Source organism: Janthinobacterium sp. BJB301 (assembly GCF_002735685.1).
Lineage (GTDB): Bacteria > Pseudomonadota > Gammaproteobacteria > Burkholderiales > Burkholderiaceae_D > Janthinobacterium > Janthinobacterium lividum.
In genome coordinates this window covers 1-56,207 of the sequence record NZ_PDZJ01000001.1, presented here as the reverse complement: position 1 = coordinate 56,207, position 56,207 = coordinate 1, and the positions used below count along the sequence as shown (strand labels likewise).

Sequence of the window (56,207 nt, the reverse complement as noted above, 5' to 3'; positions counted from 1 at the left end):
TTCGCCAGCCGCATACGCGATGGCCTGGTCCGTCAGGGACAGCGCGTCGCGCATGGAACCGTGGGCGCCCTGGGCCAGCAGGCGCAAGGCTGGCTGTTCGAAGGCGATGCCCTCCTGCCCCAGGATATTGTCCAGGTGGCTGATGATGTGGCCGGGCGGCATCTGCTTGAGGTTGAACTGCAGGCAGCGCGACAGCACGGTCACGGGAATCTTTTGCGGGTCCGTCGTGGCCAGGATGAACTTGACGTGCTCGGGCGGCTCTTCCAGCGTTTTCAGCATGGAATTGAAAGCGTGGTTCGTCAGCATGTGCACCTCATCGATCATATAGACCTTGAAGCGCGCATTGCTTGGCGCATACACGGCTTGCTCGAGCAGCTGCGCCATTTCATCGACGCCACGGTTCGATGCCGCATCCATCTCTATATAGTCGACAAAGCGTCCCGCATCGATCGCCGTGCACGCTTCGCACACGCCGCAAGGCTGGGCCGTGATGCCGCCCGTGCCATCGGGGCCGATGCAATTGAGCGACTTGGCCAGGATGCGCGACAGGGTCGTCTTGCCGACGCCGCGCGTGCCCGTGAACAGGTAGGCGTGATGCAATCGGCCGCTGTGCAAGGCATGCGTGAGCGCGCGCACGACGTGCTCCTGGCCGACGAGCGTCTCGAAATTCTTGGGGCGGTATTTACGGGCGAGGACTTGATAGGACATGCTGAGATTTTACCATGCGATTTTGCGGGTGATCCTGCGCGGCGGGCGCAAGCCTCATGGCCGGGCCATTCAAAATGGCAAACGCGGCAAAGCAGCAATTGTATAACATGGCCAGCTGGAAATATGGAAAACACGGCAAGCCCGGCAATGCTGCGGGCCGGCAAGAAAATATGGCCGTAAAAGCAAAAAAGCTGCCTATGGCAGCTTGATTGTTGATCCTGATAAAACATTCCCGAAGGAGGCGAGCCTGATCTGCGGCACTCATGGTTAATAGCCGTGGCTGCTTCGTTCCCGACCTGACCAGGTTAGCCATGCCACGATGCGCAGGGGCCCGCCAGGGACAATTATAACCGACCTGCGCAAGATTGGGAAATTGCCGTACTGCACGCGATCATTGTATGCGTAGGCCGGCTTAGGCCGCAGGCCGTAAGCCGACACTGCTGACTACGCAGGCCCTGAACATGCAAGCGCCGCAACGTCGGGTTACGCGCAAGCGCTAACCCGACCTACTTAGCGCCTACAAACCCAGCTCTTGCCAGATGCCATCCACCCTCGCCTTCACTTCCGGCGTCATGGCGATCACCGTGCCCCACTCGCGCGTCGTTTCGCCCGGCCATTTATTCGTCGCGTCGATCCCCATCTTGCTGCCCAGGCCGCTGACTGGCGAAGCGAAGTCCAGGTAATCGATGGGCGTGTTGTCGACCAGCGTCGTGTCGCGGATGGGGTCGACCCGCGTCGTGATGGCCCAGATGACTTCTTTCCAGTCGCGGATATTCACGTCTTCATCGACCACCACGATGAACTTGGTATACATGAACTGGCGCAGGAAGCTCCACACGCCGAACATCACGCGCTTGGCGTGGCCCGCGTACTGTTTCTTGATCTGCACCACGGCCATGCGGTAGCTGCAGCCTTCGGGCGGCAGATAGAAGTCCGTGATTTCGCTGAACTGCTTTTGCAGCAGCGGCACGAACACTTCATTCAGGGCCAGGCCCAGCACGGCCGGCTCGTCCGGCGGTTTGCCTGTATACGTGGAGTGGTAGATCGGGTCGCGGCGCATGGTGATGCGGTCGATGGTAAACACGGGGAAACTGTCCTGCTCATTATAGTAGCCCGTGTGATCGCCATACGGCCCTTCCAGCGCGTGCTCGTAGCCGCTCGGATGGTTTTCATCCGGGTAGATATGGCCTTCGAGCACGATTTCGGCGGAAGCGGGCACGCGCAGCTCGCTGCCGATGGCCTTCACCAGCTCCGTGCGGCTGCCGCGCAGCAAGCCGGCGAACTGGTATTCGGACAGGCTGTCCGGCACCGGCGTGACGGCCCCTAATATAGTAGCGGGATCGGCGCCCAGCGCGACGGCGATCGGATACGGCTTGCCCTTGCTCTGGATCGCGTGCTCGCGGAAGTCCAGCGCCCCGCCCCGGTGCGCCAGCCAGCGCATGATGACCTTATTACGCCCCAGCACTTGCTGGCGGTAGATGCCCAGGTTTTGCCGCTTCTTGTTCGGGCCCTTGGTGATCACCAGGCCCCAGGTAATCAAAGGGGCGACGTCGCCGGGCCAGCAATGCTGGATCGGCAGGCGCGCCAGGTCGACGTCGTTGCCTTCCCAGACGATTTCCTGGCACTTCGCGCCGCGCAACTCCTTCGGCGACATGTCCCACACGGATTTCACCAAGGAACCGAGGCCCAGCAGATCCTTGAAATCCTTCGGCGGCTCCGGTTCCTTCAGCCGCGCCAGCACATGGCCGATCTTGCGCAACTCGCTCACATCTTCCGCGCCCATGCCCAGCGCCACGCGGCGCGTGGTGCCGAACAGATTGCCCAGCACCGGCATGTCGTATCCCGTCGGATTGTTGAACAGCAAGGCCGGTCCGCCCGCGCGCAAGGTGCGGTCGCAGACTTCCGTCATCTCCAAAATCGGTGAAATGGGGGTCGAAATGGGCTTAAGTTCACCCATTTGTTGCAGTTGAGAAATAAAATCTCGCAAATCTGAATATTTCATGTGTTTTTAATTTTTTTTGACGTCGGACGCCGTTGCTGAAGGATCTATGCCAAGTAATTGATTTTATTGGCTTTTGGCACAATGCAAGTCAAAAAATAAGACATAAAAGTAATAAAGAAACGATTCGTTAGTATTGACTTGATATAAAACGGCTTCTACAATTCGCCCAACTTGAAAGAGCACGCCGGCCCAGAGCTTGATTTTAGCGTTTCTCTTTCATTCACGGAGTCGGGGCTCCACATGACATTTTAAGGAGTGTTTTCAAAAGGCGTCTGCCTTACCCCCGGTAAAAGTTGTATTGCGACTGATCCAATACCAAAAACGGGACCGATCAGCTCAAGCAAGCAATGACGGCGTTTCTCGCACGCATCCATACGCGGCGGAAACGATGATATTTCTGATGCACGGCATTGGCAGTACCCACAACACCGCGAGACCGCGGAGGGACTGTCTGTTGACGCGACATTTCGGGGAACTCTATGACTCATCGTAGCACTGAAGCAGCTTTGCCTGCTTCAACCGTGGCTGGCCAGCCAGCGTTGGCGCGTTTGCGCGCCCGCGCACAAGCCATTTCGGCACGTGGCGTATTGACCACGGCACAACACACACTGACAGTCTTCGGCATTTCCGCCCTCGCACTGATCGCCCTGCTGATGTTCCGCCCTGACCTGGGCAAGCAACTGACGCACAGCCTGTTCCCGCTGCCGATGGCAGAGGCGCAAGCCGTTGAAGCACCGGCCCTGTCGGCACTGATGGAAGCGCCTGCTTCCGTGCAAACGGCCGCCAGCGACGCACCGCTGAGCAAGGAAGAAAAAGCCTTGCTGGGCACGCAAAAGCAGCAGCAATGGGTCACCAACTGGCTTTCCAAGCGCTACCGCGTAGCCAACGATGCGACCAATATGCTCGTCTCGACGGCCTACCTGACAGCCCGTGAAATCAAGCTGGACCCGCTGCTGATCCTGGCCGTGATGGCCATCGAATCGGGCTTGAACCCGTTCGCGGAAAGCCCCGTCGGCGCGCAAGGCTTGATGCAGGTCATGTCGAAAGTGCACCATGAGCGCTTCCAGGAAATGGGCGGCGTGCAGGCAGCCCTGAATCCCGTCGCCAACATCCGCGTCGGCTCCCTGATCCTGAAAGACTACGTCACGCGTGGCGGTTCCGTCGAAGCGGGCCTCAAAACCTACGTCGGCGCCGCCAACTTCGCCACCGACTCGGGCTATGGCTCGCGCGTGCTGGCTGAATACCGCCGCCTGAAACAAGTGTCGGCCGGCCAGCGCGTGCCGACCACGACGCCGGTGATGGCATCGAACACGCCAGCGCCAGCCAAGGCCCCGGCAGCGGAAAGCGGCATCACCATCAAAGTATTGCCCCATAACGAGATCGCCGGCCTGTGACCCTTTAAAAGCCCTCACAGGGGCATCCAAAAAGCGGCACCCAGTAAAAAAGCCACCGCACGCAAGTGCCGGTGGCTTTTTTATTGCCCTGCAGCATCAGCCGCAGGAACTGCTGTATATATTACTTGCGCTTGTTGGCGCCCACTTCTTCCTCGCGGAATTTCACTGCCAGCTTGTCCAGCACGCCGTTCACATACTTGTGGCCATCGATACCGCCAAACGACTTGGCCAGCTCGACCGCTTCGTTGATGACGACGCGGTACGGGATTTCCATGTTGTTCTTCAGCTCGAATGCACCGATCAGCAGGATGCCGTGTTCGATGGGCGACAGTTCCGCGATATTGCGGTCGATCAAGGGTGCCATGCTTTCGCGCAGCGCCAGCGAATCCTTGATGGCGCCGTACAGCAGCACCGTGAAATGATCGCCATCGGCCTTGTCGAAACCATGCGCGGCGCGAATATTGTTCACGACGGTGGTCGCGTCTTCATTGTTCAGCAGCCACTGGTACAAGCCCTGCAGCGCAAACTCGCGCGCGCGGTGACGCGGCGTGCGGTTTTTGCTGGGATTGGCGAGCAAATTTTTCTCAGTCATGATTGTTACCTGTTCTTAAATACGTGTTCACTACAAATTCCGGCGAGACACTGCGGCGCGCTTTTAGGTAGCGCAGCCGCAATTCAAGCGTGCGTGAGAAGGATGTCAGGGCAAGGCGCGGGGCCGAAGGCAGTACGATAGTACGGCGAGGCCTTGCAACGCAGCCATGGCATTCTTATCACACGCGCTTAGTCTTCGTCGGTGTCTTGCAACTCTTCTAGCGCTTGCGCCAGATTGGCCATTTCCACTGCCACGCGTGCCGCTTCTGCTCCCTTGACCAGCATGCGCACTTCCGCCTGCTCGTCGTTTTCGGTCGTCAACACTGCGTTGGCGATGGGAATGCCGTAATCGAGACCGACGCGCGTGATGCCCGCGCCCGATTCGTTCGATACCAGCTCGAAGTGGTAGGTTTCACCGCGAATCACGGCACCCAGTGCGATCAGGGCATCGAATTGCTCGGTTTCCGCCATTTTTTGCAGAATCAGTGGGATTTCCAGGGCGCCCGGCACGGTCACGTGCAGGATATCTTCATCGGCCACGCCCAGCTTGCTCAACTCTTCCAGGCATGCCGACAGCAAGCCACCACCGACGATTTCATTGAATCGTGCCTGGACGATACCGACGCGCAAACCTTCGCCGGCAAAATTGGTTTCGTATGTTCCTACGCTCATCATATGCCTCTTTAATCTGGTGGTTCAGGGCGACATGCACATGCCGCCATCATTTAATCTACATCGACGCCTGACAAAATCGTAGCGAGCGGCAGCGAGTTGTGGTCGAGAAGCGCAACTGTACGAAGGTACAGTGAGCATCACAGGCCGCAAATCGCGACGCGCAGTAAATTTAGTTAGGCGTCCTGGCCTGGATGGCACTGAAAACCCGTCACTTCCAGGTCGAACCCGGCCATCGACGGCATCTTGCGGGGGCTGGCCAGCAATTGCATCTTGCTCACGCCCAGGTCGCGCAGGATTTGCGCGCCGATGCCGTAACTGCGCAAGTCCATGCTGGCGGCGCGGCCTTTCGGCTTGGCTTGCGGCGTATCGAGCGCGGCGAACTGGGCAAACAGCTCGCCCGACGTCTCGCCGCAGTTCAGCAAGACCATCACGCCCCGCTCGGCCTGCTTGATGGCGGCCATCGAGGCAGCCACCGTCCACGAGTGGGTGGTCGCTTCGCTTTCCAGCACGTCCAGCAGGGAAACGGGCTGGTGCACGCGCACCAGGGCTTCCAGACCGGGCGCCAAATCGCCATGCACGAGGGCCAGGTGGGCCGACGCGCTGGGCTTGTCGCGGAAGGCGATCAGGCGGAATTCGCCGTGCGCCGTGTGCAAGGTGCGCTCGGCAACGCGCTCGACCAGCGATTCCGTCTGGCTGCGGTAATGGATCAGGTCGGCAATCGTGCCGATTTTCAAGCCATGCTGCTCAGCAAAGACCAGCAAGTCCGGCAGGCGTGCCATGGTGCCGTCGTCCTTCATGATTTCGCAAATCACGGAGGCGGGCGTCAAGCCGGCCATGGCCGTCAGGTCGCAACCGGCTTCCGTATGGCCTGCGCGCATCAGCACGCCGCCTTTTTGCGCTTTCAGCGGGAAGATATGGCCAGGCTGGACGATATCGCTGGGCTGCGTGCCCTTGGCTACGGCCACCTGGATGGTCTTGGCGCGGTCGGCGGCGGAAATGCCCGTCGTCACGCCTTCGGCCGCTTCGATGGACACGGTGAAATTGGTGCCGTAGGCGGTGCCGTTGCGCGACGTCATCATCGACAAGTTCAGCTCGTCGCAACGCTCTTCCGTCAGGGTCAGGCAGACCAGGCCACGCGCATGCGTGATCATGAAATTGATGGCTTCAGGCGTCACGAAATCGGCGGCAAGCACCAGATCGCCTTCATTTTCCCGGTCTTCTTCATCGACCAGTATCACCATGCGGCCGGCGCGCAATTCAGCGACGATCTCTTCGGTGCTGGATATAGACATTGTTCATCCTCGTATGACGCCCGGCAAAACCTGCTGCGCGTCGGTATAGGCGGCTTGCGATGCTCACCGTACCTTCGTACGGTTGCGCTTCTCAGCCACCTCTTCCTTCCGCTCGCGACGGTTTTGCCTGGCGTTGTTAGTGAAACTAAAAACTGAAACCGAACTGAAACATCGAGTGCGAATATTCCTCAGATTTCCGGGAATTTTCTTATAACCTGCTATTTTAAAGGATTTAGCGCTTGCAGACCTGAAATAAGACAGCTTTGCGGCACGGACGCCACCGCCTGCCCTGCAAAGCGCTCATTCCCTGATCCAGCGCATACGGCGACGGCAAGGCGCGCGCCGCCGGCCTTGCAAAGAGCATAAGATCAGCCAGTCACCGCCACGGCGCTGACGCCCCACTCGCAGCGACACCCCACACAGGAGCGGCACTATGAAAACCAATGGATCGGCCATCTGGTCAGGCGGCATCAAGGATGGCAAGGGCGCCATCAGCACGCGCAGCGGCGCCTTGCAGGAATATCCCTACGGCTTTGCCAGCCGCTTCGAAGGCAAGCCCGGCACGAATCCCGAGGAATTGATCGGCGCCGCGCACGCGGGCTGCTTCACCATGGCCCTGTCGCTGATCCTTGGCGAAGCGGGCCTGACGGCGGAAAAGATGGAGACGACGGCCGAAGTCACCCTCGACAAGGTCGACGACGGTTTTGCCATCACGGCCGTCCATTTGATCCTGAAGGCAAAGATCCCCGGCGCCAGCCAGGCTCAATTCGAGGAATTGACGGGCAAGGCCAAGGCCGGCTGCCCCGTGTCGAAGCTGCTTAAAGCCAACATTACCCTGGACGCTACCCTGCAGCCCTAGATTTTCGTCACGGGCTTGACGGGTTCCACGGGGGCCACCGGCGCCACCAGCGGCAGGCGCGAGTCGCTGGCCGGCAATGGCCGGTTCATCAAACCGGGATTCAGGGCTGCATTGTTCAGGTTATAGGCGGCGATGGCCGCCGCCACGGACGGGTCTTGCGATGAAGGCGGCGGCACGGCCTGGCCCGCGTTTTGCGCAGCCAGCTCTTGCGCCTGCGCATTTTGCTGGGCCAGCCGGGCTTGCGCCGTCGCCAGGCCGGCATCGGCCTGCCCCTGCGCCGCGCGCGCCAGCGACTGCGCCCGGTCGGATGCCGCCTGGGCCGCCATCTGCGCGTCGCTGGCGGCCAGCTGCGCCCGCGCCGCATCGTCCGCCGCTGCTTGCGCCTGCTGCTGCAATCCCTGCTGCTGCACTTGCCCCTGACGCAGCTCGTCCACCCGCGCCGCTTCCTGCTGCTGCGCCTGCTGATCGGTATTGATGCGTTCGCTGTCCAGGCGTTCGGCGTCCAGGCGCTGGGCATCGACGCGCTGGTTGTCGGTGCGCTGCGTCTGCAGCAATTGCGCCGCATCGGCCGCTGATTGCGCCTGCGGCTGGGGCCGCAGTTCCTGCAAGTCCAGGTTCAGCTCCTCCGCTTCCAGTTGCTGCTGCAGTTCCAGTTGTCGCTGCGCAATGGCGGCCGTCTGCGACGGCGCTTCGTCGATGGCCTGCATCTGCTCGGCCTGCGGAGCGCTGGACGGCAGTGCTTCGCCCGTCAAATCCGCTTCGACCACGGCAGCCAGCGGGGCGCCCTGCTGCTGGGCCAGCACGGCGCCCACCTGCGCCAGCACGTCCGTTCCCTGTTGCAAGGCATCCAGGGTGGCATTGCTGTCGGCCGCATACGCGGCCTGCAAAATGACCGCATCGACATCTTCATTGCGCAAGTCGATGCCGATGCGGGCCAGCTGCGCTTGCGTGAGCAAGCTGCCGTCCTGCGCCAGCGCGGCGGCCGCATCCGTCGTGCCGTCGCCCGACAGCAAATCGTAGCGCTGCGCCAGGCTGCCCGGCGCATCGCCGGCCGTCGCCAGCTGGCTGGCATCGATGCCGCTCGTTTGCAGCTGGGCGAACGATTCCGTCAACTGCCGAGCCAGCGCCAGCAAGTCGTCATTGACATTCACTGGAGTAGTTGCCGCCCTGGCCTCTTCCGTGGCGCCCTGCAAAGCCAGCAGTTGCCGGCGCGACAAGGCCACGCCGGACAGGAACTGGCCCAGCGGGGAGATGTCGACCTGGGTCGATGACAGGATGGCAAGAGCAGCCGCCGCGCTGGAAGGCGGCACGGGCAGTACAGGCGGCAGCGGCGCCGTTGCGCCCACGCGGGACGTGGCCGGGATGGTGTTGGGCACGGTTGCGCGCGAAATCGGGTCCATGGCTAGCCTCCACTGCGGAAAGCTTCATAGTATGCGCGTCTGAAAGAAAAGCAACACACGCTTGGCAGGGCAGCGAGTGTGTTGCTTCAAGCTGTAGTGTTAAGCGGCAGCCTTGTCCAGCGACAGCATGCGTTCGACGTAGCGGGCGATCAGGTCGATTTCCAGGTTGACCTTGCCATCGACCGTCAAGTGTTTCAGGGTCGTCATGGCGATCGTGTGCGGGATCAGGTTGATCGAGAAGCGGCAGCCGTTGACGGCGCCCGCGCCCAGGTCTTCCACGCGGTTGACGGTCAGGGACACGCCATTGACGACGACGGAACCCTTGAAGGCCAGGTATTTCGCCAGCTCGTGCGGCGCCTCGATCACCAGTTCCCACGATTCGCCCACGGCTTCGAACTTGCGCACGATGCCCAGGCCGTCGACGTGGCCGGAGACCAGATGGCCACCCAGGCGCTCGGCCAGGGTCAGGGCTTTTTCCAGGTTCACTTCCGTGGTGGTATCGAGGCCCACGGTGCAATTGAGGCTTTCGCGCGAGACATCGACGGCAAAACCCGTGTCCGACTTTTCCACCACCGTCATGCAGGCGCCATTGATGGCGATCGAATCGCCCAGGGCCACGTCAGCCAGCGGCAAGCCGCCCGCGTGGATGTTCAGGCGCACGCCTGCATCGAGGCCGCCGTCGAGCGGTTGCACGGTTTCAATCTTGCCGATGGCGGCAACAATTCCTGTAAACATGAACTAACCCTATAAAAGTATGAAAGTATTAATTGCGCTGGGCGAATCTTGCAAGGATACGCAAATCTTCGCCCACTTGCTGAACCTGGTGAAATTGCAAAGTGTGCTGCTGCTTGATATCCGTCAATGGGGGCAAGGCAAACATGCCTTGCGCATCGCCCAGCAAGGTCGGCGCCAGGTAGACCAGCAGCTCGTCGACGCAGCCTTCGCGGATCAGCGAGCCGTTCAGTTTGGAACCGGCCTCAACGTGGACTTCATTGCATTGCCGGCGTCCCAGTTCCAGCATCAGCGCGGCCAGGTCGACCTTGCCGGCCGCGTTCGGCAGCATGATGACTTCCGCGCCGAGCGCCTGCAACTGCGCTTCCTTTTCCGGGTTGGCCACGGCCGCAACGATCCACGTGCCGCCCCCTTGCAGGATGCGCGCGTCGGGGCTGATGTCGAGCCGGCTGTCGACGACGATGCGGCGCGGCTGGCGCGGCGTCTCGACGGCGCGCACGTTCAATTGCGGATCGTCCGCCTTGACGGTGCCGATGCCCGTCAGGATGGCGCAGGCGCGCGCGCGCCAGGCGTGGCCGTCGGCGCGCGCTTGCGGCCCGGTGATCCACTGGCTTTGCCCGTTGTGCAAGGCTGTCATGCCGTCCAGGCTGGCTGCCGTTTTCATGCGCACCCACGGCTTGCCGCGCTGCATGCGCGAAAAGAAGCCGATATTCAATTCATATGCCTCGTCGGCCAGCACGCCCGTGGTGACGGCGATGCCGGCCGCCTCCAGCTTGGCCAGTCCCTGCCCCGCCACTAGCGGGTTCGGGTCCGTCATGGCGGCCACGACGCGCCCCAGCCCCGCGCGCACGAGCGCATCGGAGCATGGCGGCGTGCGGCCGTGGTGGTTGCACGGTTCCAGGGTGACATAGGCGGTGGCGCCGCGCACATCGTTGCCGCGCGCCGCCGCATTGGCCAGCGCTTGTACTTCGGCATGATCCTGCCCGGCCGCCTGCGTCACGCCGGCGCCGATCACCTGGCCATCCCTGACGATCACGCAGCCGATGCGGGGATTGGGCGAGGTCGTGTACAAACCGCGCGCCGCCCATTCCAGCGCCAGGCGCATGCCATCGATATCGTTGAGTATTTCCACGGGCTTCTTTGCTAGTGAGTGATAGGTGAGTCGGGTTACGAACTGTCGGCCACGCCGCTGCAATTGGCCGGCTGCTGCTGCGGGTCGCACACGCGCACCCTGCCCAGCATATTGATTTTAATATGCCGTACCTGCTTTCCCAAAGCCAGGGACAAGGTACCCCAGCGCGCCGCCAGGCTATTGGTCGCGCTGCAACTGCGTCCTGCGCCATTGTAGGCGATATAAAACGGCGCCGTGGCCGACGAAAACGCGAACTGGGCCGTGATGCCCGCCGGCAGCGGCCCCTGGCGGAACAGCAATTCGTCATCGCCATCGAACGCCAGGTTGGCATTGCGGTCGATGAATATCAGCCAGCCCTTACGCCAGTCCACGCCACCGGCGCCGGCCGGCATCAGCAGCACGCGCTGTCCCCGCGCCATCGCCTCTGCCCGCGTCAATTCGATGGCCGAAAACAAGTCCGTGGCCGCCGCGCGCACCTGCTGACGTGCCAGCACCTGCTGCAGGCTGGGCATGGCAGCGGCCGCCAGCAACGCGGCAATCGCCAGCACGGCCAGCAATTCAGGCAGGGTATGCCCGACGGTGTCCCCGAAGGCGTGCCCAATCCGCGGTGAGCACTTGTGCATGGCCGTGGCCTAGGGCCAGCAGTGGCTGGACGGGCCGCTGCTGCCGCGCTGACCCGTGCTGCTCAAGGACAACACGCCGCAATCGGCATCCTGGAAATGCGCATCGACCTTGGACGTGCCCGGCATCGCGCGCAACAGCACGCATTGCCCGATCGCCAGGCCGGGACAAGCCAGCGCCTCGATTTCATACGCGCTGCCGGCCGCGCCCCCGTCGCCAGACCACCATGGAAACTGCTGCACTTGCGACGACGGCGACGCGGAGGAAAATGCCAGATAGCGGTTGTTTTGCGAATAATAGCGCTCCTGCTGCTGCATCAGCCGCAGCAGGGCCGCCTGTCCCTGCACCCGCTTGGCGCGCACGACATGGCCGTGATAGGCGGGCACGGCCAGCGCCAGCAACAGGCTCATGATCGCCAGCGCGGACAGCAGTTCGATCAGGCTGAAGCCCCGTGTGGCAGCAGGAGCACCACCGTTTGCAGCGGGACCGTTCTGGCTTGCTACCACGCCCATATGACCTCCCGTCTTTCCTGAAATCGCCGCCGATGCGATGCGCCAGCCTCACTGGGCCTATTTTTTCTTGGCCGCCTCGTGCAATTCGCGCCAGTTCGCCACTTCGCGCCAACTGAGGCGCCGGGCCGGCAGCGGTGCGCTGACGACCTTGAGTCCCGTTCCACTGGCTGCGCCAGGCAAGCCAGGCTGCAGCACCGCCAGTTCCTTGCGCCCCTCGGCCCGCCCCGTCGCCGTCGCGGCACCCACCGTGCTGTTCAATTCCAGCGCCAGCGGCGGCGCGCGCGCCAGGCCGTCGAACAAGCGCCCCGTCTGCGCACCCGCCTGCACGACACCGGCGCCATCGGCGGCAAAGCCGCTCAGCACATCAAGCACGTACAGGCGCGTGGCCGGCTTGGCGCAAGGATCGCGCCCGGGCAGGACGGTGTTGAACAGCAACTTGCCGGCGGCCAGTACGGGACTGTTGATGCTGCGTTCACCCGTTTGAGCGGTATTGAGGAAATCGAGGTACCAGCCGCGCATGGCGTCGCTGCCTGTATAGCGCAGCTCGGCGCCATCGACGCGCACGCCGCCCACCGCCTCACCCAGGCCGCGCTGTTCCAAATCAGCCCGGCTGCGCGTGGGAGACGACTCCCGCAAGTCGTCATGCACGGCATAAAACGATTGCGACAAAAAGGCGGAAGGTGAGGTATCGGCCGCTTCGACCAGTTTGCCCGTGCCGAACAGCAGCAGATAGCCGCCACCGGGCGCGTAGGCCACGTTCAGCTGCTGCGTCACGGGCTGGCGCCTGCCCTGCGCATCGCGCGCGACAAAGACGAGCTTGCGTCCTGCCCCCTCTTTCCACGGCGGCCCGCCAGCCATGTCGAGGCGCCAGATATTGCCCTGCAAATCGCCCGCATATAGATAAGCCAGCGCGCCGTCGCCGCCCGGCACCACGACGGGCGGACCCAGCGCGTGGGGCATGGCGTCAGCGCCCGCGTTCGCGCCCGCATCAGTGTCATGGCCGCCATCGCCACCACCACCGCTGGCCACCGGCACCTTGAGGCGGAAGTAATTACTTCCCAACACCCAAGGCGTGCCGGGCGCCTTGTCCAGCGCCAGCAGGAAAATGGCGGCGGCCGATGCGGGCGCCGTCGTGTCCTTGCCATCATCCACCTGGTTGTTGTAGCCGCTGGCGACGATGGCAAAATCGCGGTAGGCTGGCGCGCCCTCCTTGCCGCCCATGTTGATGCGGGCAAAGCTGGGCGGCGCGCGCACGTTGCCCATGAGCCTGTCGTCACGGTCCGTAAACTCCCACAGCGCTCCGTCTTGCGCGAAGCGGGCCGGATCCGTGATGTCGAGCGCAAACACGCCTTGCGCCCCGCCACCCATGCCCGATACCAGTACCGTCTTCCAATGCCCCAGCGCCAGCACTTCCGCCGTGGCCGCCGCACCATCGAGCAGCGGGCCGGGGCTGTAGTGAGTACTCGCAGCGGCTGGCGCAAGGTGCAGCAGCGCTTGCGGCAGATAGGCAAACAATTCGCTGCCCGTGCGCGCATCGTAGGCATGCAGCAAGCCATCGTTGGCGCCCAGGTACAGCATTTTGCGCCGCTGCAACAGCGCCTTGCGGTGCAAGCCATAGCCTGCCCCCGGCATGCCCAGCCCCGGTGCGCCCACGTACAGCAAATTGCCATGCGGCGCGGCTCCCAGGCTGCCTGTGCGGCGGCGCAGGAAGCCGCCCGGCTGGCCTACCTCATACGTGCGCTGGCCCAGCAGATACGCCAGGCGCGCTTCCCCTCGTCCATCGCCGCCGTCGAATGCGCCGCGCTGCTCCGTATCGAGCCGCTTCCAGGCCAGCGGCATCAGGGCGCCCTTGGCGTCGAGCGTGTAGACGGGACGCAAGGCCGCCGGCGTTCCATCTGGCGCGACCTGCTCCTGCCCGCCCGTGCGCCACCATGGCTTGCCGGGAAGCAGTGCGCCATCGCCCCCCACGGCAAATGCGGTGCGCGACAAGGTCATGCTGCCATCGGCCAGGCGTATCTGCGTCTGGAACCAGTAAGCCTCTTCCGTGCCGCTGGCCAGCGCCATCAGGGCCGGCCCGGCGAGCGTCGCCGGCAAGCTACCCTTGTCGGCGGCCGCAAAGGCTGCGCGCAGTCCCCCGATCAGGGCGGCCGGGTCGCTGCCGGGCAGGTAATGGGCGGGCCAGCGGCCATCCAGGCTCCACTCGCTCAGCGCGCTGCCAGTCGCGCTCTTGAAGGGGTTGGCATCGCCATTGGCATCGAGAAAGCCGCCATACTTGGCCGCCAATAACAAGGGCGTAGCGGCGGGAGTGGCGGCCGATTCGCCGGCCGGGTCGCCCTGGCGCAAGTCGCCCGCATAGTGCTCGACATTCGCCATGCCGTCGCTCTTGCCGCCGGGACGCAGGGCCTGCACATGCGACCAGTAGGCCAGTCCTGCCGCATGGTAGCTGGCGCCGCCCGCCCCCTCGGCCAGCAATTCCAGTGCCGCCAGTTCGGGCCGTGGCGCGGGATTGCCTTGCGCGCCACCGCTTTCCAGGCTGCCCACCGCATGCGTCCAGGCCATGACATCGAACGGGGGCGGCGCAAAACTGTCCGGCGCGCGGGCGCGGTCGCCGTTTGATGCGGGAGTCGCCGGGACGTTGCCGGGCACGTAGCGGTCACCCGCCATGCCCGCATCGCCGAGACTGACGACGATGTGACGCTGGCAACTGGCCGTTTGCGGGTCGCTCCATTGCGTCACGACCGGCAAGCCGTCGTCGATGGCAGGCGGTGCCGTAGCGGGTGGCACGATGGCGCTCGCTTGCCGCCCCTGCAGATAGCGCAGCGATTCGTACAGCAATTCAGCCAGCGGCGCCGCGCTGGCGTACGCGCCGGGATGCCCGGCGTTGCCACGGCCCAGGCCATTGATGTAAGCGGTCACCCCGCCGCCAGGGCTCGCGCCTTGGGCCGCAGCTTGAACCGCATACACGCCAGTGGCGGGGTGCCACTCGGCGCCGGTATTGTCTTGCGGCATAAAGTCGGGCGCCATCCAGCGCTGCTGTCCCACGTGGGCCAGCGGCGCGCGCAGCACGCCGCCATACACGGCGCCGGCGCTTGCAGGCAGGCCGTTCAAATGGCCAAACACGCCCACGCGCACCCTGCCGCCATGGCGCTGCACGGCGCCCACCGGCTTGTAGTTCTTGCCATACGCCAGGCACAAGTCGTCGCGCAGCGGCCCCTCATCAGCGTCGCACACGCGCACGCGCGCGAGGAACACGCCGTGCGTGGCGGCGGCCCCAGGCGCGTCGCAATTGCCGCCCGGAGGCAAACTGGCGTCGCCGAACAACAGGCGATTACGGCAAGAAACGATGGCCAGTTGCGCCAACGCAAATGGTGTCGCCGCCGCCACGCCAGTCTGCAAGACCTTGCGCGGGAAAAAAACGGGGTGGGCAAAAAAGTCGATGGGGCTGTCGGCATCGGGCAAATAGGCGCGCTGCAGCACCGTCTTGCGCAACTCGTCGATGACGCGGTCGCCGCCCGTCAGGGCATAGCGCACGATGTCGAGCATGCTGGCACTGGCCCAGTTGAGAAAGTTGCCGCTGAAACTATCGCCGCCGCAGCCGTGCAGCGCATCGGCCGGTTTCAGCACGGAGAAGTAAGCGGTCGCTACGCGCAAGTCCGGCAGCATGACGCCGTCCTTGCTGCGATATGGATAGCTGTAGCACATGCGGGCATGGAAATAACCTTGATACTCGCGCTGCGGCGCATAGTCGCTGCCATACGCGGCAGCGGCGGCAGCGTGCGTGAGGGACAGGTTGAGCAGCAGATTCGGCGGCACCCTGGCGCCGTGCAAGCCCGCGTCGGCCCGCGCCAATGTCACCGGGGGAGCGGCGGCAAGGACACTACGGCAAATCAGGCCAGCCACCAGCAGCCAGGCCCAGCCGGAGCAGCGCAGCGCGGACGAGAAAGCGGACGGCAAAGCCCTCATTGCCCCGCTCCAGCCGCCTGCTTGCGGTAGTAGCTTTGCAGCACGACTTGCGTGCTTTCCTGCGCACCAAAACCGATGGCCGTGATGCGGTACACATAGCTTTCCGTGGCCAGACCACTGGCCACTGCCGTGGCCTGCGCGCCGGGCGGATGAAACGGCAGCAATTCAATGAGGTAGCTGGGCCGGCGCGACGGCAGGAAACCCTGCCCCGTCTGCATGGCGGCACCCGTAAACTGGCCGTACGGCACGGTGCGGCTGCCCCCTGCGGCACCATCCAGGTCCGTGCTCAGCCAGAGTGCCGGCGCACCCGGGGCTGCCGGCAGGCACAGGCCCAGTGCTCCCCCTTCGCCGCAGCCGTCCGCAAACCCTGCCGCACTGCCAGGTGCGAAGAGGCTGCTGCGCCCCGGTGCGCCGGGCAAGCCTTCGATATCGTTTTGCGCATCCACCAATGCCTCCTCCGCCGCCTGAAACGCGATCTGCCTGTCGCGCTCGCCCCGTGCCGCCTTTTCGCCCTGCAAGGCCATCTGCGCCGCCGATATGCCCAGCAACAAGATAATCACCAGCAGGCACAGCACATACACGAGGGTGGCGCCGCCGCGGCGCCCACGAAGTGCACGACAAGGTACGCAACAGCGGACGCCCGCGCCAGCCATCGCGCCGCCCGCCTAGGCCGGCCCGTTGCGCAGCATGATGCTCGTCTGCGCCAGTTGCCGCAGCCGGGAGCGCGTTGCGGCGGGCAAGGACGCGCGCGCGATGCGCACGCCCGTGTCCCCGGCGCCGTGCGCCTCGGCATACGCCTTGCCGAACAGATCGAACTGCGCCGGCCCCAGTTCCGCCATCTTGTCCGCCTGGCCCGCCTCGCCATGCAATAGCAGCGCCACGCGCACGCTGGCCACGCGCTTCCAGTGCGTGCGCCGGTGAAAATCGCGCTGACGCGCGGCCGCGTCCGCGCCAACCAGCACCAGCGCCGCATCGTAGGCGTCGAGCGCGCTGGCGTTGACATAGCGGTTCGCCACGCCGTCGGCCGGCGTATCCGTGTCGAGGCCATACAGCACCTGGAAGCCGTCGACGCCGCGGATGATGGCGTCCGCGCCCCAGCCGTTCGCGCCACGGTATTTGCAGCGCAATTCCCCCTCGCCATCGGCACCCTGCGCTACATAGAAAATGCTCCAGCCCCGCTGCGCCTCCGTTTGCGCGGCGCCCACGCCAAAACCCGCGCAATTGAGCACGGAACCGTCGCCGCCCTCTTCCTTGCCAGCGCCGTAATAGCGCAAGGCCAGCACATCGCTGCCATGCAGGGCGCCGGGCAGCGCGCCGCTGATGCCTTCGCTGTTCTTGCCCAGGCTGCGCGCGTCGAGTCCGGCCACATTGGCGCTGTCGTCATCGGCATGGGCGACGGGCGCGGCGCTGCTATCCCAGTTCACGTACGCCGTCTGGCGCACGGCGCGGGCGATGGTATCGAGCGCATAGCGGCCGCTGTCATCCAGCCGCGCGCTGGAGGACTGGTCGCCATAGCTGCCGCTGGCCGCCAGCAACACGCTACTGGCCGCCAACATCAACAGCGCACCGAGCGACAGGGCCACCAGCAATTCCACCAGGCTCATGCCACGATGCCGGCGCCACGCGGCAGGCACGCGGTTCATGCCCCGCCTCCGCCCAGCTGGAATGCCAGCCTGGGCAGCGACTCGCCTGCCGCATTCTCCGCGGACGAGCCATCGGGCAGACGGGCGCGCCAGCCCAGCTTGATGACGATGGGCGCCCCCTTGCCGCCGCTGCAAGCCCAGTGCAAACCCTCGGCAGCGGCGTCCCACGCGGCGAGGTCCCGGCAAATGTGCAGACGCGCGCCGGGCAAGGCCGCATGCAGCCGTTGCTTCCATTCGGCGATATCGAATTGCGCCAGTTCAGCCGCACCGCAGGCGGCGGCACCGAAGCAGTCCGGCGCACCGCCGCCAGCGTCGGCGCCGTCCGCCGCCGCGTACGTCACGTTCAGGTAGGGATTGCCCGCATCGGGTCCATTCATGAGCACGCTGTTTGCGCGCATGCGCTCGGCTATGCCGGCGGCCAGTTGCACGCCCGCCGACAACAACGCCGACTCGTGGCGCGCGCGCAGGGCGTTCAGTTGCAGGATGCTGGCACCGAGCAGGCCCAGCGCCAACAGCAGCAGCGACACGAGCACCTCGACGAGGCTGCTGCCACCCGCAGGAAACATAGTGCGACCGCCATTGCGCATGCGCTACTCCCTTCCGCAGAAAGAGTCGCAAGAACAGGCGGCCCAGCTACAAGATAGGCGCGCGCAAAAAACCGGATCTGCGCTAGCGCAAACAGGAAGGCGATAAGGTGAGAAGAACAGCGTTGAATTGATCAGGCCGCTTGCCAGGCGAACGCTGGCATGGTGAAAACGGGGCGCATGAGCAGCCCCGTTGTCGGCGAAGTGAACGTCAGGGCTTGCGTGCCTGTCCCACTTCGGCAATCGCATCCTGGAACTCGGCCAGGTCTTCGAAGTTCTTGTAGACGGAGGCGAAGCGGATGTAGGCGATCTTGTCCAGGCGCTTCAATTCTTGCATGACGAGTTCGCCGATATAGCCGGAATCGACTTCGCGCAAGCCGCTGGTCAACAGTTTTTCCTGGATGGACGCGATGGCCGTATCCACGGAGGCGGCCGCGACGGGACGCTTGCGCAAGGCCAGCATCAAACTGCCGCGCAACTTATCCGCAGCGAACTCCGTCCGGCTGCCATTCTTTTTGACGACGGCCGGCATGATAAGTTCAATGCGCTCGTACGTGGTAAAACGCTTGTCGCATTTGCCGCAACGGCGGCGGCGCCGAATGGCATCCCCTTCCTCCGATACGCGCGTATCGAGAACCTGGGTGTCGCCGTGCTGGCAAAATGGACATTTCATGGGCTGGCTACAACTTTATAGTAATAATTACGGGAAATCGCCGCCCTTGTACAAAGGGCGCCCGAATCACTCCGGGCGCCCTTGGGCACGACTGGAATGTGTCATACAGAATCTTACTCCGTATGACACATTCTGGACAAATAATTATGCTCCGTATACCGGGTGCGCGTCGGCCAGCACTTTCACGGCCGCTTTCACGCGCTCGATGGTGGCGGCGTCATGCGGATTGTCCAGCACGTCGGCGATCAGGTTGCCCACTTCTTCCGCTTGCGCTTCCTTGAAACCGCGCGTCGTCATCGCCGGGCTGCCCAGGCGGATGCCCGAGGTGACGAATGGCTTTTGCGGGTCGTTCGGGATGCCGTTCTTGTTGCAGGTGATGTGCGCGGAACCGAGGATGGCTTCGGCTTCCTTGCCCGTCAGGTTCTTGGCGCGCAGGTCGACCAGCATGACGTGCGATTCGGTGCCGCCGGACACGATGCGCAGGCCGCGCTTGATCAGGGTTTTCGCCAGCACGTCGGCGTTCTTGATCACTTGCTTCTGGTATTCGACGAATTCAGGGCTCAGCGCTTCCTTGAAGGCGACGGCCTTGCCGGCGATCACGTGCATCAGCGGGCCGCCCTGGATGCCAGGGAAGATGGCCGAGTTGATGGCTTTTTCGTGTTCGGCCTTCATCAGGATGATGCCGCCGCGCGGGCCGCGCAGGGATTTATGCGTGGTCGAGGTGACGAAGTCGGCGAACGGCACCGGGTTCGGGTACAGGCCGGCGGCGATCAGGCCGGCATAGTGGGCCATGTCGACCATGAAATACGCGCCAACTTCCTTGGCGATCTTGCTGAAGCGTTCGAAGTCGATCTTTTTCGAGAACGCCGACGCGCCAGCGATGATCAGTTTCGGCTTGCGTTCGCGGGCCAGGCGCTCCATTGCCTCGTAGTCGATGTCTTCTTCCGCCGTCAAGCCGTAGGAGACGACGTCAAACCATTTGCCGGACATGTTCAGCGGCATGCCGTGGGTCAGGTGGCCGCCTTCGGCCAGCGACATACCCATGATCAGGTCGCCTGGTTTCAGCATGGCGAAGAACACGCCCTGGTTCGCCTGCGAGCCGGAATTCGGCTGCACGTTCGCGCATTCGGCGCCGAACAGCTGTTTCACGCGGTCGATAGCCAGTTGCTCGGCCACATCGACGTATTCGCAGCCACCGTAGTAGCGCTTGCCTGGGTAGCCTTCGGCATATTTATTCGTCAGCTGCGAGCCTTGCGCTTCCATTACGGCTGGCGACGTGTAGTTCTCCGACGCGATCAGTTCGATGTGGTCGTGCTGGCGCGTATTCTCTTTTTGGATGACGGCGAACAATTCAGGATCGACGTTGGCGAGGTTGTGATCTTTTGCAAACATGTAAAAACTCCAAGTATGAGGGTGCTTGTACTGGCAGGTTGGATCGAATGAGGGGAGCCGGCGTTAAGTGAATAACAACATTGGACAGGCAGCCTCTTCGTGCTTTTCCATAGTGGCTACCCAGGCGAACGGCTGATGAAAAATCTCACGTTTCCCGGTGGATGCCCACCTTTCGCCGGTTTGCCGATCGCCATTCATGGAGATCGCCCGACTTTTCGCCAGTCACGTGAGACGTAATGGAAGCCAAATTGTAAGTTAAGTGCCCAAATTGAGCAAGGAATGCAACCGTGCGGCTATAATCGCCGCGCGCCACCCCAGCCAGGGTGCGGCCACAAGCTGCCCCGGGGCATGACTGCGGCTTTTAAGCTGAACTTAAACCTGGCCATGGCATGTAAGCGTATGTTACGAAGCTTGCCATTGCACACGCCGGATTTACAATGCTGCGGTGCAACTTATATGCAGCTTTTGCATGGCTTTCCAGCAAGCGCCCACAGTCACAAGAAGAAAAATCGCGTAAAATGTTGCTCAATCTCACTACTGGCGCAATAAACATGCCTTCAGTCTTTACCTGGAACGTACGTGTCTACTATGAAGACACCGACGCCGGCGGCATCGTCTATTACGCAAATTACCTGAAATTCTTCGAACGCGCGCGTACCGAATGGCTGCGCGCCATCGACGTGGGCCAGCAGGCATTGCTGGAGCAGCACGATGCAATGTTCGTTGTCAAAAGCGTCAACGCCGACTATCATGCGCCAGCCAGGCTCGATGACACGGTAAGATTAACCTTAAGCATAGAAAAAATGGGGCGCGCCTCCATCGTTTTCCTGCAACAAGCCTGGTGCGGCGACCGCCTGCTCAATACGGCCCGCGTCAAGATCGGCTGCGTCGATTCGGCACTGCGCCCGCGCGCCGTGCCTGATGCAGTCGCGGCCCGCATGCGCGCCGCCTGAGCCCTACCCGCCACTCCCGGACAATTCACCCAACAGACTGCCAGCCAATGAACGTTACACAAGATCTTTCTTTCCTCGCGCTCATCTCCAATGCCCATTTGATCGTGCAACTGATCATGGCCCTGCTGCTGCTGATTTCCCTGACCAGCTGGACCTACATTTTCCGCAAGATGTTTGCCGTGCGCCAGGCGCGCAAGCAAACCATCGAATTCGAACGCAGCTTCTGGGCCGGCGGCAACCTGCATGCGCTGCACCAGAACGCCAGCGGCAACCGCGACCAGAGCGGCGCACTGGCCCGCATCTTCGATGCCGGCATGGGCGAATTCATCAAGGGCAAGGCTTCCTACGGTTCGCGCGAAGCGCTGGACGTGGGCGCCGTACTCGACGGCGCACGCCGCGCCATGCGTGCCGCGTTCCAGCGTGAAATGGACGTGCTCGAATCGCACCTGGCCTTCCTCGCTTCCGTCGGCTCCGTCTCGCCGTACATCGGTCTGCTCGGTACCGTCTGGGGCATCATGAACGCCTTCCGCGGCCTGGCCAACGTGCAGCAAGCCACCCTGGCTGCCGTCGCGCCCGGCATTGCCGAAGCGCTGATCGCCACCGCCATCGGCCTGTTCGCGGCCATTCCCGCCGTCGTCGCCTACAACCGTTTTTCGCATGACATCGACCGTCTGGCGATCCGCTTCGAAAGCTTCGTCGAGGAATTCTCCAACATCCTGCAGCGCCAGTCGCGCTAAGAGGGAGCAGCGTCCATGGGTTCCTCATTCAATAGCGGCGGCATGCGCGGTGGCCGTGGCCGCAAGTTCAAGTCCGAGATCAACGTCGTGCCGTATATCGACGTGATGCTGGTACTGCTGATCATTTTCATGGTGATGCCGTCGTCGAACAATCCCAGCGTGGTGAACTTGCCCAACGCGGAAAAGTCGGCCAAACCGCCCGATGACTATATTCAGATCGTGCTGAAGCCGAATGGTTCGCTGTCGATCGGCGTCATCGGCAAGGAACAGCTGTCGCCGGAAACGGAGCCGAACCGCGACGCCCTGCTGCGCAAACTGCGCGGTTTGCATGAAAGTAATCCCGACTATCCAGTGATGATCGCGGGCGACAAGGAAAGCAAGTACGACGATGTGATCCAGCTCATTTCGGAAGCGAAAAAGATGGGCATTACCCGCGTCGGCCTGGCCACCAAGTAAGCGCAGCACCCTGTTTCCAGACTTGACCGTTTTTAGATAGACTAGACTTTGCAGAACAAACAAATCGACCATGTACTCGGCAAGCCCTACAGCGTGCCGCGCGAACGCAGCCGCTGGCCCTCGCTGGGCCTGGCGCTGGCGATGCACCTTGGGCTGCTGTTTTTCCTGTGGGTGGGCGTACACTGGCAAAATACGGAACCTGTCGCCGTCGAAGCGGAAGTGTGGGATATGAAAGTGCAGACGGCCGCGCCGCCGCCTGAAGTGGCGACGGAACCGGAGCCGACACCGGCGCCGCCGCCGGAACCGCAAGTGGAACAGCCGGCTCCGCCGCCACCGCCGCCCGTGGCAGCGCCCGAGCCGAAGGTCGACCTGCGCGAGGCGGAGATCGCCCTCGAGCGCAAGAAGGCCAAGCTGAAGGAAGAAAAAGACAAAGCGGCAGCGGAAGAACGCCGCAAGCAGGAATTGAAGGAACGCGAGGAAGAAAAGCGCGAACTGGAAAAACAGAAGCAGAAAGAAAAAGACAAGGCTGAAAAGCTGGAAAAAGAAAAGGCCGACAAGCTGGAGAAAGCCAAGGAAGCCAAAGAGAAAGAAAAAGCGGCGGAAGAAAAAGCCGAGAAAGAACTGTCCGAGAAAAAAGCGGCGGCAGAAAAAGCCGCCAAGGCGAAAAAAGCGGCGGAAGAGAAAAAAGCCGCCGACAAGGCGCGCGCCGCGGAAATGAGCCGCATCACGGGTGCGGCGGGCGCCGGCACGACGGGCACGGCCGCGAAAGCGACCGCGCCACGCAAGGACAGCGGCTATGTCGCTGCCCTGACGAGCAAGATCAAGAGCAATATCGCGTACAGCGGTAGCACGGACGTGCCGGGCAACCCGCGCGCCGTGTTCAAGATCGAGCAACTGCCAACTGGGGAAATTATTTCGGTCCGAAAGATTAAAAGTAGCGGCCTGCCGGCGTATGACAGCTCGGTGGAAAACGCCATTAATAAATCGTCGCCACTGCCGAAGAAAAAAGACGGCACCGTGGAACGCGAGATTGAACTCATATTCGAGATGAAGGATTTGCCTAAATGATGACCATGAAAAAAATGAGCTATGTCGTGCTCTGCGCCAGCCTGGTGCTGGGAGCGTCAAGCGCCCAGGCGCAGCTGCGCGTGGAGATTACGGGGATCGGCAGCAACCAGATCCCGGTGGCTGTCGCCAGCTTCGTCAATGAATCGGCGGCGCCGCAATCACTGTCGGGCATTATCAAGGCCGACCTGGCGCGCAGCGGCGTGTTCAAGCTGATCGACGCCGATGCGCCCGTATCGGAAACGGCGCCCGTCAGCTACGAGCAGTGGAAGTCGCGCGGCGCCGACGCGCTGGCGGCCGGCACCGTGCAAAGCATGGCCGATGGCCGCCTGGACGTGCGCTACAAGCTGTTCGACACCATCAAGGGCGCCCAGATCTCCAGCATGAACAATGCGGCCGCGCCGCAGTTCAACCGCTTGCTGGCGCACAAGATCGCCGATGACATCTATGAAAAACTGACAGGCGTCAAGGGCGCGTTCGCCACGCGCATCGCCTACGTCACGCAATCGGGCCGCGAATACCGCCTGGAAGTGGCCGACGCCGATGGCGAAGGCATCCAGGTCGCCCTGCGCTCGAACGAACCGATCATTTCGCCGTCGTGGTCGCCGGATGGCACCAAGGTCGCGTATGTGTCGTTTGAAAAGAAAAAGCCGATTGTCTACGTGCAAAATCTGGTGACGCGCCAGCGCACCATCGTGTCGAATGAAAAAGGCAGCAATTCGGCGCCGAGCTGGAGCCCGGACGGCTCGCGCCTGGCCGTGGCCCTGTCGCGCGATGGCCATACCCAGGTCTATACCGTCAATGCCGACGGCAGCGGCTTGCGCCGCGTCAGCAGCAGCAGCGGCATCGATACGGAACCTCAATTCTCGGCCGATGGCCAAAGCATTTACTTCACCAGCGATCGCAGCGGCGGACCACAAATCTACCGCATGTCGGTCAGCGGCGGCGAAGCCAAGCGCGTGACGTTTGGCGGCTCCTACAACATCAGCCCGCGGATTTCATCCGACGGGAAGACACTCGCTTATATTTCCCGTCGCGACGGCAATTTCCAGCTCTACGCGCTCGACCTGGCTAGTGGCCAGGAACTGCGCCTGTCGGACACCGCCAACGACGAATCACCGAGCTTTTCGCCCAACGGGAAATATATCATGTACGCGACCGAATCCGGACGACGCAAGTCGCTGGCAGTGGTATCGGTGGATGGCCGCGTCAAACAGCGTTTGACTACGCAAGCTGGCAATATCAAGGAGCCCACCTGGGGTCCTTTTATGAAGTAAATGCTGTACAGTTTCACCTTTAACCATGACCCGGAGAATAAAAATGAGTAACTTTAAAAGTTTGGCTTTCATCGCCGCTACCGCAGCCCTGCTGTCCGCCTGCAGCACCCCAGTCAAAGTCGCAGAAACCCCAGTGGTTGAGCGCGCTCCTGAAAAAGTCGTTGCTCCAGTTGACACCCGTCAAGTTCAGCCAGTGACGACCGCATCGGTCGATCCACTGGACGATCCAAAAGGCGTGCTGGCTAACCGCAGCATCTACTTCGACTTCGACAAGTACGTCGTGCGCGAAGCGGACACCCCAGTCGTGCAAAACCACGCTGGCTACCTGGTGAAAACGCCTAGCCGCAAGATCCTGATCCAAGGTAACACCGATGAACGCGGTGGCGCTGAGTACAATCTGGCCCTGGGCCAGAAACGTGCTGAAGCCGTGCGCAAGTCGATGGCCGCCCTGGGCGTGCCAGAAGGCCAAATGGAAGCCGTGTCGCTGGGCAAAGAAAAGCCTAAAGCTCAAGGCAGCAACGAAGCAGCATGGGCAGAAAACCGCCGCGCTGACATCGTTTATTGATGTTCAGGGGTGAGCGCCGCAGCATTGACGCTTACCTAACTGGCCAGTCATAGGCATAATAATGGGGCGCAGCGCGGTGATTCACCGCCCGGCGCCCCGTTTGCATGTTTTGCGTAACCTTTGAAAGCCCGACCCATGATGACATTCTCGAAAGCCGGCGTCGCCGCCGCCTTGATGGCCGCGTTTGCCTACCTGCCCCTGCACGCCAACGCCGCCCTGTTCGACGACGACGAAGCACGCAAGGCCATCCTCGAGCTGCGCGCCAAGGTCGACGCCATGGCGCGCGACCTGAACAGCCGCATCGACACCAAGGCGGACAAGACCAGCACCTTGAGCCTGATCAACCAGCACGACCAGACCATGCAAGAGATCGCTCGCCTGCGCGGCCAGATCGAAGTGCTCGGCAACGACCTGGCGAATGTGCAAAAGCGCCAGAAGGATTTCTACACCGACATCGACGCGCGCCTGCGCAAGCTCGAGCCGCGCCAGGTCACCATCGACGGCCAGGAAGCGGCCGTGGGCGTATCCGAGCAAAGCGCGTACGAATCCGCGTTCGGCCTGTTCAAGTCGGGCGACTACAAGGGCGCCGTCACGGCGCTGGACGGCTTCGTGAAACGCTATCCGGAATCGGCCTACGCGGCCAACGCGCAATACTGGCTGGGCAACGCCTATTACGCCCAGCGCGACTGCAAGAGCGCCATCACGGCCCAACAGGCAGTGCTGAAGAACTACCCGGACAGCCCGAAGGCGGCCGATGCCATGCTCAACATCGCCAGCTGCTACACGGAGCTGAAAGACAAGCCGAACGCGACCAAGACGCTGAACGCGCTGATCTCGCGCTACCCGGACTCCAGCGCGGCCCAGGCGGCCAAGGAACGGGGCGGCAAAAAGTAAAAACGGGGAAAAAGTTGCCCGTTAGGTTTGACAGAATCCCGGGCACCCCCTATAATCTTTCTTCTTCGGGTCGTTAGCTCAGCTGGTAGAGCAGCGGACTTTTAATCCGTTGGTCGCAGGTTCGAATCCCGCACGGCCTACCACGAATACGCAGTACTGATCTGCTTGCGAGTTGTTATAGCAAGCATTTTTTTACGGCACAGTGTTACCGAAGTTGTTGTAAAAAGTTTTTGGGTCGTTAGCTCAGCTGGTAGAGCAGCGGACTTTTAATCCGTTGGTCGCAGGTTCGAATCCCGCACGGCCTACCAAATACTTGAGAAAGCCCACGAATTTCGGTTCGTGGGCTTTTTTCATTTCTTGCCGCCCCTGATAACATCAAGCAGAGCCGCGCTGGTGCCGGCCAGCCCTCTGCAATCCAGGTAGCTTGCCGGCTCCCGGCAATACCACCAGATCGGCCCTACACCCACAATACAGCATCAATCCAATGGCTTCAAAACAACGTATCGCAAAGAGACATTGCCAGCCTTGATAATCTTGAAGCGCGCACCGCGAAATCCAATGACGTCACCCTCGGATAAATCATATTTCAATTCCTGCGTAAAGGCCGGCCGGGCCGTTTTATCAGCGAACTCGCGATAACTGATGGCGACCGTCCCCTGCGATACTCCCCCATAGACCAATTCCTTGACGAAGCTGTCGGCTTCAAATGTCTTGATCGACGTTGCCGTGGTGACCACCGGCGCATCGCCAAAATAAACTACCGCTTTCGAGAAGGTCCAGGGGAGCGAGGGCTGATTCGGATCGTTCGGCACGAAAACCCCGCCCTCCTGATCCAGGGTACCCGCCGCAAAAGTGAACGTGGCACTGTCTGCACGATAGAAGACGCCCTCCTCATTACTGAAATAGCGCTTAAATTTACCTTTTCTTATGGTCGCAGTTCCAGACCATGTATTTGAAAAGAAGCCGCTTTCCACCTTAAAAGAAAGATCGCTACCAACCTCCAATGCAGGGTGCACCAACTGCTTAGCCTTAGAAACGATGGTCTGCCCGATTTCAACTTCGCTCTCCACGCCAATCTCGGGAAAATAAATCGTCTCCGCGACGGGATGAAACGCTACAATATTTTTTACCTTGAACGGCTCCTTGGCGGAAACATTAAAAGCACTTAACAGAATCAGGACGGCAAGTACGGTTTTTTTCATTATCGGTGACCATTGAGATTAAATTGACAGGCAGCATAACTTGAAAGCTGCTTCTGGGCAATTCAGAGGCCTCCACCATAAGAAGCCTGACTTCTCTCACCGAAGCTCGCAATCGATTATCCCTATACAGGCAGGGCGGAAAATACCAGCGCATCGCCCGACAACGATCAGTATGAGCGATAAACCTGCCTGACGGCTCAGGTCGCAGCCAACTACAACCGGATCAAACCCATCACACTTATCGGCGTTTCCGCTCCCAACATCTTGCAGTACGCATTCGCATGCAAAAATGGCGCGCCGGCCAGGAAATTATGAAGCAGGCTTCTTGTGATCATTTTTTATAAAGTGCCGGCGTGATTGGACGGGACTTGACGGCTCTCCAGTCCTGCCGCATAGCATCTTGATCACTATTAATGTGCCACTCGGCAATTCATTGGCCGCCGTCGATGCAACCTCAGCCAAGCGCCGGCCGCGCTCGCAAATGCGACACAGCCAGCGGCACGATGCGCCCCAGCGGCACCTCCACCCAGCGGTAAAACGCGGCGCCGGCCGCCAGGCTGGCGCCCCAGGCTGTCAGCATGCCCAGCGCCTGCCATTCCGGCTCGAGCGGCACATACGCGATGAACAAGGCATTCACCAGCAGGCTGACGGGGAAGTGGACGAGAAACACGGCATACGAGATCCGCCCCAGCGCATTGATGATGTTCCAGGCGCCGCCTTGGGATGGCGTGCGGGCGCGACCGAACAGGAACAGGGCGCAGGCGACGATCAGGGCCAGGGCGATGCGGCTGCGGTAATCGACGGCCAGGGCCAGCAGGACGGGCACTGCGGCCATGGCCATGAGCACGGTCATGGTACCCGGTTTGCGGGCCGGATCGCTGGCCCACCAGGCCAGCATGCCAAGGCCATAGCTGCCGAAGAAATACGGCGCCCAATTGTCCCAGTCCGCGTCGAGATTGAAATACAGCAGGGAAAAGGTAATGCCCGCAGTGACGGCCAGCGGCATCAGCCAGTGCCCGCGCCGCTGGCCCGCCAGGCGGCCGCCCAGCCACAGCAGCGATACCGTCAGCAAGTACAGCTGGAAATCGATGGCCACGTACCAGGCGCCGGCCGACAGCGATTCATAGCCCAGCACGCCATGCAGCAGCAAGGCATGGGCGCTCAGCTGGCCCAGGGTGACGGCGGCCGACATGGAGTCGTGCTGCATCCAGATGCCGGCGACCGGCGTAATCACGGCAGCGAGCAAGGTGGCAGCCAGGAAAGGCGGCGCCAGCTTGGCATAACGGCGCCAGATCGCCTGTAGCGGGGTGGCGATGCCGGGACGGCCGGCAGGCGAAAGGGATTTGGCGACGAGAAAGCCGCCGATGACGAGAAACACTTGCACGGCGATGCGCGCACTGCCGCCCAGCCAGTCCAGCAATGCGGGCCACATGGGCTGCACATAGTCGGACATGGGCCCGTAAAACGCCAGGTGGTGCAACACGATCAACTGCGCCGCGCCTGCCTTCAAACCATTGATCCAGCCAAACTGCGGACGATTTGCCAGGTCCGCCTGTGATACCACTGCTGCTGCCGTCATTCCCATCCCTTGCCGTGCCAGGTAGCGTCGCCAGCCCATCGCGCAACAGGCGCGCGGCCGGGGACTTACCGAAAGGCCGATATCATAGCCGAGCCTGGAAGATGGCGGGGCACGGCAGGCCGCTACGCGCCCTGCCCGCCCGCGTCCGGCGCCTCGGGCGCCAATGGCTGTTGCGCCAGGATGGCGTCCAGCAAGCCGGGGAAGCGGCTTTCGATATCGGCGCGGCGCAAGGTGTTCATGTGCGTCGTGCCCGCGTTTTCCGTATAGACGAGGCCCGCTTCGCGCAAGACCTTGAAATGGTGGGAAACGGTCGACTTCGGCCGTCCGCCGTCGAGGTCGCCGCAAGCGGCCGCGTCGACTCTGGCCAGGTGGCGCACGATGTCGAGGCGAATCGAGTCGCTCAAGGCGTAGAGCACGCGTTCGAGCACGAATTCGCTGGCGGGAGGATGTTTGTGTGGGCGCATGAGCAGAATCATACAGCATGCGCTATACTAATTCCATTCTTCGAATATTTACGAACTACCGAATCAACATCCACCAATACTTCCACCAACAAACACAAAGGCCACCATGTCCGCCCTCTTCCAGCCCTACACCCTCAAAGACATCACCCTGCGCAACCGCATCGCCGTGCCGCCGATGTGCCAGTACATGGCCGTCGATGGCCTGGCCAACGACTGGCATCTGTCGCACTACGCGGGCATGGCCCGTGGCGGCGCCGGCCTGGTGATCGTCGAAGCGACGGCCGTGGCACCCGAAGGCCGCATCACGCCAGGCTGCACGGGCATCTGGAACGATGACCTGGCGCAAGCCTTCGTGCCTGTCGTGAAGGCCATCAAGGCGGCCGGTTCCGTGCCCGGCATCCAGATCGCCCACGCCGGCCGCAAGGCCAGCGCCAACCGCCCATGGGAAGGCGACGACCATATCGCTGAGGGCGACGCGCGCGGCTGGCAAACCATCGCCCCATCCGCCATCGCCTTTGGCGGCGGCCTGCCGAAAGTGCCGCGCGCCATGGACCTCGACGATATCGCCCGCGTGAAGCAGAACTTCGTCGACGCTGCCGTGCGCGCCCGCGAAGTTGGCTTCGAATGGCTGGAACTGCACTTCGCCCACGGCTACCTGGCGCAAAGCTTCTTTTCCGCCCACTCGAACCAGCGCGACGACATCTATGGCGGCAGCGTGGAAAACCGCAGCCGCTTCCTGCTGGAAACCTTGAAAGCCGTACGCGAAGTGTGGCCCGAGCACCTGCCGCTGACGATCCGCTTCGGCGTGCTGGAATTCGATGGCCGCGACGAGCAAACCCTGCTCGAATCGATAGCCCTCGTGCGCCAATTCAAGGATGCGGGCATGGACATGCTCAGCGTCAGCATGGGCTTCACGATTCCCGACGTGGCGATTCCATGGGGTCCGGCCTTCATGGGCCCGATCGCCGAGCGCGTGCGCCGCGAAGCGGGCGTTCCCGTCTCGTCCGCCTGGGGCTTCGGCACGCCGGCCATCGCCGAGCGCGTCGTCAAGGAAGAACAGCTCGACGTGGTGATGGTGGGCAAGGCGCACCTGGCCAATCCGCACTGGGCATATTTTGCCGCCAAGGAGCTCGGCGTCGAGCGCGCCTCGTGGACCCTGCCGGCGCCCTACGCGCACTGGCTGGAACGCTACTGATCGTCCTTCGTCTGCGCTGCCGGATGCCCATCCAGGGGCAATTCCGGCAGGAATAACAGCCCCAATAGCAGCAGTGGCATGCAGCAGACGTCTGGACGCCGTGCACAATTCGTCGGACGGCGCCGGCGCTCGCTCGGGGATGGGAAGGTCTTCGTTGCAGGCATGGGATCCGATATAGGCAGGCTATCTAGCAATATGAGACCGCGCATGAGGGCTACGCGAGGCTTTTTTCCGCCCATATCCCGCACGGCCCTTCCCAAAACCGCCGTTGGCCGTCATAATAGCCGCCCTTGGGTCGTTAGCTCAGCTGGTAGAGCAGCGGACTTTTAATCCGTTGGTCGCAGGTTCGAATCCCGCACGGCCTACCAAGATTCAGCCGTCAGCATGGCAAGCATGTTGATACGGCACAGTATTACCGCAGTTCAGTAGTCAAAGTTTTTGGGTCGTTAGCTCAGCTGGTAGAGCAGCGGACTTTTAATCCGTTGGTCGCAGGTTCGAATCCCGCACGGCCTACCAAATACTTCAGAGAAGCCAACCGTTCGCGGTTGGCTTTTTTGTTTTGCGCGCCAGTTATGTCATCCCTTCCCCATACCTGCCCGGCGTCACCCCCATCACCCGCTTGAACATGGCGATGAAGGCGCTGACGGTGTCGTAGCCCAGGTCCAGCGCAATCGTCGTGACGGGCTGGCCGGCGGCCAGCAGTTCCAGGGCGCGCAGGATGCGGGCGCGCTGGCGCCAGGCCGAGGGGCTAAAGCCGGTCTCCAGCGCAAAACGGCGCGCCAGCGTGCGCGGCGATACGCCGGCCCAGGCGGCCAGCGCTTCCACGCCCCGCTCGTCGGCCAGGTCGTCGAGCACGGCGCGCGCCACGCGCAGCAGGCGCGGGTCCGTCGGCAGGGGCAAGCCGAAGGACTCGTGCGGCGCGGCGGCGATCTCGTCGAGGATCACGCCCGCCACCCGGGCCTGCCGGGTGTCCAGTGCACCATCCTCCCAGGCGCTGGCGCGGCCCACCGCCTCGCGCAGCAAGCCCGAGACGCGCATCACACACGGCGCGGCGGGCAAGCTGCCGCAACTGGCCTCGTCCACATACACGCTCCAGCCCGCAAACGGGCCATGGGAACGCAGCGCATGCACGTGATGGGGCGGCATCCACACGCAGTGGCTGGCCGGCACCACCCATTGCCCGTTGTCGGCGGCAACGGAAAGCAAGCCCCGCATGGCGCCAAACAGCTGGCCGCTGGCATGGCGGTGCGCCGCCGTCACCCGCTCCTGCGGCTGGACAATGCGCATGGCGCGCAGCGGTGACGGCGGCGACGCTGAAAAAATTGGCGGATTTAACGTATCGAATGACATAAACAACGCAGACAAGACAATCCCATCATCATACAGTGAAGTCTTTCGATATTCAGGAGTGCATCATGCGTGCAGAAGACGTATTACCCGATCAACAAAACCAGGGCCAGTTCAATGGCGTCACTGTACGCAAGGGAACGGTGGGGGCCTTCCTGGCCAACGCCCGGCTATGGCTGGACGAGACCAGCAGCGACGCCGACCGGAGCATGGCCGAGCGCGACATTATTGAAGCGCTGCCCGCTCTGCACGCGCTGGGGCTGTTCGACATCGTGCAAGTGCGCGATGCGGCGCTGCGCGAACTGGTATCGCCATCGGGCGCCTAGGCGGCACCGGCTCGTCGCCGGCGCGCATTTCCTCTATCATGCTGCTTTGCCCGCCTTCGCACCCGCCATGCCGTTTACCATTGCCGCCCCCGTCCACAGCGAACTGATCATCAAGAAAAGCCGTTTCATCGGTTGCGTGCAGCCGATGACGGACCGCGCCAGCGCGCAGCAGGTGGTCAACGATTTGAAGGCGCAGCATCCGGGCGCCTGCCATGTGTGCTGGGCGCTGCTGGCGGGCGGACAGTCGGCGGCCGTCGACGATGGCGAGCCGAGCGGCACGGCCGGACGGCCCATGCTCGACGTGCTGCGCCACCAGGACCTGGAAGGCGTGCTGGCGACGGTGGTGCGCTACTTTGGCGGGATCAAGCTGGGCGCGGGCGGTCTCGTGCGGGCCTACACGGATAGCGTGGCGCAAGCGTTGTTGCAGGCGGAAAAGACGGCCATCGTGCGCCAGCGCAGCCTGCGTTGCACGGTGCCGTATGCGATGGAAGGCATGCTGCGCCGCGAGCTCGATGGCGCCGGCGCCACCTTGCTGAACGTGGAACACGGCGCAGACGTACTGTTCGATTTCAGCCTGGCGGAAGCGGCAGCCACCGCCCTGCTGGCCCATTTGGATGAGGCAGGCAATGGACGGATAACCTGGCTGAAAGCAGAAGCCGAAGAGGAAGAATAAAACTTACAAGTTGCCAGGGCGCTTGATCTGCAGCAAGATGAAATGCGTCCACGCCAGCGCCGGCAGCACCATCAACAGCAGCATCAGTCCGGCCGGCATGTCCGGCACGAAACGTACGAAGCAACCGAGAAAACCGGCGATGGCCAGCCAGAAACGCCAGTTGAATGCGTATGCCTTGCGCGCCACGGTTGCCAGGGAGATGCGCCAGAATTCCAGCAAGGCCCACAGGCCGCCCGTCAGCAGCAGCGCCGCCAGCGTATTGGCGACGGGGGCGTCGGCCCAGGTGCGCACCAGGTTGTACAAAAGCACGGGATAGCCGGCCGTGATGGCCAGGGTGGCCGGGCCGGCGGCGATGACAGCTTCCAACAGCTGCCCTTTGGAACGATGATCCACTAACTCTTGCTCCTCAAGCCACGACGCCGGAATGGGCGGCGATCACTTGCAGCGCGCCGGCCGCATCCTGCGCCCAGACGCGCGTAAAACGGAAGTCGCCATGCGTTTCCACATCGTGATAGCTGCCTGTCAAGTGCATGCGCACGGAGACGACGGCCACGTTGCCATTGACACGCACATGGCGCTCGGACGCGCGCAAGTCCGTGATGGTCAGCAGCCGCTGCTCGTGCGCGGCCAGGTCCGCATGTTTGCTCAGTAGATGACCCAGGTGATTCGTAAACAACAAGTCATCGGCCAGCAACACATTCAGTACAGCCACGTCGGAGGCCATCATGGCCAGGCGCAAGCGTTCTTCCGCATCGAGTACCTGTACTTCCGTTAAAGCATTCATCTTTTTCCTTGAAATAATTGGAACGACATTAATAAATAGGCAAAACATGCTTGCATGAAATCTTCTTTTTCACAATCCGCCGGAAGACTTATGCCTGTGGGGCATATTTATATAGCGTAATATTCGCAGCGGTATTGCGCAAAACGCCACCATAGTACTGTACAGTGCTTGCCCTTCCGCCCCGGGCTGGGGCAGCTGTCAGTTGTAGTACTGTTTTATGTGCTCCGTGCAGTCTCGAATAAAACCAAGATAAGGCCCCTTCATGGCAATTAACATCATCCTGAACCTGCTCGTTGCGTTGCTCGTCTTCGCTTTCATGTTCCACCAGCAACGCAAACACGCGACATTTACCGTGCGCGTCTTTACAGGCCTGGGCCTGGGCGTGCTGCTCGGTGCGGCCGTGCAGTGGCTGTACGGCGCCGGCTCGCCCATCATCGCCGGCACCAATGAATACATCGACATCGTCGGCAGCGGCTACGTCAAACTGCTGCAGATGATCATCATGCCGCTGATCATGGTCTCCATCATTTCCGCCATTCTAAAGCTCAAGGATGCGAGTTCCCTGGGCAAGATCAGTGCGCTGACCATCGGCACCCTGCTCATCACCACGACCATCGCCGCCGCGCTGGGCATCCTGATGGCCAAGCTGTTCGGCCTGACGGCCGTCGGCCTGACGTCGAGCGCCGCCGAAGTGGCGCGCGGCGTGCAGCTGCAAGGCTCGCTGGAAACGGCGAAGGCCCTGTCGCTGCCGAAACTGCTGGTCAGCTTCGTGCCGACCAACCCATTCCTCGACATGACGGGCGCGCGCAAGACGTCGACCATCGCCGTGGTCGTGTTCTCCATCTTCATCGGCATCTCGGCCACGGGCATCGCCGTGAAGAAGCCGGAAATCTTCGCGTCCTTCGAAAACTTCATGAAAGTGGCGCACGCCATCGTCATGCGCATGGTCACCCTGGTGCTGCGTCTGACGCCGTACGGCGTATTCGCGCTGATGTTTGAAGTGGTGGCGTCGTCGAGCTACACGGACATCTTGAAACTGATCAACTTCGTCGTCGCCTCGTACAGCGCGCTGATATTGATGTTCCTCGTGCACCTGGCCATCATCGCCGGCGTGGGTCTCAATCCGCTGCGCTTCGTGAAAAAAGTCTTCCCCGTGCTGGCCTTCGCGTTTACCTCGCGCACCAGCGCCGGTTCGATCCCGATGAGCGTGCAGACGCAGACGCAGCGCCTGGGCACGCCGGAAGGCATCGCCAACTTCGCCGCCTCGTTCGGTTCGACCATCGGCCAGAACGGCTGCGCCGGCATCTATCCCGCCATGCTGGCCGTCATGATCGCCCCCACCGTCGGCGTCGACCCGTTCACGATCAGTTTCCTGCTGCCCTTGCTGGCCATCATCACCATCGGTTCCGTCGGCGTGGCCGGCGTGGGCGGCGGCGCCACGTTTGCCGCCCTGATCGTGCTGTCGGCGATGGACTTGCCCGTCGCGCTGGCCGGCTTGCTGATCTCCGTCGAACCGCTGATCGACATGGGCCGCACGGCGCTGAACGTGAGCGGCTCGATCACGGCCGGCACCGTCACCAGCCGGGTCATGGGACAAACCGACCTGGCCGTCTACAACAGCGACGACGCGCCCGACCTGGACGAAGCGGAACACGCCGCCTAAGCAGCAGTCCACCGGCGCGCCGCGCCTTGCCGCTTTCGTCTATATTTATTAACAATAAATACAGAGGAAGGCGCAAGGCGATGGAACAGAAATGGCCGCAGCAAATCTGGATCGTGCGTCACGGCCAAAGTGCCGGCAACGTGGCGCGCGATGCCGCAGAAGCGGAAAAACAGTTATTGATCGCCATCGCCGAGCGCGATGTCGACGTTCCCCTCTCCGAGCTGGGCGCGCGCCAGGCGCAAGCCCTGGGCGACTGGTTCGCCACCCTCCCCCCTGAACAACAACCGACCGTGGTGCTCTACTCGCCGTATGTGCGGGCGCAGCAGACGGCACAAGCCGTGCTGGCGCGCATCGATGCGGACAGCCTCGCCTCCGTGGTGGCCGACGAACGCCTGCGCGAAAAGGAATTCGGCATCCTCGACCGCCTGACCGTGCACGGCATCGCCAGCAAGTACCCGGAACTGCACGAACAGCGCCAGCACGTCGGTAAATTTTACTTCCGTCCGCCGGGCGGCGAAAGCTGGTGCGACGTCATCCTGCGCCTGCGCAGCGTGCTCGACACCATCACCCGCGAATACCGGGGAGAACGGGTGCTGATCGTCGGCCACCAGGTCATCGTCAACTGCTTCCGCTACCTGCTGGAACGCTGCGACGAGCACGCCATCCTGACCATCGACAAGGCTGCCGACGTGCCCAACTGCGGCGTTACCTCCTACGCCTTCAACCCGGTCCTCGGCAGTCGCGGCAAGCTGCAGCTGGACCTGTGCAACTTCGTCGCGCCGCTGGAAGCGGCCGGCACACCCGTTACGGCGCAGCCCGACATGCCGGCTGCGCCCAAGTCCTAGTTTTTTCGGAGTCACGCATGGACACCACCGACATCACCCCATCCCTGCTGCGCTCCTGGCCCCTGCCCATGCCGCAGCCCGACGGCGACAAGGAAGTGCGCGGCCACCTGCTGATCGTTGCCGGCTCGGCGGAAATGCCGGGCGCCATCCTGCTGGCGGCCACGGCAGCGCTGCGTGCGGGCGCCGGCAAGCTGACCCTGGCGACGGGCGCATCGGTGGCGGCGCAGGTAGCCATCGCCATGCCCGAGGCGCGGGTCATTGGCCTGGACGAGACGGCGCTGGGCGGCTTCCGGCATGAGGCGCAACACCAGTTGGCGCCGCTGGCCGGCAAGGTGGACGCCGTCCTCGTCGGGCCAGGCATGTGCGACACGGCCGCCAGCTGCGAGCTGATGCGCCACCTGCTGCCCCTGTTTGCCGGCAGCCGCCTCATTCTCGACGCCTGCGCCATGCAGGTCGTTCGCAAGCCCGCGCACTTCCGTTTTGAGCAAGCCGTGCTGCTGACGCCGCACGCGGGCGAGCTGGCCCAGTTACTGGGCCTGTCGAAAGACGCCGTGCTGGCCGACGCGCATGCCTGCGCCGTGGACGCGGCGCGGCGCTGGAACGCCATCGTCGCCCTGAAAGCTGCACTGACCGTCATCGCCATGCCCGACGGCACCAGCTGGACGCATGCAGGCGGCAATATCGGCCTGGCCATTTCCGGTTCCGGCGACACCCTGGCCGGCATCATCGCGGGCCTGGCCGCCCGCGGCGCGCCATTGGAGCAAGCGTGCGCCTGGGGCATCGCCCTGCATGCGCTGGCGGGCGATCAGCTGGCCTTGCGCTTCGGCAGCCTCGGCTACCTGGCACGCGAAATCCCTGCCGAGATTCCCGCCCTGCTGCGCCACCTGGCGGCATAAAAACAACAGCATAAGCATATCCAGAAAGAATCGTTAGCGCCGGCGGGCACCTCCCTTAAGCTCATTGCAACTGTTTCCATACGAACACTAATCGAGCCCAAAGGACACCGCCTTGCATCCGCGCCATTTCTCCGCCCCATCAGTCCTTCCCGCCACGCCGTTGCGCGCCATCGTGCTGGCCTGCGCCATGCTGGGCGCATCATCCGCCTGGGCCCAGGACGCGCAAGCCACCACCGGCACAGGCGCTGTTGCCTCCACCGAAACGGCTAGCGCCGGCATCGACCAGGTCACCGTCGTCGGCTCGCGCGCGCGCAACCGCACGGTGTTCGACAGCAGCGTGCCCATCGACCGTTTCGGCGCGCGCGAAGTGAGCAATGCACTGGCCACGGGCGACGTGGGCGCAGCCCTGCAAAACCTGTCGCCGTCGATTAACTTCCCCCGCATAGAGTCGAGCGGCGCATCGGACTCCGTGCGCGGCATCCAGTTGCGGGGACTGGCGCCAGACCAGGTGCTGGTGCTGATCAACGGCAAGCGCCGCCACACGAGCGCCGTGCTCGACACGGAAAGCAGCTTTGCCGGCACGGTGCCGGTCGACATCAACGCCATTCCACCGAATGCCATCGACCACATCGAAATCCTGCGCGACGGTGCCGGCGCCCAATACGGCAGCGATGCCGTGGCAGGCGTCATCAACATTGTGCTGAAAAAAGCGCGCACTGGCGGTGCCGCGTCCGTCAGCTATGGCGCCAACCACACGCATTTCGACCCGACCGATCAAACCCTGACGGATGGCCAGACCGTCATCGTCAACGCCGACTATGGCGTGCCGCTGGGCGAGGCGGGATTCTTCCGCTTCGGCGCAGAAACGCGGCGCCGCTCGCCCACGGAAAGAGCCGGCCCCAGCGACGCGGGCTGGACTTCCTACAACTTCACGCCGGCCGACCAGGCGCTCGACGGCAAGGTGGTGTTCAAGTCGGGCGACTCGCGCCAGCGCAACCACTATTTGTTCTACAACACCCAGCTCACCCTGGACGGCGGCCTGGACCTGTACTCGTTTGCCACCCTCAACGAACGCACATCGGACGGCAGCGCCTACTTCCGCTATCCGGGCGACCCGTCGAACGTAGCGCCCCTGTATCCGAACGGCTACCGCCCCGTCACCAATGGCGACAAGCGCGACCTCAGCATCGTGGCCGGCGTGCGCGGCAGCGCGGGCGAGTGGAACTGGGACGCCAGCGCGCGCCACGGCAGCGACCGCTTTGACTACGGCGTGAGCCACTCCGTCAACGCTTCGCTGGGTGCGGCCAGCCCCACGCGTTTCCACCTGGCCGGCTTCGATTTCCGCCAGAATGCCCTGAATATCGATGCCACGCGCAGCATCGACATCGGCTTGCCCGCGCCATTGAGCCTGGCCGTGGGCGCCGAATGGATGCGCGAAACCTACACCAGCTCGGCCGGCGATCCTGCCTCGTATGCGGCCGGCAGCTTCACGGACGCTCCGCCGGGCGCCCAGGCGGGACCGGGCTTGCGCCCCTCGGACGCCTATGACGGCAGCCGCCAGATCCGCTCCGTGTATGCGGACGTGGAAAGCGACCTCACGCCGCGCCTGCTGGTGGGCGCCGCCGCCCGCTATTCCCACTACAGCGACTTCGGCAGCGCCAGCACGGGCAAGCTGTCCACGCGCTATAAAGTGACGGATAACTTCCTCGTGCGCGGCTCGCTGTCGAACAGCTTCCGCGCGCCGGCCCTCGTGCAGACGGGTTTCCGCTTCGCCACACTGAACTTCAACGCCGATGGCACGGCACTGCAAACGGCGGCCCTGCTGCCGGCCAGCGATCCGCTGGCGCGCAGCTTCGGCGCGCAACAGCTGAAACCGGAAAAGTCGACCAACGTATCGCTGGGCCTGGCCTGGAAACCGGCTACCGCCACCAGCGTGACGGTGGACGCCTACGTGATCCGCATCCGCGACCGCATCACCCGCTCGAGCGACCTGCAAAGCGACGCCGTCACGGCCTACCTGGCCGCCAACGGCCGCAGCGACATCCAGTCCGTGGCCTACCTGGCCAACCTGCTCGACACGCGCACAAAAGGCCTGGACGTGGTGCTGAACCATGACCTGGCGTTCACCTCAGGCAAGCTGAACCTGAATGCGGCGCTGAACCTAAACAAGACCAGCCTCGACCAGGTACGCCAGAGTTCCGCTGCGCTGGCCAATATCGATCCGAGTCTGACCCTGCTGACGGAAACGAGTTTGTTCCGCATCAAACATGCGTCACCCGCGAGCAAATTGATCCTCGGTGCCGACTGGCAAGCGGCCGGCTGGGGCGTGCAGGCGCGCGCCACGCGCTTTGGCGAGCTGAAAGATTTTTCCTACGACAGCGATGCACCGTTGATCGACGGCATCCCCGCACAGCGCTTCGGCGCCGTCTGGTCGCTGGACCTGGAAGGCCAATTGAAACTGAGCAAGCAACTGACTTTGAGCGTGGGCGGCAACAACATCCTCGACCGCTATCCGCAGCGCGTGCGTGAAACGAATAACGCCACGTATGGCGGCGCCCTGCCCTACAATTTCATCAACCCCATCGGCGTCAATGGCGCGTACTTCTACGCCAAGCTGAACTACACCTTCTAATGCCACGGAAAGAACCCATGATCATCAAGAAAATCTCCCACCTCGTCGCCGGCGCCTGCCTGAGCGCCCTCATGCTGTCCGCCGCGCAAGCCGCATCTCCGCTGGTGCTGATGACGGACTTCGGCACGGCCGATGGCGCCGTATCGGCCATGCATGGCGTGGCCTATGGCGTCGATCCCCAGCTGACCATTTCGGACCTGACGCACCAGATTCCCGACTACGACATCTGGCTGGGCGCCTATCGTTTGTACCAGACGGCCAATTACTGGCCGCAAGGCACGGTGTTCGTGTCCGTCATCGACCCGGGCGTGGGCACGGCGCGCAAGTCGGTGGTGCTGAAAACCAAGGGTGGACGCTATTTCGTGGGGCCGGACAATGGCCTGTTCACCCTGATCGCCGAGCGCGACGGCGTGGCCGAACTGCGTGAAATCGATGAAAAGGTCAATCGCCTGGCGGGTTCCGCCGAATCGTACACCTTCCATGGCCGCGACGTGTACGCGTATGTGGGCGCGCGCCTGGCGTCGGGCGCCATCACGTATGAACAGGTGGGTCCGCAATTGCCGAGCGAATCCGTGGTGAAGATCGCGTATCAAAAACCTGTACGCGACGGCAACACCATCCGCGGCATCGTGCCCGTGCTGGACGTCAAGTATGGCAATGTGTGGACGAATATCCCGAAATCCCTGCTCGACGAGTTGCAGGTAAAGCTGCACGATCCACTGCAAGTGCGCATCTTGCACAAGGGCAAGCAAGTGGCCAAGGTCACGGCGCCATTCGAACACACGTTTGGCGGCGTCGCCAAAGGCAAGCCGCTCGTCTACCTGAACAGCCTGCTCGACGTGGCCGTCGCCATCAGCCAGGGCGACTTTGCCGCCAAGCATCACGTCGAATCGGGCGTGGATTGGGAAGTGGAAGTGAGCAAGGCCCCTGCCGCCAAATAAACGCTCCTTACGCGGCCGGGACAACCTGTCCTGGCCCAACTGATCATATCCCTTGCAGGTTTGCGCTGCGTCAAACGCAGCGCGCTCCCCTCCCCCGCCAGCACCACGCCTGCGCAAGTCCGGTGAACCTGTGCCGGCCCGCCTACTCTAAACCTTGCAAGCGATGCCAGCCTTGTTCCAGATACGCAATCTGGCGAGGCATGCGTTTCCATGACAGTCTTACACTGAAAAGGAACAATCATGACGGCTCCACTCCTGACTACCAGCAAGCTCGTCCTCGGCAGCACCATCGTCTGCGCGCTGCTGGGCGGTTGCAACAAACGCAATGACACCAGCACCACCGCCACGCCCGCCGCCACCGGACCGGCAACGCCGCCCGCCACCAGCGGCACGTCCGGCACCACGGGCACGACCAACCCGGACACCACCACGCCAGCCACGCCTGGCATGACACCGGGCGCCACCACCAACCCCGATGGCACGACCACGCCGCCATCCACCACGCCGCCCCCCAACGGCACGACACCGGGAACAGGCACGGGCACAGGCACCACGCCGCCGCCACGCAACAGTTAGCCCTCTGGCCAGACGGGCAGGTAAAAAAAAGAGCCTTCCGCGGAAGGCTCTTGAAATACCACGGCGCAGCGCAAGCTGCGCCTTGGCCCGGTATTACTTTTGCAGGCTGACCGACGTCGCCTTCGGCGTGCGGCGTCCCATCAGGAACAGCACGGCCTTTTTCAGCATGCGGTAGACGAAGCGCACCAACAGCAAGGTCAGCACGCATTCGAGCAAGGTCAATATCATGGCCACGGCTACGGGCATGCGCGCGGCGCGGCGGTGGAACTTGGCCACGGCGCCATCGCGGGCGATCTCGATGCTGTCATAGAAGGTAGGCACGACCAGCAGGGTCAGAATCGTCGAGGTGATGGTGCCGCCGATGATGGCGATCGCCAATGGACGGTAGAACTCGCCACCCTCGCCCAAGCCCAGCGCCACGGGGAACATGCCGGCGATCAGCGCGAACGTCGTCATCAGGATGGGACGCAGACGCATGCGGCCCGCATACATCAGCGCATCTTCGCGGCCATGCCCCTCTTCCTCGCGCTTGCGCGCCGCGTCCAGCAGCAGGATGGCGTTCTTGGCGACCAGGCCCATCAGCATGATGATGCCGATAAAGCTCATCAGGTTGAGGGTATTGTTCGTGATCACCAGCGCCACCACCACGCCGATCAGACTCAGCGGCAAGGACATCATCACGGCCACCGGCGCCGTAAATGAACCAAACTGCATCACCAGGATCAAATACATCAGGCCGATACCCATCACCAGCGCGATCAGCATTTCCGTGAACAGCTCTTGCTGATCCTGGCCGGCGCCACCGAGCGCCAGGCCGTAGCCGGGCGGGAAGTCGATGGAGTTGGCCAGTTTCATGGCGTCGCTCGTCACTTCGCCGTTCGAGCGGCCTTGCGCATTGGCCGACACGGTGATCGTGCGCTTGCCATTCTTGTGCTCGATGCCGGACGGACCTTTGCCCATGGTGATGGTGGCGATCTGGTCGAGCGGCACCATTTGCGACGTGCCCGTCACGCTGATCGGCAGGCGCTCGATGTTTTCCGACGCCACGCGGTCATCGGGATGCAGGCGCACGGCCACGTCGCGCGTCTCGCCCGTCGGGTCGACCCAGTCGCCCACTTCCACGCCGGCGAAGGCCACGCGCAACGATTGCGCCGCATCATTGACGGAAATGCCCATCGAGTTGGCCAGGCCGCGATTGAGCTCGATCTGCAGCTCGTTCTTCGGGTCTTGCTCGGACAGGCCCACGTCGACGGCGCCGGGAATCGCGCGCAGCTTGTCCATATAGGCGTTCGTGATTTCCATGAGCTTACGCGAATCCGGGCCCGTGAATTCCACCTGGATCGGCTTTTGCGAACCATTGCTCAAGTCATCCTGCACCACGTACTCGGCGCCCACCAGGCGCGACATCTTTTCGCGCAGCTCGACGGCGATTTCCTTGGCCGAACGCTTGCGGGTGTTGCGCTTGCCGATGTCGACATATACCCGTCCGCCACCGGCATTGATGGAGCTGTTGGTATCCTTGGTTTCAGGCAAGGTACGCGCCAGCACGGCCGCCGCTTCCAGTTTCAAGCGCGAATACTCGATGCTGCTCGACGATGGCGTGCGCACATTGATCATCAGATTGCCCGAATCGGATGCCGGCAAGAAACTCGTGCCGCCATGCGTGGAGTGCAGGACGATGGCGCCCACCAGGCTGCCGAAGGCGATGACGGCCATCCAGCGGCGGTGATGCAGGGCCCAGGCGATCACGCGGCCATAGCGGTCGGCCTGATGGTCGAACCAGTGGTTGAATTTTTCCAGCACGCGGCCGATGCCCTTTTTCGGCGCCGAGTGTTCCTCGACCGGGTCGCCCCAGTAGGCCGACAGCATCGGGTCGAGCGTAAACGAGATGCCCAGGCTGACGAGCACCGAGCACGTCACTGTCAAAGCAAACGGGCGGAACCATTCGCCAGAGATGCCTGGCATGAACGCGACGGGAATGAAGACGGCGATGATGGAGAAGGTCGTGGCAGCCACGGCCATGCCGATCTCGGCCGTGCCTTCCAGCGCGGCCGTGCGGCGGTCCTTGCCCATCTGCATGTGGCGCACGATGTTTTCGCGCACGACGATGGCGTCATCGATCAGCACGCCAATGGCCAGCGACAGGCCCAGCAAGGTCATGAAGTTCAGGGTAAAGCCGCACAGCCATACGGCAATGAAGGCGGCAATCACGGACGTAGGCAGGCTCAGCGCCGTGATCAGGGTCGAACGCCACGAGTTCAGGAAGGCGTAGACGACGAAAATCGTCAGCACGGCGCCCAGCACCAGCGATTCGATCACGTTGTTCAAGCTATGCTGGGCGTTTTCGCCGCCATCGCGCGTCACTTGCAGGATCGTGCCTTTCGGCAAGGTCTTGTTGATTTCCGCCACCATGTCGCGGATCTTGTTGGCCACGCTGACGGTGGAAGCGTCGCGCACGCGGGTGATCGAAATGCCCACGTTGGGCTTGCCGCTGCGCATGCTCAGGCTGTTGACTTCGGCAAAGCCATCTTCGATGGTGGCCACTTGCGCCAGGCGCACGATTTCCTCGCCGCGCCGCTTGATCACCACTTTTTCGAAGTCGCTTGGCGATTCGATGCGGCCCACCAGACGGATGCTTTTCTCGTCCAGGATGCCGCGCACCTTGCCCACGGGCGCATTCGTGTTCTGGTTACGCAAGGCGGTGACGACATCGCTGACGGACACATTGTATTCACGCAATTTTTCCGCCCGCAGCAGCACGGACAGCTCGCGCTTGAGCGAACCGCCCACGTTGACCAGCGCCACGCCATCGACGGTGCGGAAGCGGTCCGACAGCACGTCTTCGGCCAGGCGCGAAATTTCCGCATGGCTTTGCGTATTCGACGACAGGGCCAGTTGCATGATCGGTTCGGCAGCCGGGTCGATGCGCTGCAAGATAGGCTCGCGCATTTCCGTCGGCAACTTGTAGCGCACGGCGGCAATCGCATTGCGGATATTGTCGGACGCTTCGATCAGGTTGGTATTGAAGGAAAACTTCAGGAAGATGCTGGCCGAACCTTCATTCGAATCGCTGTTGACTTCGGTCACGCCGGAAATGCTTTGCAAGGACTTTTCCAGGCGGTTCACCACTTCGCGCTCGACCGTGTCGGGCGACGCGCCGGGGTAAGGAATGCTGACGACGATGAACGGTACTTCGACGTCCGGGTTCTGGTTGACGCGCAGTTTCTTGAGCGCCAGCAAGCCGACGCACATCATGGCCAGGATCAGGACGATGGTGGCGGTGGGCCGCTTGATACTGAAATCGGAAAGGAACATGGCTTAGTTTCCTTTACCGGCAACGGCGGTGCTGCTGCTGGCCACGGCGGCGGCTGGCACGGCCTTGACGGCCGTCAATTCCACTTTCTGCCCATCCTTGAAGGTCGAGCCCGGCGTGCGCAGCACGGTATCGCCGCTGGCCAGGCCGCTTTGCACTTCCCACTGGCCCGTGCGCACGTCGCGCGCGCCGATGCGCAAGTTGACTTTATGCAAGGCCTTGTCCTTGACTTTCCACGTGTACGTGACGTCGCCCGCCTTCACCAGGGCCGAGTCGGGGATCATCAGCGCGCTGACGGTTTCCGTCTCGATGCGGCCTTCCGCATACAGGCCGGCCACGCGCGGTTGTTCCTTGTCATTGAAATCGACCAGCACGGCCACCTGGCGCGTGACGGCGTTGGCGGCAGGATCGACGCGGCGCACCTTGCCAGCGAAATCCTGTCCCGGATAACCATTGATGCGGAACAATACCGGCTGGCCCACCTTGACGACGCCGATCTTGTCGGCCGACACCAGGCCTTCGAGGCGCATGCTGGTTGGATCGATGACCTTGATCAATTCCTTGCCGATTTGCGCCGTATCGCCATTCGATACCTTGCGCTCGCTCACGATGCCGTCGAACGGCGCGCGCACGAGGGTACGCTGCAACTGCTGGCGGGCTTGCACGGCGCGGCTTTTCGCGGCGGACAGGTCGCTTTGCGCATTGTTGCGGCGGATTTCCGCGTCTTCCAGCGCCTGCGTCGACGTCATGCCCGAGGCGCGCAGGGTTTTCATGCGCTGGAACATGCGTTCGGACTGCTCCAGCACCTGGCCGGCGGCGCGGCTGGCTTCCTCGGCCGAATTGAGGCCGTCGCGGATGGACGTTTCGTCCAGGCGCACCAGCACGTCGCCCCGTTTGACCACTTCGCCATTTTCCTTCATGACCTGGATCACCACGGCCGACACTTCGGCGCGCAAGTCCGCATTGCGCTCAGGCTGCACGGAACCGGTGATGACAGGCCCCGATGCCAGCGCATTGCTCTGGATGGTCAGCAGGTCTTCCGGGGATACCAGCAGATTGACGGCAGCGCCCGCCTGTTCCTTGCCATTCTTGCCGCCCTTGCCGGGATCTTTGGACTCTTTGCCGCAGGCGGCCAGGGCGGAAGCGATTGCCAGAACAAACAGGGTTTTGCGCAACATGGGTAATTCTCCGGATAGATAGCACCACTACCGTTGCTGCGGCCCGGATAGGGCTGCAAGCGATAGCAAGCATAATATTTTTATTAAAACCACAAGCGCCAAAGTATCCATGAGCGTGTCCGGGCATGTCAATCGGCGGCTTCCTGTAATGCTTTAATGAATGGATGAAACGTAGTTTTTACGCCCTGAAACGCAAAACCCCGCCTTCAGGCGGGGTTTTGCGTTTCAGGGAAAGCGAACTTAGCGGGCAAAAACGGTGTTGATCAGGAAACCGATCGCCACGCCCGTGCACAGGCCGCCGGCGATTTCCACCAGGGTATGCCCCATGCGCTCGCGCAACCAGGTATGCGCCGGGCTGGCCGCTTCCTTGGCCAGGCGATTGATGGCCGCCGCCTGCTTGCCCACGTGCTGGCGCAGGCTGTTGGCGTCGATGATGACGATGAAGGCCAACGTCACCGCCACGCCGAAGGCGGGATGGCCTATGCCCTCGCGCAAGGCGATCAGGGTGGCCATGCTGGAAACGACGGCGCTATGGTTGCTGGGAAAGCCGCCATTGCCGACCAGGCCGAACGCCCATTGCCGCGTGCGGACACTGTTGATCAGGAATTTGATCGGTCCGACCAGGATCCAGGTGATCAGGGGCGTGACGAGGTAAGCGATATCCACGGGGTATTCCTTCTTATATATATGTCTGTCAAGTGTGCGAGGGGCTGCGGCAGCCCGACGGGCGCGCCGCAATTATCGCAGATCATCCGAGCCAGCAGAACTGTCCATCGTCAGCCTATAAAACGCCGCCCCCGGCGGCAACTAATATAAAATCATGGCATATACAACAATTGACGTATATCAACACTGAGTGCGGCGCACACAGCGGCGCGGATAATCAAACGTCTTTCACACTTGCAACGGGGTCCTCATGCGGCATTTCAGAATTTCCTTTTTAGTCACTTTTATCCTGATGGCAGTGTCAGGCTGGTGGGGGTACAGCCATGGCGGCATGTCAGGCATGATCCAGGCGCTGTGGATCACGGGCGTGCTGGGCATCATGGAAGTGTCGCTGTCGTTCGACAATGCCGTGGTGAATGCCTCGGTCTTGCGTCACTGGAATGAGTTCTGGCAAAAACTGTTCTTGACGGTCGGTATCCTCGTGGCCGTCTTCGGCATGCGGCTGCTGTTTCCGTTGGTCATCGTTTCCGTCGCCACGGGCCTGGGCCTGGTCGACGTGTGGACCATGGCCACCACGACGCCGGACGTGTATGCCAAGCACCTGACGGACAACCATGCGCAAGTGGCGGCCTTCGGCGGCGCCTTCCTGCTGCTGGTGTTCCTGAACTTCCTGTTCGACGATGAGAAGGAGTTGCACTGGCTGGGCTGGGCCGAGGAAAAAGTCAATGCGCTGGGCACCGAAAGCCTGGCCGTGCTGATCACCATGGGCGCCGTGGCCGCCTGCGTGGCGATGGGCCCTGTGGATGAAAAATACAGCGTGCTCGCCTCGGGCATCGTCGGTATCGCCGTCTACATCGGCGTGAACTGGATCAGCGGCTTGCTGGAAGAAGACGAACCGGACTTGCAGGATGACGCAGAAGAAGGCGCCGCGCCAGCCAGGAATGGCAATGGCGACCTGGTAAAAACGGTGGCGCGCGGCAGTATCGGCGGCTTCCTGTACCTGGAAGTGCTGGACGCCTCGTTCAGCTTTGATGGCGTGATCGGCGCGTTCGCCATCACCAACGACGTCGTCATCATCATGCTGGGCCTGGCCATCGGCGCCATGTTCGTGCGCTCGATGACGGTGTATCTGGTGCACAAGGGTACCCTGGACGAATTCGTCTACCTGGAGCACGGCGCCCATTATGCGATCGGCATCCTGGCCTTGATCATGCTGGCGTCCGTCAAGTACCATATTCCGGAGTGGTTCACGGGCCTGTCGGGCGTGGCCTTCATCCTGGTCTCGCTGTGGTCATCCTTGCGCTATCGCAAACGGCACGCGGCACAAGCTTGAAATCGGGGGTTCCGCCCCCAATTGAGGAAGTAATGGCACGAGCGCCTTGCGCTCATCCCATGCAGGTATGTTTAAGTAAATTACTGAAAAGGAGCACCACATGGCAATCAGTTTGCAAAAAGGCGGCAACGTCAACCTGAGCAAGGAAGCACCGAACCTGAAGAAGATCATCGTCGGCCTCGGCTGGGATCCTCGTTCGACGGACGGCGCCACCTTCGACCTTGACGGCAGCGCTTTCCTCCTGAAAAGCGACGGCAAAGTCCGTGGCGACTCTGACTTCATCTTCTACAACAACCTGAAGTCGACCGACGGTTCCGTCGTCCACACGGGCGACAACACCACGGGCGAAGGCGAAGGCGACGATGAGCGCATCGAAATCGACCTGTCGCGCGTGCCGGCCGACATCGACCGCATCAGCATCACCGTCACCATTCACGATGCCGACGCGCGCCGCCAGAACTTCGGCATGGTCTCGAAAGCCTTCATCCGCTGCCTGAACGCGGAAGGCGAAAAAGAAATCGCCCGCTACGACCTGTCCGAAGACAGCTCGACGGAAACGGCGATGATCTTTGGCGAAATCTACCGCTACAACGGCGAATGGAAGTTCAAGGCCATCGGCCAGGGCTTCAACGGCGGCCTGGGCCCACTGGCCCGCTCGTTCGGCGTCAATGCCTAAAATTCACACGCAGAAAGCCTGCCTGGCTTTCTGCGGTGAATTGGACTAGTGTCGTATCATCACTGCCGCCTGCACAGTTCAGGCGGCTTTTTTTTGGAGATTTATCATGCCAGTATTTAGTGTCACGGGCGACGTCGATCCTTTCCTCCACGTCAGCATGAAACAGGGCGAAACCATCTATTGCGAATCCGACGCGATGGTGATGATGGAAACGGCGCTGGACTTGAAAGGCAAGATGACGGGCGGCCTGGGCAGCGCCATCATGCGCCGCTTCGCGAATGGCGAATCGTTCTTCCAGCAGCATATCGAAGCGGTGCGCGGCAGCGGCGATTGCCTGCTCTCGCCCACCCTGCCGGGCGCCATCGAAGTGGTCGACGTGGGCGCGCGCCAGTACCTGCTCAACGACGGCGCCTTTGTCGCCGCCACCTCGGGCACGGAAATGAAGGTGCGCACGCAAAGCATCGGCAACGCCCTGTTCGCGCAGTCGGGCGGCTTCTTCGTCATGGAGACGGCCGGCACGGGACAAGTGGTGGTGTCGGGCTTCGGCTCCATGTTCCAGCTCGACGTCGAGCCGGGCAAGGATGTCGTGATCGACAATTCCCACGTCGTGTGCTGGGACAACAGCCTGAAATACGAGATTTCCGTGACCACGGGCGGCGGCGCCAGCGGCGGCGGCATCGGCGGCTTCCTCGGCAATATCGTCAATAGCGTCACCAGCGGCGAAGGCATCGTGCTGCGCTTTTCCGGCTCGGGCAAAGTGTTCATCTGCTCGCGCAACCGCGACGCCTTCCTCAAATGGACAGCCAGCGGCAAGGCTGGCTGATCCTCAAACGCCCGCCAAAACCGTTGCGAGCGGAAGGGGACGTGGCCGAGAAGCGCAGCTGTGCGTATGCACAGTGAGCATCGCAGGCCGCGTCCACGACGCGCAGCAGGTTTGGGCGGGCGTTTTTCTAAGGCCAGGTTAAGTCTGGCTGGTTAGACTCCCCGCGCGCGCACCTGCGCGCGGCTTTCCCTTTCTTTACCCGGTCCCCGTACATGCAAAGAGTCTGGTTCAACAAAACATTTTCCTCGGTCGGCACGGCCATGCGCCTGATCCGCGAGGCCGATATGGCCGCGACTGGCGGCGCGCCCCGCTACCACATCGTGTGCAGCAATACGAACGCGCACGCGGCCGCCTTTTTGTCGGCCCACGAATACGCGGTCGAACCGTCGGGACTGACGGGCCTCAATTATGTCGAGTGGTGCCTGGAATTCTGCCGCGAGCGGGGCATCACGATTTTCTGGCCCGGCAAGGAAGCGGGCCTGATCGGCAGCGCCAGCGCGCGCTTCGCCGCCATCGGCACGCGCGTGCTCAGCGTGGCAAGCGAAGACATCCTGAATTTGATGCACGACAAGGCGCGCTTCTGCGACGGCCTCGATCTGCCCATGGCGCGTCCGGCCGACTACCGCGCCGTCACCACCATCGCAGAATACGACGCCGCCTACGCCGAACTGCGCCCGCTGCATCGCAAGCTGTGCATCAAGCCGTCCGAATCCGTGTATGCCCTGGGCTTTGCCATTCTCGATGAAGAGCGCACCAGCGCCCAGCTGCTGCTGGCCGGCGCCGCCTACCAGATCAATGCGCAAGAGCTGCGCAGCGGCCTGGCGCAGATGGCATCGTTCAAGACCCTGCTGCTGATGGAATACCTCGACGGCCACGAATACAGCGCCGACTGCGTCGCCGACCAGGGCAAGCTCGTTTGCGCCGTGCCGCGCAAGAAGCTGCACGGGGGCGGCAGCGGCCAGCTGATCGAACTGCGCGACGACTTGCTGGCAGCCTGCGACAAACTGGCGCGCGACTACCGCCTGAATGGCGTCTTCAACATCCAGTTCCGCGAAGGCGCGAATGGCCTGGCGCTGCTGGAAATCAACCCGCGCATGTCGGGCGGCATCGGCATGGCGTGCGCTGCCGGCCCGAACCTGCCCTACCTGGCGCTGGCCGGTTTCGACCAGGGCTTTGACAAGCTCACCGTGCCCGCCATCCACGAAGGCATGCGCGTGGGCGAAGCCGCCTACGCCGTGGAGCTGCCATGAACATCGTCAAGCAGCAGATGCCCACGGGCGAGCTGACCTTGAAAGTGGACGAGGCGCGCTTTCCGCTGGACTGGCTGATCGGCTTTGCCGCGCGCGCCAACGCCAAGCGGGGTTTCCTGTTCCTGTCCAAGGTGCTGGGCAAGCACTGGCCCGTCACGCCGCGCGCCATGCAAGCCATCCACGACGACCTGGCCGCGCAGATCCCCCCCAGCCTGCCCGGCCCCGTGGTCTTCATCGCCATGGCGGAAACGGCCGTCGGCCTGGGCCAGGGCGTGTTCGAGGCATGGCTGCGCGCCAACCCGCATGGAAAAGCCCTGTTTTTGCACAGCTCGCGCTACCGCGTGGGCACGGTGCCCTTCTTCGAATTCGAGGAGGCGCACAGCCACGCGCCGCGCCAGTTCCTGCATTTATCGGACGCCGCCAGCGCGCTGTTTTCCACGGCCCGCAGCCTGGTGCTGATCGACGATGAAGCGTCGACCGGCAACACCTTCGCCAACCTGGTGCAAGTGTGCCGCGCGCGCTATCCGCAGCTGGAAAAGCTGCACCTGGGTGTGATCACCAATTTCATGGGCCAGGCCGCAAACGCGGGCTTGAGTGAGCGTTTCGGCCTGCCCACCAGCATCGGCGCGGCGCTCTCCGGCCAGTACGCCTTCCAGGCAGGCGATGCGCCTGCTCCGGTAGCGGCCAGCGCGCAGCGCTTCGAGGCGAATGCGGAACGGGGCGCCAGCCCCGCGTTTGGCCGCATCGGCGTGGGACGCGCCCTGGCGCCGCCGCAAGGCCTGGCGGTGCAGCTGGCGCAGGAAATCGGCGCCGGCGACTCCGTGCTGGTGCTGGGCACGGGCGAATTCATGCACCCGTCGTTCTTGCTGGCGCGCGAGCTGGAAGCGCTGGGCAAGAACGTGGTGGTGCAATCGACCACGCGCTCGCCCATCCTGTCATGGGGCTCCGTCGGCCACATCGTCAACTGCGACGACAACTACGGCGAAGGCATCGCCAATTACCTGTACAACGTGGCACCTGGCCAGTACCAGCACGTTTTCATCTGCCATGAAACCCCGGCCAGCCCGGCCCTCATGCAACTCGCCGGCCAGTTGAATGGCCGCCTGTTCCACTTTCAGTCAGAGACCAAAATTGAAGAAATTCCTGTTTGTTGATCTGGACGACACACTGTTCCAGACCCCGAAAAAATGCCCGGGCGAGACCGACCTGCAGCCGGCCGCCTATCTGAAAAATGGCGACGCCTGCTCGTTTACGACGGCGCGCCAGCGCGCCTTCTTTGAATTCGCGCACAGCGGCATGACCCTGATTCCCGCCACGGCGAGAAATGGCGACGCCTTCCGCCGGGTCGACCTGCCGTTTACCAGCTACAGCGTGCTCGATTACGGCGGCATCGTGCTGCAGCCGGGCGGCGCGCTCGACGCGGGCTGGCTGGCCCTGATGCAGGACGACATGCAGACGGCCTTGCCCGGCCTGCGGGAAGCCATGCGCATCATCGACGATTTCCAGGCCAGGACGGGCATGCCTTCGCGCGCGCGCCTGATCGAGGACTACAACACGCCGTTCTACATCGTCGTCAAGGACCACGAAGCGCGCGGCGAACGCCTGGCCGATATCGAAGAGCAGGTGCTGCAACAGTGGATCGCCACCGAAGGCACCGACTACTTCATCCACCGCAACGGCAACAACCTGGCCGTGCTGCCGAAAACCCTGAACAAGGCACGCGCCGTCGCTTACCTGCGCGCGGAGCTGGAAGCCGAACATGGCCCCATCGTCAGCTTCGGCATGGGCGACAGCCGTTCGGACGCCCGCTTCATGGCCGCCTGCGACTACGCCATCATCCCCAACGGCACCCAGCTGGCGGCACTCACGGTGGCGGCGCTATGACCGACGGCATGCAGCATTTCAGCGGCAGCTACCGCCAGGAAGACGTGGAGTTTCTGCTCACGCCGATGGCGCTCGAGCCTATCCTCGACCTGGCCGAAAAAGAGCGCTTGATCCAGTCGGGCCAGCGCCACTACAGCGAAATGCTGTCGCCCGAATCCCTGCCCTCGCCCGCCTACCTGGCCCTGTTCCGGAGTGCGTTTGCGGCCAACCGCCTGCAGATGGCGCGCGACTGCCTGCGCCTGGCCGCCCTGATCGCGGCGCGGCGCACGGGCCCCATCACGCTGGTCTCGCTGGCGCGCGCCGGCACGCCCGTGGGCGTCATCCTGGGCCACTTGCTGCGCCAGGTGTTCCAGCGCGAATGCAGCCACTATTCCGTCTCCATCATCCGCGACCGCGGCATCGACGCCAATGCCCTGCAGCACATCCTGGCGCACGGCCATGCGGCCGAATCCCTCGTCTTCGTCGACGGCTGGACGGGCAAGGGGGTGATTTCGCGCGAACTGCGCCAGACGGTGAACGACTTCAACGCGGCGCATGGCACGGCCATCGACGGCGGCCTGTTCGTGCTGTCCGACCTGGCCGGCACGGCCGCCTGCGCCGCATCGGCCAGCGACTACCTGATCCCGTCAAGCATTCTGAATGCCACGGTATCGGGCCTGGTCAGCCGCTCCGTGTTGAATGATGCCATCGGCCCGGACGACTTCCATGGCTGCGTGTACTACGCGCAGTTCGAAGCGCACGACCAGTCGCGCGATTTCGCCGACGGCCTGGTGGCCGACGCCGTGGCGATTGCCGCCAGCAGCGGCATCCCGCTGGCCGAAGCGAGCGATGCGCCAGCCATGGCGGCCCGCTCGCAAGCCTACATGGCCGCGGCGCAGCAGGAATACGGCATCAGCGACATCAACCTGATCAAGCCAGGCATCGGCGAAGCGACGCGCGTGCTGCTGCGCCGCGTGCCCGAGCGCCTGATCGTGCGCGACACGAATGCGCCGGACGTGGCACATTTGCTGCTTCTGGCGCAGGAAAAAGCCATACCCGTCACAGTAGAACCGGCGCTGCCCTACCAGGCGGTTGCCCTTATCAGGAGCGCAGTCGATGGATAACAACTCCCTACACCCGCAAAGCGAGCATAAAGCGGCGCTTGGCGCCTCCATGTATGTGCCGACCACGCACAAGGACTTGCTGGCGATCGCGAATGGCGACAAATTCAGCCATTTGCGTTCGGTCATACTTTGCACCGAAGACGCCATCGCGGAACGCGACCTCAGTTACGCGATGTTCAACCTGTCGCTGGCGCTGCAAAACATGTGCGACGAATCGGATACCTTGCGCTTCGTGCGCGTGCGCAATCTCGACGTGCTGGCACGCGTGCTGGCCATGCCCGGCGCCGACAAATTGAGCGGCTTCGTGCTGCCGAAATCCACGCGCCACAATTTCGCCGCGTATTTCGAGCTGGTGCGCCACACGCACCATCTGCTGATGCCGACCCTGGAAACGGCGGAAGTGTTCGACGACGAGGAAATGAAGCAGTTCCGCATCATCCTGTCGGCGCCGGAAGTGCGGCGCCGCATCCTGGCCCTGCGCATCGGCGGCAACGATCTGTTGGCCCTGCTGGGATTGCGCCGCCCCACCAGCGGCACCATTTATTCAACGCCGCTGGGCCAGGTCATCGGCCGCCTGGTCACCATCTTCAAGCCGCACGGCTTCCAGCTGACGGCGCCCGTCTTCGAGCACCTGTCGCAGGGCAGCTGGCTCGATGCCGAAGTGGCGCAGGACATGGCGCACGGCATGATCGCCAAGACGGCCATCCACCCGGACCAGGTGCCGCAGATCGAACGCCACTACCAGGTGGCGCAGTCGGACATCGAACTGGCGCTGCGCATCATCGACCCGGACAGCCCGGCCGTGTTCCGCATGCAGGAATCGATGTGCGAAGTGGCCACGCACAGCAGCTGGGCACTGCGCATCATCGAGCAGGCGCGCCTGTTCGGCATCCGCCATGCGGCCGACGGCGCCGCGGCGCCCGCCCCCCATTTGCACCACTCCTTGAATACTCAACTCTCCAGCGACGAAGGGACTGCACGACCATGACCAATTTCACACGCGGACAAAAAGGCAAACTGGCTGACCTGGGCTTGAATGGCCCGTTTGCCGTCACACTCGATATCGTTTCGGGCTCGATGGAAGTGGACGTCAGCTGCTTCGGCGTCGATGCGGCCGGCAAGCTGTCGGACGACCGCTACATGGTGTTCTTCAACCAGAAAAGCGCGCCGGACAACGCCATCACGGTGGACTTGAACGGCCCCCGCTCCACCTTCCAGGTCGACCTTTCCCGCCTGCCCGCCTCGATCGACAAGCTGGTGTTCACGGCGGCGACGGAACAGGGCAGCATGCGCGCGCTGGGCAATTCCAGCATGGCGCTGGGCCAGGCGGCCACGTTTGCCTTCACGGGCAATGACTTCCAGGATGAAAAAGCCGTCATCATCGGCGAACTGTATCGCCGCGACGGTAGCTGGCGCTTCGGCGCCGTGGGCCAGGGTTTCGCGGGCGGCCTGGCGGCCCTGCTGAAGCACTTTGGCGGCAGCGAAGCGGGGGCATCCTCCCCGGCGCCAGCGCCGGCTTCCGTGCCCACGCCGGCGGCCCCGCCGCCGGCGAATAAAATCTCGCTGTCGAAAATCCGCCTGGAAAAACGCGGCGACAAGATCTCGCTCGACAAGCGCGACAGCGGCGGCTATGGCCGCATCCGCGTCAACCTGAACTGGAACCAGAACGCGTCGCAAGGCCAGGCGCCCGCGTCGAAGCTGGACACGGGCTTCCTCGGCAAGCTGTTCAACAAACCGGCCGGCCGTGCGGGCGGCATCGACCTCGACATCGGCTGCCTGTTCGAAATGAGCAATGGCAGCAAAAGCGCCGTGCAGGCGCTGGGCAACAGCTGGGGTGCCTACGACCGTCCGCCGTACATCCACCTGGAAGGCGACGACCGCACGGGCAGCATCAGCAGCGGCGAAAACATCTTCATCAACGGCACCCATTTCGACCAGATCAAGCGCGTGCTCGTGTACGCCTTCATCTACGAAGGCGTGCCGAACTGGGCCGCCACCGATGGCGTCGTGACGATCGAAATTCCCGGCCAGCCAACGGTGGAAGTGCGCCTCGACAGCGACAGCCAGCACGCCATGTGCGCCATCGCCATGCTGGAAAACCACGGCGGCAACCTGCAGGTGACAAAGTTGGTGGAATACTTCGGCGGCCAAGGTAAAATCACGGCGCACCAGGCCATGGACGAGCGCTACAATTTCGGACTGAACTGGAAAGCCGGCCGCAAGGACTGATCCTTTTACCTAAACAACCCTACCATGACCCCTACGACCAAAAAAGTCACCTTCGCCTTCGCCATCTTCCTCGTGGCCGGCTTCCTGCTGCTGGCCGCCTACACGTGGATGGCCCTCAGCTTCTCGTACTCGGAAGGGGAACGGGCGGGCTACCTGCAAAAGTTCTCCAAGCGGGGCTGGATCTGCAAGACATGGGAAGGTGAATTGCTGTTGACGGCACTGCCCGGCACCATCCCGGAAAAATTCCAGTTCAGCGTGCGCGATGAAGACGTGGCCAGGCAGTTGTCGGCTGCCGCCGGCAAGCGCATTCTCGTCACCTACAGCCAGCACAAGGGCGTGCCCACGCAATGCTTCGGCGAGACGGAATATTTTGCCGATAAAGTCGTATTGAGCCAGTAATAAGACAGCAATACGACCGCAAGTTCAGCAGTCCCGCGCCGGCCAGCCCCTTCAGGCCGGCGCCTCCCCTCCCCCCCCCCCCCCCCCCGATTTTTTTTTAAAAAAAAAAA

General features: G+C 62.7%; 54 protein-coding genes, 4 tRNA genes, 1 other RNA gene and 1 riboswitch (1 of these 60 running past the window's edge). Of the genes, 33 read left to right on the top strand and 26 right to left on the bottom strand.

Features of this window, described 5'->3' with window-relative positions; genetic code table 11:
• Positions 1-708 carry the 5' end (the start) of a DNA polymerase III subunit gamma/tau gene (gene dnaX / locus CSQ91_RS00290; protein WP_099387069.1) on the bottom strand. It extends 1,593 nt beyond the left edge of the window, so only the first 708 of its 2,301 coding nucleotides appear in the window; it begins with the start codon at positions 706-708; its stop codon lies beyond the left edge, outside the window.
• 56 nt (positions 709-764) lie between these two features.
• Between dnaX and CSQ91_RS28820 the strand changes: the two genes are divergently transcribed.
• Positions 765-917 (top strand): hypothetical protein, encoded by a 153-nt coding sequence (locus CSQ91_RS28820; RefSeq protein ID WP_180278305.1) that lies wholly within the window; start codon positions 765-767, stop codon positions 915-917.
• A gap of 28 nt (positions 918-945) precedes the next feature.
• Here the strand turns inward: CSQ91_RS28820 and ffs are convergent.
• Both ffs and ubiD read right to left on the bottom strand, forming a co-directional pair.
• Positions 946-1,044, bottom strand: an RNA gene (ffs, locus tag CSQ91_RS00285) — signal recognition particle sRNA small type.
• 181 nt (positions 1,045-1,225) lie between these two features.
• Positions 1,226-2,710, bottom strand: a complete 1,485-nt coding sequence (ubiD, locus tag CSQ91_RS00280) for a 4-hydroxy-3-polyprenylbenzoate decarboxylase (RefSeq protein ID WP_099387068.1) — start codon at positions 2,708-2,710, stop codon at positions 1,226-1,228.
• A 479-nt stretch (positions 2,711-3,189) separates the two neighbouring features.
• Here ubiD and CSQ91_RS00275 point away from each other — a divergent pair, with 479 nt between their 5' ends.
• Complete coding sequence (locus CSQ91_RS00275; protein WP_052140520.1) at positions 3,190-4,104, top strand: lytic transglycosylase domain-containing protein; 915 nt, start codon at positions 3,190-3,192, stop codon at positions 4,102-4,104.
• Positions 4,105-4,225: 121 nt separating this feature from the next.
• Here the strand turns inward: CSQ91_RS00275 and nusB are convergent, their stop codons facing one another.
• The 3 genes from nusB to ribBA form a co-directional block, all read right to left on the bottom strand.
• Positions 4,226-4,696, bottom strand: coding sequence for a transcription antitermination factor NusB (gene nusB / locus CSQ91_RS00270; protein WP_034786595.1), 471 nt, complete (start codon positions 4,694-4,696; stop codon positions 4,226-4,228).
• Between the two features lie 188 nt (positions 4,697-4,884).
• On the bottom strand, positions 4,885-5,367 hold the full coding sequence (gene ribH, locus CSQ91_RS00265) for a 6,7-dimethyl-8-ribityllumazine synthase (protein WP_034786791.1): 483 nt from the start codon (positions 5,365-5,367) through the stop codon (positions 4,885-4,887).
• 176 nt (positions 5,368-5,543) lie between these two features.
• A complete protein-coding gene (ribBA, locus tag CSQ91_RS00260) occupies positions 5,544-6,662 on the bottom strand; it encodes a bifunctional 3,4-dihydroxy-2-butanone-4-phosphate synthase/GTP cyclohydrolase II (RefSeq protein WP_034786594.1) in 1,119 nt (372 codons plus the stop codon).
• Between the two features lie 433 nt (positions 6,663-7,095).
• Here ribBA and CSQ91_RS00255 point away from each other — a divergent pair, with 433 nt between their 5' ends.
• On the top strand, positions 7,096-7,521 hold the full coding sequence (locus CSQ91_RS00255) for an OsmC family protein (protein ID WP_034786592.1): 426 nt from the start codon (positions 7,096-7,098) through the stop codon (positions 7,519-7,521).
• Here the strand turns inward: CSQ91_RS00255 and CSQ91_RS00250 are convergent.
• From CSQ91_RS00250 to glyA, 11 genes are all read right to left on the bottom strand, one after another.
• On the bottom strand, positions 7,518-8,921 hold the full coding sequence (locus tag CSQ91_RS00250) for a hypothetical protein (RefSeq protein WP_099387067.1): 1,404 nt from the start codon (positions 8,919-8,921) through the stop codon (positions 7,518-7,520). The genes CSQ91_RS00255 and CSQ91_RS00250 overlap by 4 nt on opposite strands.
• Before the next feature lie 99 nt (positions 8,922-9,020).
• Positions 9,021-9,656, bottom strand: a complete 636-nt coding sequence (locus CSQ91_RS00245; RefSeq protein WP_034786589.1) for a riboflavin synthase — start codon at positions 9,654-9,656, stop codon at positions 9,021-9,023.
• 28 nt (positions 9,657-9,684) lie between these two features.
• Positions 9,685-10,758 carry a bifunctional diaminohydroxyphosphoribosylaminopyrimidine deaminase/5-amino-6-(5-phosphoribosylamino)uracil reductase RibD gene (gene ribD, locus CSQ91_RS00240; RefSeq protein ID WP_180278418.1) on the bottom strand — a complete coding sequence of 358 codons (1,074 nt, stop codon included), beginning with the start codon at positions 10,756-10,758 and terminating at the stop codon, positions 9,685-9,687.
• Positions 10,759-10,820: 62 nt separating this feature from the next.
• Complete coding sequence (locus CSQ91_RS00235; RefSeq protein ID WP_257217178.1) at positions 10,821-11,408, bottom strand: GspH/FimT family pseudopilin; 588 nt, start codon at positions 11,406-11,408, stop codon at positions 10,821-10,823.
• A gap of 9 nt (positions 11,409-11,417) precedes the next feature.
• A complete protein-coding gene (locus tag CSQ91_RS00230) occupies positions 11,418-11,918 on the bottom strand; it encodes a type IV pilin protein (RefSeq protein ID WP_099387065.1) in 501 nt (166 codons plus the stop codon).
• 57 nt (positions 11,919-11,975) lie between these two features.
• Positions 11,976-15,881 (bottom strand): pilus assembly protein, encoded by a 3,906-nt coding sequence (locus CSQ91_RS00225; protein ID WP_099387064.1) that lies wholly within the window; start codon positions 15,879-15,881, stop codon positions 11,976-11,978.
• Positions 15,878-16,534 (bottom strand): pilus assembly PilX family protein, encoded by a 657-nt coding sequence (locus tag CSQ91_RS00220; protein ID WP_099387063.1) that lies wholly within the window; start codon positions 16,532-16,534, stop codon positions 15,878-15,880. The genes CSQ91_RS00225 and CSQ91_RS00220 overlap by 4 nt, the downstream gene beginning before the upstream one ends.
• A 12-nt stretch (positions 16,535-16,546) precedes the next feature.
• The gene (locus CSQ91_RS00215) at positions 16,547-17,524 is read right to left on the bottom strand and encodes a PilW family protein (protein WP_099387062.1); all 978 of its coding nucleotides are present in this window, start codon (positions 17,522-17,524) and stop codon (positions 16,547-16,549) included.
• Entirely contained in the window at positions 17,521-18,090 is a 570-nt protein-coding gene (pilV, locus tag CSQ91_RS00210) for a type IV pilus modification protein PilV (RefSeq protein ID WP_099388504.1), read from the bottom strand. Before pilV ends, CSQ91_RS00215 begins: the two co-directional genes overlap by 4 nt.
• A gap of 229 nt (positions 18,091-18,319) precedes the next feature.
• Positions 18,320-18,781: a transcriptional regulator NrdR gene (gene nrdR / locus CSQ91_RS00205; protein ID WP_034759169.1), complete on the bottom strand. Its 462-nt coding sequence runs from the start codon at positions 18,779-18,781 to the stop codon at positions 18,320-18,322.
• A gap of 144 nt (positions 18,782-18,925) precedes the next feature.
• Positions 18,926-20,173, bottom strand: coding sequence for a serine hydroxymethyltransferase (glyA, locus tag CSQ91_RS00200; protein WP_099387061.1), 1,248 nt, complete (start codon positions 20,171-20,173; stop codon positions 18,926-18,928).
• Between the two features lie 111 nt (positions 20,174-20,284).
• Positions 20,285-20,409, bottom strand: a riboswitch (ZMP/ZTP riboswitch).
• A 315-nt stretch (positions 20,410-20,724) separates the two neighbouring features.
• Here glyA and ybgC point away from each other — a divergent pair.
• The 9 genes from ybgC (at position 20,725) to CSQ91_RS00155 (ending at position 26,428) form a co-directional block, all read left to right on the top strand.
• Entirely contained in the window at positions 20,725-21,126 is a 402-nt protein-coding gene (gene ybgC / locus CSQ91_RS00195; RefSeq protein WP_099387060.1) for a tol-pal system-associated acyl-CoA thioesterase, read from the top strand.
• 47 nt (positions 21,127-21,173) lie between these two features.
• Positions 21,174-21,863, top strand: a complete 690-nt coding sequence (gene tolQ / locus CSQ91_RS00190) for a protein TolQ (protein WP_034759183.1) — start codon at positions 21,174-21,176, stop codon at positions 21,861-21,863.
• A 15-nt stretch (positions 21,864-21,878) separates the two neighbouring features.
• Positions 21,879-22,319: an ExbD/TolR family protein gene (locus tag CSQ91_RS00185; protein ID WP_223278896.1), complete on the top strand. Its 441-nt coding sequence runs from the start codon at positions 21,879-21,881 to the stop codon at positions 22,317-22,319.
• Positions 22,320-22,367: 48 nt separating this feature from the next.
• Positions 22,368-23,387: a cell envelope integrity protein TolA gene (gene tolA / locus CSQ91_RS00180; protein WP_083299501.1), complete on the top strand. Its 1,020-nt coding sequence runs from the start codon at positions 22,368-22,370 to the stop codon at positions 23,385-23,387.
• A 5-nt stretch (positions 23,388-23,392) separates the two neighbouring features.
• On the top strand, positions 23,393-24,661 hold the full coding sequence (gene tolB / locus CSQ91_RS00175; RefSeq protein WP_034786777.1) for a Tol-Pal system beta propeller repeat protein TolB: 1,269 nt from the start codon (positions 23,393-23,395) through the stop codon (positions 24,659-24,661).
• A gap of 43 nt (positions 24,662-24,704) precedes the next feature.
• Positions 24,705-25,226, top strand: coding sequence for a peptidoglycan-associated lipoprotein Pal (gene pal / locus CSQ91_RS00170; RefSeq protein WP_034786578.1), 522 nt, complete (start codon positions 24,705-24,707; stop codon positions 25,224-25,226).
• Positions 25,227-25,361: 135 nt separating this feature from the next.
• The gene (ybgF, locus tag CSQ91_RS00165; RefSeq protein WP_034786577.1) at positions 25,362-26,120 is read left to right on the top strand and encodes a tol-pal system protein YbgF; all 759 of its coding nucleotides are present in this window, start codon (positions 25,362-25,364) and stop codon (positions 26,118-26,120) included.
• Between the two features lie 67 nt (positions 26,121-26,187).
• Positions 26,188-26,263, top strand: a tRNA-Lys gene (locus tag CSQ91_RS00160).
• A gap of 89 nt (positions 26,264-26,352) precedes the next feature.
• Positions 26,353-26,428: transfer RNA gene (locus tag CSQ91_RS00155), tRNA-Lys, on the top strand.
• Positions 26,429-26,596: 168 nt separating this feature from the next.
• Here CSQ91_RS00155 and CSQ91_RS00150 read toward each other — a convergent pair.
• The 3 genes from CSQ91_RS00150 to CSQ91_RS00140 form a co-directional block, all read right to left on the bottom strand.
• Positions 26,597-27,322 (bottom strand): hypothetical protein, encoded by a 726-nt coding sequence (locus CSQ91_RS00150; RefSeq protein WP_099387059.1) that lies wholly within the window; start codon positions 27,320-27,322, stop codon positions 26,597-26,599.
• Positions 27,323-27,776: 454 nt separating this feature from the next.
• Positions 27,777-28,901: an acyltransferase family protein gene (locus tag CSQ91_RS00145; protein WP_099387058.1), complete on the bottom strand. Its 1,125-nt coding sequence runs from the start codon at positions 28,899-28,901 to the stop codon at positions 27,777-27,779.
• A 122-nt stretch (positions 28,902-29,023) separates the two neighbouring features.
• A complete protein-coding gene (locus tag CSQ91_RS00140; protein WP_052140607.1) occupies positions 29,024-29,365 on the bottom strand; it encodes an ArsR/SmtB family transcription factor in 342 nt (113 codons plus the stop codon).
• A 106-nt stretch (positions 29,366-29,471) separates the two neighbouring features.
• Here CSQ91_RS00140 and CSQ91_RS00135 point away from each other — a divergent pair, with 106 nt between their 5' ends.
• From CSQ91_RS00135 to CSQ91_RS00125, 3 genes are all read left to right on the top strand, one after another.
• Positions 29,472-30,560, top strand: a complete 1,089-nt coding sequence (locus tag CSQ91_RS00135; RefSeq protein ID WP_099387057.1) for an NADH:flavin oxidoreductase/NADH oxidase — start codon at positions 29,472-29,474, stop codon at positions 30,558-30,560.
• Between the two features lie 292 nt (positions 30,561-30,852).
• Positions 30,853-30,928: transfer RNA gene (locus CSQ91_RS00130), tRNA-Lys, on the top strand.
• Positions 30,929-31,000: 72 nt separating this feature from the next.
• Positions 31,001-31,076, top strand: a tRNA-Lys gene (locus CSQ91_RS00125).
• Between the two features lie 54 nt (positions 31,077-31,130).
• Here the strand turns inward: CSQ91_RS00125 and CSQ91_RS00120 are convergent.
• Positions 31,131-31,847 carry an AraC family transcriptional regulator gene (locus tag CSQ91_RS00120; RefSeq protein WP_257217177.1) on the bottom strand — a complete coding sequence of 239 codons (717 nt, stop codon included), beginning with the start codon at positions 31,845-31,847 and terminating at the stop codon, positions 31,131-31,133.
• A gap of 128 nt (positions 31,848-31,975) precedes the next feature.
• Between CSQ91_RS00120 and CSQ91_RS00115 the strand changes: the two genes are divergently transcribed.
• Together CSQ91_RS00115 and CSQ91_RS00110 are read left to right on the top strand one after the other, a co-directional pair.
• On the top strand, positions 31,976-32,233 hold the full coding sequence (locus CSQ91_RS00115; protein ID WP_070278009.1) for a hypothetical protein: 258 nt from the start codon (positions 31,976-31,978) through the stop codon (positions 32,231-32,233).
• A gap of 67 nt (positions 32,234-32,300) precedes the next feature.
• Positions 32,301-32,906, top strand: a complete 606-nt coding sequence (locus tag CSQ91_RS00110) for an IMPACT family protein (RefSeq protein ID WP_070278008.1) — start codon at positions 32,301-32,303, stop codon at positions 32,904-32,906.
• A 3-nt stretch (positions 32,907-32,909) separates the two neighbouring features.
• On the opposite strand, the gene CSQ91_RS00105 is transcribed toward CSQ91_RS00110, so the two are convergent.
• Both CSQ91_RS00105 and CSQ91_RS00100 read right to left on the bottom strand, forming a co-directional pair.
• The gene (locus CSQ91_RS00105; protein ID WP_143450906.1) at positions 32,910-33,299 is read right to left on the bottom strand and encodes a hypothetical protein; all 390 of its coding nucleotides are present in this window, start codon (positions 33,297-33,299) and stop codon (positions 32,910-32,912) included.
• 13 nt (positions 33,300-33,312) lie between these two features.
• Positions 33,313-33,690, bottom strand: coding sequence for a nuclear transport factor 2 family protein (locus CSQ91_RS00100; RefSeq protein WP_099387054.1), 378 nt, complete (start codon positions 33,688-33,690; stop codon positions 33,313-33,315).
• A 262-nt stretch (positions 33,691-33,952) separates the two neighbouring features.
• Between CSQ91_RS00100 and CSQ91_RS00095 the strand changes: the two genes are divergently transcribed.
• From CSQ91_RS00095 to CSQ91_RS00070, 6 genes are all read left to right on the top strand, one after another.
• Positions 33,953-35,353 (top strand): L-cystine transporter, encoded by a 1,401-nt coding sequence (locus CSQ91_RS00095; protein WP_092612184.1) that lies wholly within the window; start codon positions 33,953-33,955, stop codon positions 35,351-35,353.
• An 80-nt stretch (positions 35,354-35,433) separates the two neighbouring features.
• Positions 35,434-36,198, top strand: coding sequence for a histidine phosphatase family protein (locus CSQ91_RS00090; RefSeq protein WP_099387053.1), 765 nt, complete (start codon positions 35,434-35,436; stop codon positions 36,196-36,198).
• Between the two features lie 17 nt (positions 36,199-36,215).
• Positions 36,216-37,094 (top strand): NAD(P)H-hydrate dehydratase, encoded by an 879-nt coding sequence (locus tag CSQ91_RS00085; RefSeq protein ID WP_099387052.1) that lies wholly within the window; start codon positions 36,216-36,218, stop codon positions 37,092-37,094.
• A gap of 112 nt (positions 37,095-37,206) precedes the next feature.
• A complete protein-coding gene (locus tag CSQ91_RS00080) occupies positions 37,207-39,726 on the top strand; it encodes a TonB-dependent receptor plug domain-containing protein (protein WP_257217176.1) in 2,520 nt (839 codons plus the stop codon).
• 17 nt (positions 39,727-39,743) lie between these two features.
• The gene (locus CSQ91_RS00075; protein ID WP_099387051.1) at positions 39,744-40,667 is read left to right on the top strand and encodes an SAM hydrolase/SAM-dependent halogenase family protein; all 924 of its coding nucleotides are present in this window, start codon (positions 39,744-39,746) and stop codon (positions 40,665-40,667) included.
• Between the two features lie 240 nt (positions 40,668-40,907).
• Positions 40,908-41,243: a hypothetical protein gene (locus CSQ91_RS00070; protein ID WP_099387050.1), complete on the top strand. Its 336-nt coding sequence runs from the start codon at positions 40,908-40,910 to the stop codon at positions 41,241-41,243.
• Positions 41,244-41,336: 93 nt separating this feature from the next.
• Here the strand turns inward: CSQ91_RS00070 and CSQ91_RS00065 are convergent, their stop codons facing one another.
• The 3 genes from CSQ91_RS00065 to CSQ91_RS00055 form a co-directional block, all read right to left on the bottom strand.
• Complete coding sequence (locus CSQ91_RS00065; RefSeq protein ID WP_070259737.1) at positions 41,337-44,558, bottom strand: efflux RND transporter permease subunit; 3,222 nt, start codon at positions 44,556-44,558, stop codon at positions 41,337-41,339.
• Positions 44,559-44,561: 3 nt separating this feature from the next.
• Positions 44,562-45,734, bottom strand: a complete 1,173-nt coding sequence (locus CSQ91_RS00060; protein ID WP_099387049.1) for an efflux RND transporter periplasmic adaptor subunit — start codon at positions 45,732-45,734, stop codon at positions 44,562-44,564.
• Between the two features lie 240 nt (positions 45,735-45,974).
• Entirely contained in the window at positions 45,975-46,400 is a 426-nt protein-coding gene (locus CSQ91_RS00055) for a divergent PAP2 family protein (protein ID WP_092612170.1), read from the bottom strand.
• Positions 46,401-46,650: 250 nt separating this feature from the next.
• On the opposite strand from CSQ91_RS00055, the gene CSQ91_RS00050 reads away from it, so the two are divergent.
• The 10 genes from CSQ91_RS00050 to CSQ91_RS00005 all read left to right on the top strand — a co-directional run bounded on the left by CSQ91_RS00050 (position 46,651) and on the right by CSQ91_RS00005 (position 56,097).
• A complete protein-coding gene (locus CSQ91_RS00050) occupies positions 46,651-47,733 on the top strand; it encodes a DUF475 domain-containing protein (protein ID WP_099387048.1) in 1,083 nt (360 codons plus the stop codon).
• A 100-nt stretch (positions 47,734-47,833) separates the two neighbouring features.
• Positions 47,834-48,409 carry a TerD family protein gene (locus tag CSQ91_RS00045; protein ID WP_034785104.1) on the top strand — a complete coding sequence of 192 codons (576 nt, stop codon included), beginning with the start codon at positions 47,834-47,836 and terminating at the stop codon, positions 48,407-48,409.
• A gap of 106 nt (positions 48,410-48,515) precedes the next feature.
• A complete protein-coding gene (locus CSQ91_RS00040; RefSeq protein ID WP_035826041.1) occupies positions 48,516-49,232 on the top strand; it encodes a TIGR00266 family protein in 717 nt (238 codons plus the stop codon).
• Positions 49,233-49,444: 212 nt separating this feature from the next.
• Positions 49,445-50,482, top strand: coding sequence for an ATP-grasp domain-containing protein (locus tag CSQ91_RS00035; protein ID WP_099387047.1), 1,038 nt, complete (start codon positions 49,445-49,447; stop codon positions 50,480-50,482).
• Positions 50,479-51,636: a phosphoribosyltransferase domain-containing protein gene (locus CSQ91_RS00030; RefSeq protein ID WP_099387046.1), complete on the top strand. Its 1,158-nt coding sequence runs from the start codon at positions 50,479-50,481 to the stop codon at positions 51,634-51,636. Before CSQ91_RS00035 ends, CSQ91_RS00030 begins: the two co-directional genes overlap by 4 nt.
• Positions 51,614-52,366, top strand: a complete 753-nt coding sequence (locus CSQ91_RS00025; protein WP_099387045.1) for an HAD family hydrolase — start codon at positions 51,614-51,616, stop codon at positions 52,364-52,366. Before CSQ91_RS00030 ends, CSQ91_RS00025 begins: the two co-directional genes overlap by 23 nt.
• On the top strand, positions 52,363-53,469 hold the full coding sequence (locus CSQ91_RS00020; protein ID WP_099387044.1) for a cysteine protease StiP family protein: 1,107 nt from the start codon (positions 52,363-52,365) through the stop codon (positions 53,467-53,469). The genes CSQ91_RS00025 and CSQ91_RS00020 overlap by 4 nt, the downstream gene beginning before the upstream one ends.
• Positions 53,462-54,457 carry an HpcH/HpaI aldolase/citrate lyase family protein gene (locus CSQ91_RS00015; protein WP_034785095.1) on the top strand — a complete coding sequence of 332 codons (996 nt, stop codon included), beginning with the start codon at positions 53,462-53,464 and terminating at the stop codon, positions 54,455-54,457. Before CSQ91_RS00020 ends, CSQ91_RS00015 begins: the two co-directional genes overlap by 8 nt.
• The gene (locus tag CSQ91_RS00010) at positions 54,454-55,698 is read left to right on the top strand and encodes a TerD family protein (protein WP_099387043.1); all 1,245 of its coding nucleotides are present in this window, start codon (positions 54,454-54,456) and stop codon (positions 55,696-55,698) included. The genes CSQ91_RS00015 and CSQ91_RS00010 overlap by 4 nt, the downstream gene beginning before the upstream one ends.
• A gap of 24 nt (positions 55,699-55,722) precedes the next feature.
• Positions 55,723-56,097, top strand: a complete 375-nt coding sequence (locus CSQ91_RS00005; protein WP_070259721.1) for a hypothetical protein — start codon at positions 55,723-55,725, stop codon at positions 56,095-56,097.
• Positions 56,098-56,207 lie beyond the last annotated feature (110 nt).

Coding starts and splice junctions, on each gene's coding strand:
- CSQ91_RS28820 (WP_180278305.1), top strand. CDS start 765: ATGGCCGGGCCATTCAAAATGGCAAACGCGGCAAAGCAGCAATTGTAT.
- ubiD (WP_099387068.1), bottom strand. CDS start 2,710: ATGAAATATTCAGATTTGCGAGATTTTATTTCTCAACTGCAACAAATG.
- CSQ91_RS00275 (WP_052140520.1), top strand. CDS start 3,190: ATGACTCATCGTAGCACTGAAGCAGCTTTGCCTGCTTCAACCGTGGCT.
- nusB (WP_034786595.1), bottom strand. CDS start 4,696: ATGACTGAGAAAAATTTGCTCGCCAATCCCAGCAAAAACCGCACGCCG.
- ribH (WP_034786791.1), bottom strand. CDS start 5,367: ATGAGCGTAGGAACATACGAAACCAATTTTGCCGGCGAAGGTTTGCGC.
- ribBA (WP_034786594.1), bottom strand. CDS start 6,662: ATGTCTATATCCAGCACCGAAGAGATCGTCGCTGAATTGCGCGCCGGC.
- CSQ91_RS00255 (WP_034786592.1), top strand. CDS start 7,096: ATGAAAACCAATGGATCGGCCATCTGGTCAGGCGGCATCAAGGATGGC.
- CSQ91_RS00250 (WP_099387067.1), bottom strand. CDS start 8,921: ATGGACCCGATTTCGCGCGCAACCGTGCCCAACACCATCCCGGCCACG.
- CSQ91_RS00245 (WP_034786589.1), bottom strand. CDS start 9,656: ATGTTTACAGGAATTGTTGCCGCCATCGGCAAGATTGAAACCGTGCAA.
- ribD (WP_180278418.1), bottom strand. CDS start 10,758: ATGCGCCTGGCGCTGGAATGGGCGGCGCGCGGTTTGTACACGACCTCG.
- CSQ91_RS00235 (WP_257217178.1), bottom strand. CDS start 11,408: ATGCACAAGTGCTCACCGCGGATTGGGCACGCCTTCGGGGACACCGTC.
- CSQ91_RS00230 (WP_099387065.1), bottom strand. CDS start 11,918: ATGGGCGTGGTAGCAAGCCAGAACGGTCCCGCTGCAAACGGTGGTGCT.
- CSQ91_RS00225 (WP_099387064.1), bottom strand. CDS start 15,881: ATGAGGGCTTTGCCGTCCGCTTTCTCGTCCGCGCTGCGCTGCTCCGGC.
- CSQ91_RS00220 (WP_099387063.1), bottom strand. CDS start 16,534: ATGGCTGGCGCGGGCGTCCGCTGTTGCGTACCTTGTCGTGCACTTCGT.
- CSQ91_RS00215 (WP_099387062.1), bottom strand. CDS start 17,524: ATGAACCGCGTGCCTGCCGCGTGGCGCCGGCATCGTGGCATGAGCCTG.
- pilV (WP_099388504.1), bottom strand. CDS start 18,090: ATGTTTCCTGCGGGTGGCAGCAGCCTCGTCGAGGTGCTCGTGTCGCTG.
- nrdR (WP_034759169.1), bottom strand. CDS start 18,781: ATGAAATGTCCATTTTGCCAGCACGGCGACACCCAGGTTCTCGATACG.
- glyA (WP_099387061.1), bottom strand. CDS start 20,173: ATGTTTGCAAAAGATCACAACCTCGCCAACGTCGATCCTGAATTGTTC.
- ybgC (WP_099387060.1), top strand. CDS start 20,725: ATGCCTTCAGTCTTTACCTGGAACGTACGTGTCTACTATGAAGACACC.
- tolQ (WP_034759183.1), top strand. CDS start 21,174: ATGAACGTTACACAAGATCTTTCTTTCCTCGCGCTCATCTCCAATGCC.
- CSQ91_RS00185 (WP_223278896.1), top strand. CDS start 21,879: ATGGGTTCCTCATTCAATAGCGGCGGCATGCGCGGTGGCCGTGGCCGC.
- tolB (WP_034786777.1), top strand. CDS start 23,393: ATGAAAAAAATGAGCTATGTCGTGCTCTGCGCCAGCCTGGTGCTGGGA.
- pal (WP_034786578.1), top strand. CDS start 24,705: ATGAGTAACTTTAAAAGTTTGGCTTTCATCGCCGCTACCGCAGCCCTG.
- ybgF (WP_034786577.1), top strand. CDS start 25,362: ATGATGACATTCTCGAAAGCCGGCGTCGCCGCCGCCTTGATGGCCGCG.
- CSQ91_RS00150 (WP_099387059.1), bottom strand. CDS start 27,322: ATGAAAAAAACCGTACTTGCCGTCCTGATTCTGTTAAGTGCTTTTAAT.
- CSQ91_RS00145 (WP_099387058.1), bottom strand. CDS start 28,901: ATGACGGCAGCAGCAGTGGTATCACAGGCGGACCTGGCAAATCGTCCG.
- CSQ91_RS00140 (WP_052140607.1), bottom strand. CDS start 29,365: ATGCGCCCACACAAACATCCTCCCGCCAGCGAATTCGTGCTCGAACGC.
- CSQ91_RS00135 (WP_099387057.1), top strand. CDS start 29,472: ATGTCCGCCCTCTTCCAGCCCTACACCCTCAAAGACATCACCCTGCGC.
- CSQ91_RS00120 (WP_257217177.1), bottom strand. CDS start 31,847: ATGCGCATTGTCCAGCCGCAGGAGCGGGTGACGGCGGCGCACCGCCAT.
- CSQ91_RS00115 (WP_070278009.1), top strand. CDS start 31,976: ATGCGTGCAGAAGACGTATTACCCGATCAACAAAACCAGGGCCAGTTC.
- CSQ91_RS00110 (WP_070278008.1), top strand. CDS start 32,301: ATGCCGTTTACCATTGCCGCCCCCGTCCACAGCGAACTGATCATCAAG.
- CSQ91_RS00100 (WP_099387054.1), bottom strand. CDS start 33,690: ATGAATGCTTTAACGGAAGTACAGGTACTCGATGCGGAAGAACGCTTG.
- CSQ91_RS00095 (WP_092612184.1), top strand. CDS start 33,953: ATGGCAATTAACATCATCCTGAACCTGCTCGTTGCGTTGCTCGTCTTC.
- CSQ91_RS00090 (WP_099387053.1), top strand. CDS start 35,434: ATGGAACAGAAATGGCCGCAGCAAATCTGGATCGTGCGTCACGGCCAA.
- CSQ91_RS00085 (WP_099387052.1), top strand. CDS start 36,216: ATGGACACCACCGACATCACCCCATCCCTGCTGCGCTCCTGGCCCCTG.
- CSQ91_RS00075 (WP_099387051.1), top strand. CDS start 39,744: ATGATCATCAAGAAAATCTCCCACCTCGTCGCCGGCGCCTGCCTGAGC.
- CSQ91_RS00070 (WP_099387050.1), top strand. CDS start 40,908: ATGACGGCTCCACTCCTGACTACCAGCAAGCTCGTCCTCGGCAGCACC.
- CSQ91_RS00065 (WP_070259737.1), bottom strand. CDS start 44,558: ATGTTCCTTTCCGATTTCAGTATCAAGCGGCCCACCGCCACCATCGTC.
- CSQ91_RS00060 (WP_099387049.1), bottom strand. CDS start 45,734: ATGTTGCGCAAAACCCTGTTTGTTCTGGCAATCGCTTCCGCCCTGGCC.
- CSQ91_RS00050 (WP_099387048.1), top strand. CDS start 46,651: ATGCGGCATTTCAGAATTTCCTTTTTAGTCACTTTTATCCTGATGGCA.
- CSQ91_RS00045 (WP_034785104.1), top strand. CDS start 47,834: ATGGCAATCAGTTTGCAAAAAGGCGGCAACGTCAACCTGAGCAAGGAA.
- CSQ91_RS00040 (WP_035826041.1), top strand. CDS start 48,516: ATGCCAGTATTTAGTGTCACGGGCGACGTCGATCCTTTCCTCCACGTC.
- CSQ91_RS00035 (WP_099387047.1), top strand. CDS start 49,445: ATGCAAAGAGTCTGGTTCAACAAAACATTTTCCTCGGTCGGCACGGCC.
- CSQ91_RS00030 (WP_099387046.1), top strand. CDS start 50,479: ATGAACATCGTCAAGCAGCAGATGCCCACGGGCGAGCTGACCTTGAAA.
- CSQ91_RS00020 (WP_099387044.1), top strand. CDS start 52,363: ATGACCGACGGCATGCAGCATTTCAGCGGCAGCTACCGCCAGGAAGAC.
- CSQ91_RS00015 (WP_034785095.1), top strand. CDS start 53,462: ATGGATAACAACTCCCTACACCCGCAAAGCGAGCATAAAGCGGCGCTT.
- CSQ91_RS00010 (WP_099387043.1), top strand. CDS start 54,454: ATGACCAATTTCACACGCGGACAAAAAGGCAAACTGGCTGACCTGGGC.
- CSQ91_RS00005 (WP_070259721.1), top strand. CDS start 55,723: ATGACCCCTACGACCAAAAAAGTCACCTTCGCCTTCGCCATCTTCCTC.